General features: G+C 41.6%; 47 protein-coding genes and 1 tRNA gene (2 of these 48 running past the window's edge). 23 read left to right on the top strand and 25 right to left on the bottom strand.

Going from position 1 to position 57671, the window contains the following annotated elements; translation table 11 throughout:
• Positions 1-770, bottom strand: the 5' end (the start) of a protein-coding gene (gene polA, locus J0X14_RS11500) for a DNA polymerase I (protein ID WP_207097921.1). 2065 nt of this gene lie to the left of the window's left edge; 770 of the gene's 2835 nt are visible here — the first part of the coding sequence; the start codon lies at positions 768-770; its stop codon lies off the left edge, out of view.
• Between the two features lie 214 nt (positions 771-984).
• Positions 985-1977: an isoaspartyl peptidase/L-asparaginase family protein gene (locus tag J0X14_RS11495; RefSeq protein ID WP_207097920.1), complete on the bottom strand. Its 993-nt coding sequence runs from the start codon at positions 1975-1977 to the stop codon at positions 985-987.
• 41 nt (positions 1978-2018) lie between these two features.
• Between J0X14_RS11495 and J0X14_RS11490 the strand changes: the two genes are divergently transcribed.
• From J0X14_RS11490 to J0X14_RS11475, 4 genes are all read left to right on the top strand, one after another.
• Entirely contained in the window at positions 2019-2738 is a 720-nt protein-coding gene (locus tag J0X14_RS11490) for a copper homeostasis protein CutC (protein ID WP_207097919.1), read from the top strand.
• 54 nt (positions 2739-2792) lie between these two features.
• Positions 2793-4025, top strand: coding sequence for a metallophosphoesterase (locus tag J0X14_RS11485; protein WP_207097918.1), 1233 nt, complete (start codon positions 2793-2795; stop codon positions 4023-4025).
• Between the two features lie 267 nt (positions 4026-4292).
• Positions 4293-4556 carry a hypothetical protein gene (locus J0X14_RS11480; protein WP_207097917.1) on the top strand — a complete coding sequence of 88 codons (264 nt, stop codon included), beginning with the start codon at positions 4293-4295 and terminating at the stop codon, positions 4554-4556.
• Positions 4557-4773: 217 nt separating this feature from the next.
• Positions 4774-5070: a thioredoxin family protein gene (locus J0X14_RS11475; RefSeq protein WP_036382448.1), complete on the top strand. Its 297-nt coding sequence runs from the start codon at positions 4774-4776 to the stop codon at positions 5068-5070.
• 23 nt (positions 5071-5093) lie between these two features.
• Here the strand turns inward: J0X14_RS11475 and J0X14_RS11470 are convergent, their stop codons facing one another.
• A complete protein-coding gene (locus tag J0X14_RS11470) occupies positions 5094-8432 on the bottom strand; it encodes a DUF2723 domain-containing protein (protein WP_207097916.1) in 3339 nt (1112 codons plus the stop codon).
• A 168-nt stretch (positions 8433-8600) separates the two neighbouring features.
• On the opposite strand from J0X14_RS11470, the gene J0X14_RS11465 reads away from it, so the two are divergent.
• Positions 8601-8672 (top strand) — tRNA-Gln (locus tag J0X14_RS11465).
• 251 nt (positions 8673-8923) lie between these two features.
• A complete protein-coding gene (locus tag J0X14_RS11460; RefSeq protein ID WP_207097915.1) occupies positions 8924-9649 on the top strand; it encodes a hypothetical protein in 726 nt (241 codons plus the stop codon).
• Positions 9650-9654: 5 nt separating this feature from the next.
• Here J0X14_RS11460 and J0X14_RS11455 read toward each other — a convergent pair whose 3' ends face one another.
• Together J0X14_RS11455 and J0X14_RS11450 are read right to left on the bottom strand one after the other, a co-directional pair.
• Positions 9655-10683, bottom strand: coding sequence for a hypothetical protein (locus tag J0X14_RS11455; protein ID WP_207097914.1), 1029 nt, complete (start codon positions 10681-10683; stop codon positions 9655-9657).
• A 105-nt stretch (positions 10684-10788) separates the two neighbouring features.
• The gene (locus J0X14_RS11450; protein ID WP_207097913.1) at positions 10789-11907 is read right to left on the bottom strand and encodes an NAD-dependent epimerase/dehydratase family protein; all 1119 of its coding nucleotides are present in this window, start codon (positions 11905-11907) and stop codon (positions 10789-10791) included.
• A 210-nt stretch (positions 11908-12117) separates the two neighbouring features.
• On the opposite strand from J0X14_RS11450, the gene J0X14_RS11445 reads away from it, so the two are divergent.
• Positions 12118-13206, top strand: coding sequence for a hypothetical protein (locus J0X14_RS11445; protein ID WP_207097912.1), 1089 nt, complete (start codon positions 12118-12120; stop codon positions 13204-13206).
• Between the two features lie 9 nt (positions 13207-13215).
• Here the strand turns inward: J0X14_RS11445 and J0X14_RS11440 are convergent, their stop codons facing one another.
• Positions 13216-14913, bottom strand: a complete 1698-nt coding sequence (locus tag J0X14_RS11440) for a S41 family peptidase (RefSeq protein WP_207097911.1) — start codon at positions 14911-14913, stop codon at positions 13216-13218.
• Between the two features lie 171 nt (positions 14914-15084).
• Between J0X14_RS11440 and J0X14_RS11435 the strand changes: the two genes are divergently transcribed.
• A complete protein-coding gene (locus J0X14_RS11435) occupies positions 15085-16182 on the top strand; it encodes a serine hydrolase domain-containing protein (protein ID WP_207097910.1) in 1098 nt (365 codons plus the stop codon).
• A 42-nt stretch (positions 16183-16224) separates the two neighbouring features.
• On the opposite strand, the gene J0X14_RS11430 is transcribed toward J0X14_RS11435, so the two are convergent.
• The gene (locus tag J0X14_RS11430) at positions 16225-17652 is read right to left on the bottom strand and encodes a serine hydrolase domain-containing protein (RefSeq protein WP_207097909.1); all 1428 of its coding nucleotides are present in this window, start codon (positions 17650-17652) and stop codon (positions 16225-16227) included.
• 206 nt (positions 17653-17858) lie between these two features.
• Between J0X14_RS11430 and J0X14_RS11425 the strand changes: the two genes are divergently transcribed.
• Positions 17859-18944, top strand: a complete 1086-nt coding sequence (locus J0X14_RS11425; protein ID WP_207097908.1) for a sensor histidine kinase — start codon at positions 17859-17861, stop codon at positions 18942-18944.
• Entirely contained in the window at positions 18941-19663 is a 723-nt protein-coding gene (locus J0X14_RS11420; RefSeq protein WP_207097907.1) for a LytR/AlgR family response regulator transcription factor, read from the top strand. The genes J0X14_RS11425 and J0X14_RS11420 overlap by 4 nt, the downstream gene beginning before the upstream one ends.
• Positions 19664-19721: 58 nt before the next feature.
• On the opposite strand, the gene J0X14_RS11415 is transcribed toward J0X14_RS11420, so the two are convergent.
• Entirely contained in the window at positions 19722-20123 is a 402-nt protein-coding gene (locus J0X14_RS11415; protein WP_207097906.1) for a helix-turn-helix domain-containing protein, read from the bottom strand.
• A 764-nt stretch (positions 20124-20887) separates the two neighbouring features.
• On the opposite strand from J0X14_RS11415, the gene J0X14_RS11410 reads away from it, so the two are divergent.
• The 4 genes from J0X14_RS11410 (at position 20888) to J0X14_RS11395 (ending at position 27415) form a co-directional block, all read left to right on the top strand.
• Positions 20888-22735, top strand: a complete 1848-nt coding sequence (locus J0X14_RS11410; RefSeq protein ID WP_207097905.1) for a hypothetical protein — start codon at positions 20888-20890, stop codon at positions 22733-22735.
• A gap of 560 nt (positions 22736-23295) precedes the next feature.
• Positions 23296-23943: a helix-turn-helix domain-containing protein gene (locus J0X14_RS11405; protein WP_207097904.1), complete on the top strand. Its 648-nt coding sequence runs from the start codon at positions 23296-23298 to the stop codon at positions 23941-23943.
• 99 nt (positions 23944-24042) lie between these two features.
• Entirely contained in the window at positions 24043-25899 is a 1857-nt protein-coding gene (locus J0X14_RS11400; RefSeq protein WP_207097903.1) for a serine hydrolase domain-containing protein, read from the top strand.
• Positions 25900-26059: 160 nt separating this feature from the next.
• Positions 26060-27415, top strand: coding sequence for a serine hydrolase domain-containing protein (locus J0X14_RS11395; RefSeq protein WP_207097902.1), 1356 nt, complete (start codon positions 26060-26062; stop codon positions 27413-27415).
• A gap of 98 nt (positions 27416-27513) precedes the next feature.
• On the opposite strand, the gene J0X14_RS11390 is transcribed toward J0X14_RS11395, so the two are convergent.
• The 7 genes from J0X14_RS11390 to J0X14_RS11360 all read right to left on the bottom strand — a co-directional run bounded on the left by J0X14_RS11390 (position 27514) and on the right by J0X14_RS11360 (position 34353).
• The gene (locus J0X14_RS11390; protein WP_207097901.1) at positions 27514-29784 is read right to left on the bottom strand and encodes a xanthine dehydrogenase family protein molybdopterin-binding subunit; all 2271 of its coding nucleotides are present in this window, start codon (positions 29782-29784) and stop codon (positions 27514-27516) included.
• 21 nt (positions 29785-29805) lie between these two features.
• A complete protein-coding gene (locus J0X14_RS11385; RefSeq protein ID WP_207097900.1) occupies positions 29806-30267 on the bottom strand; it encodes a (2Fe-2S)-binding protein in 462 nt (153 codons plus the stop codon).
• A gap of 84 nt (positions 30268-30351) precedes the next feature.
• Positions 30352-31473 carry an aldo/keto reductase gene (locus J0X14_RS11380; RefSeq protein ID WP_207097899.1) on the bottom strand — a complete coding sequence of 374 codons (1122 nt, stop codon included), beginning with the start codon at positions 31471-31473 and terminating at the stop codon, positions 30352-30354.
• Positions 31463-32056 carry a flavodoxin family protein gene (locus J0X14_RS11375; RefSeq protein ID WP_207097898.1) on the bottom strand — a complete coding sequence of 198 codons (594 nt, stop codon included), beginning with the start codon at positions 32054-32056 and terminating at the stop codon, positions 31463-31465. The genes J0X14_RS11380 and J0X14_RS11375 overlap by 11 nt, the downstream gene beginning before the upstream one ends.
• A gap of 9 nt (positions 32057-32065) precedes the next feature.
• Positions 32066-33049 carry an aldo/keto reductase gene (locus J0X14_RS11370; RefSeq protein WP_207097897.1) on the bottom strand — a complete coding sequence of 328 codons (984 nt, stop codon included), beginning with the start codon at positions 33047-33049 and terminating at the stop codon, positions 32066-32068.
• Positions 33046-33822: a hypothetical protein gene (locus J0X14_RS11365; RefSeq protein WP_207097896.1), complete on the bottom strand. Its 777-nt coding sequence runs from the start codon at positions 33820-33822 to the stop codon at positions 33046-33048. The genes J0X14_RS11370 and J0X14_RS11365 overlap by 4 nt, the downstream gene beginning before the upstream one ends.
• A 57-nt stretch (positions 33823-33879) precedes the next feature.
• On the bottom strand, positions 33880-34353 hold the full coding sequence (locus J0X14_RS11360; protein ID WP_207097895.1) for a cupin domain-containing protein: 474 nt from the start codon (positions 34351-34353) through the stop codon (positions 33880-33882).
• A 163-nt stretch (positions 34354-34516) separates the two neighbouring features.
• Here J0X14_RS11360 and J0X14_RS11355 point away from each other — a divergent pair, with 163 nt between their 5' ends.
• Together J0X14_RS11355 and J0X14_RS11350 are read left to right on the top strand one after the other, a co-directional pair.
• On the top strand, positions 34517-35419 hold the full coding sequence (locus J0X14_RS11355) for a helix-turn-helix domain-containing protein (protein ID WP_207097894.1): 903 nt from the start codon (positions 34517-34519) through the stop codon (positions 35417-35419).
• Positions 35419-35868: a putative quinol monooxygenase gene (locus J0X14_RS11350; RefSeq protein ID WP_242528002.1), complete on the top strand. Its 450-nt coding sequence runs from the start codon at positions 35419-35421 to the stop codon at positions 35866-35868. Before J0X14_RS11355 ends, J0X14_RS11350 begins: the two co-directional genes overlap by 1 nt.
• A gap of 4 nt (positions 35869-35872) precedes the next feature.
• Here the strand turns inward: J0X14_RS11350 and J0X14_RS11345 are convergent, their stop codons facing one another.
• The 4 genes from J0X14_RS11345 to J0X14_RS11330 all read right to left on the bottom strand — a co-directional run bounded on the left by J0X14_RS11345 (position 35873) and on the right by J0X14_RS11330 (position 39478).
• Entirely contained in the window at positions 35873-36616 is a 744-nt protein-coding gene (locus J0X14_RS11345; protein ID WP_207097893.1) for a hypothetical protein, read from the bottom strand.
• Between the two features lie 94 nt (positions 36617-36710).
• Complete coding sequence (locus J0X14_RS11340) at positions 36711-37295, bottom strand: Crp/Fnr family transcriptional regulator (RefSeq protein ID WP_207098058.1); 585 nt, start codon at positions 37293-37295, stop codon at positions 36711-36713.
• A 98-nt stretch (positions 37296-37393) separates the two neighbouring features.
• Positions 37394-38893 carry an amidohydrolase family protein gene (locus tag J0X14_RS11335; RefSeq protein ID WP_207097892.1) on the bottom strand — a complete coding sequence of 500 codons (1500 nt, stop codon included), beginning with the start codon at positions 38891-38893 and terminating at the stop codon, positions 37394-37396.
• Positions 38894-38944: 51 nt separating this feature from the next.
• A complete protein-coding gene (locus J0X14_RS11330) occupies positions 38945-39478 on the bottom strand; it encodes a hypothetical protein (protein ID WP_207097891.1) in 534 nt (177 codons plus the stop codon).
• A gap of 224 nt (positions 39479-39702) precedes the next feature.
• On the opposite strand from J0X14_RS11330, the gene J0X14_RS11325 reads away from it, so the two are divergent.
• Positions 39703-40305 (top strand): hypothetical protein, encoded by a 603-nt coding sequence (locus J0X14_RS11325; RefSeq protein ID WP_207097890.1) that lies wholly within the window; start codon positions 39703-39705, stop codon positions 40303-40305.
• 170 nt (positions 40306-40475) lie between these two features.
• Here the strand turns inward: J0X14_RS11325 and J0X14_RS11320 are convergent, their stop codons facing one another.
• From J0X14_RS11320 to J0X14_RS11300, 5 genes are all read right to left on the bottom strand, one after another.
• Complete coding sequence (locus tag J0X14_RS11320) at positions 40476-40907, bottom strand: DoxX family protein (RefSeq protein WP_207097889.1); 432 nt, start codon at positions 40905-40907, stop codon at positions 40476-40478.
• Positions 40908-40943: 36 nt separating this feature from the next.
• On the bottom strand, positions 40944-41873 hold the full coding sequence (locus tag J0X14_RS11315; RefSeq protein WP_207097888.1) for a TolB family protein: 930 nt from the start codon (positions 41871-41873) through the stop codon (positions 40944-40946).
• Between the two features lie 86 nt (positions 41874-41959).
• Positions 41960-42526, bottom strand: coding sequence for a hypothetical protein (locus J0X14_RS11310; RefSeq protein ID WP_207097887.1), 567 nt, complete (start codon positions 42524-42526; stop codon positions 41960-41962).
• Positions 42527-42581: 55 nt separating this feature from the next.
• Positions 42582-43136: a hypothetical protein gene (locus tag J0X14_RS11305; protein WP_207097886.1), complete on the bottom strand. Its 555-nt coding sequence runs from the start codon at positions 43134-43136 to the stop codon at positions 42582-42584.
• Between the two features lie 234 nt (positions 43137-43370).
• On the bottom strand, positions 43371-46802 hold the full coding sequence (locus J0X14_RS11300) for a PA14 domain-containing protein (protein WP_207097885.1): 3432 nt from the start codon (positions 46800-46802) through the stop codon (positions 43371-43373).
• 325 nt (positions 46803-47127) lie between these two features.
• On the opposite strand from J0X14_RS11300, the gene rimP reads away from it, so the two are divergent.
• From rimP to infB, 3 genes are read left to right on the top strand one after another with little or no spacing between them, the layout of a single operon-like run.
• Positions 47128-47589, top strand: a complete 462-nt coding sequence (rimP, locus tag J0X14_RS11295) for a ribosome assembly cofactor RimP (RefSeq protein ID WP_207097884.1) — start codon at positions 47128-47130, stop codon at positions 47587-47589.
• Between the two features lie 13 nt (positions 47590-47602).
• Positions 47603-48835 carry a transcription termination factor NusA gene (gene nusA / locus J0X14_RS11290; protein WP_207097883.1) on the top strand — a complete coding sequence of 411 codons (1233 nt, stop codon included), beginning with the start codon at positions 47603-47605 and terminating at the stop codon, positions 48833-48835.
• Positions 48836-48877: 42 nt separating this feature from the next.
• Complete coding sequence (gene infB, locus J0X14_RS11285) at positions 48878-51583, top strand: translation initiation factor IF-2 (protein ID WP_207097882.1); 2706 nt, start codon at positions 48878-48880, stop codon at positions 51581-51583.
• A 57-nt stretch (positions 51584-51640) separates the two neighbouring features.
• Here infB and J0X14_RS11280 read toward each other — a convergent pair whose 3' ends face one another.
• Positions 51641-52012 (bottom strand): SPOR domain-containing protein, encoded by a 372-nt coding sequence (locus tag J0X14_RS11280; protein ID WP_207097881.1) that lies wholly within the window; start codon positions 52010-52012, stop codon positions 51641-51643.
• A gap of 233 nt (positions 52013-52245) precedes the next feature.
• Between J0X14_RS11280 and J0X14_RS11275 the strand changes: the two genes are divergently transcribed.
• The 3 genes in view from J0X14_RS11275 to nrfD are tightly spaced (at most 35 nt apart) and all read left to right on the top strand, a layout consistent with a single transcriptional unit that may run on beyond the window.
• Positions 52246-53622: a c-type cytochrome gene (locus J0X14_RS11275; protein ID WP_207097880.1), complete on the top strand. Its 1377-nt coding sequence runs from the start codon at positions 52246-52248 to the stop codon at positions 53620-53622.
• A 35-nt stretch (positions 53623-53657) separates the two neighbouring features.
• Positions 53658-56789, top strand: coding sequence for a TAT-variant-translocated molybdopterin oxidoreductase (locus J0X14_RS11270; protein WP_207097879.1), 3132 nt, complete (start codon positions 53658-53660; stop codon positions 56787-56789).
• Between the two features lie 31 nt (positions 56790-56820).
• On the top strand, positions 56821-57671 hold the 5' portion of the coding sequence (gene nrfD, locus J0X14_RS11265; RefSeq protein WP_242528000.1) for an NrfD/PsrC family molybdoenzyme membrane anchor subunit. The gene runs 604 nt beyond the window's last position; the window shows 851 of its 1455 coding nt (coding positions 1-851); its start codon is at positions 56821-56823; its stop codon lies off the right edge, out of view.

Here is a 57671-nt window from a genome sequence, read left to right as displayed (position 1 = left end):
TGCACATCACAATCAATTTTAATCTCTGCCAATTGGCGGGAAAGTCGACCTAATTCGGCATTCTCCTCCACCTTTTCCTTCATCTTGCCCTTCAGCTGGTCTGTGTTGCTCAAAAGTCCTTCCAACGAATCGAATTGCTCAAGAAACTTTTTGGCGGTCTTGTCGCCCACTCCGGGAAGACCAGGAATATTGTCGCTGGCATCGCCCATCATTCCCAAATAGTCAATTACCTGTTCTGGGCGCTTGACCCCAAAGCGTTTTTGAACTTCGGGGATGCCCCAGATTTCAATACCGTTGCCCATTCGCGCAGGGCGATACATAAAAATATTTTCACTGACGAGCTGCCCAAAATCCTTGTCCGGTGTCACCATAAAAACTTTGTAGTTTTCTTTTTCGGCCTGTTTGGCGATGGTTCCAATAAGGTCATCGGCCTCGTAGCCCTCCAATTCCACAATAGGAATTTTCATGGCCTTCAAAATCTGTTGGATATACGGAACGGCAATCTTGATGGCATCTGGGGTTTCATCCCGGTTGGCTTTGTAGTCTTCAAACAGTTCGGTGCGTTCCACACTACCTCCTTTGTCAAAAGCCACCGCCAAATGGTCGGGTTGTTCCCGTTTAATCACGTCAAAAAGAGAATTTACAAACCCCATAATTGCCGAGGTGTCCATCCCTTTGGAGTTGATTCGTGGATTTTTAATGAGTGCGTAGTATCCTCGGAAAATTAAGGCATAGGCATCAAGGAGAAAAAGTCTTTTTTGGTCAGACATGTTGTTCAATTAGCAATTAACAATTAGCAATGTGCAATAATCAAAGGCAGGTTTTAAAAGTAGAAAAAAGAACCTAGAAAATAGAGACAAGAGTCAAGAAACAAGTGTCAAGTTCAAGTGCCAAGTTCAAGTTCAAGAATCAAGATGTCTTGGTTCTTTTGTCTATCAGCGTAGCGGTCTGCCTCTTGTATCTATCAGCGCAGCGCTCTTGGTTCTAACTATAAAAACTCCTCACTTGGCGATTTTCATGTCCTTTTTCGCTGTATTCTCTGTAGGTAAATCCGGGATGGACACAATATCCGCCAGTTTCCCCATGTTTATTGATGGCCAAAAAGCCAATCTGGAAATCATCGCGACCTTCATTTTTCTTCATGATACGTTTTACGCCTTCCTCGCAGGCTTCTTGTGGACTTTTCCCTTGCCGCATTAACTCCACGATCAAGAAACTACCCACGGTACGGATGACCTCTTCACCAACTCCGGTGGCAGTAGCGCCTCCCACTTCGTTATCCACGAACAATCCAGCACCGATAATGGGAGAATCTCCAACACGACCGGCAACTTTATAGGCCATACCACTGGTGGTACAAGCTCCAGAAATATCACCATTTGCATCAATGGCCAACATGCCAATGGTATCGTGGTTTTCTATGTTGATGGTGGTTTCATACTTTGAAGTTTTCAACCACTCTTGGTATTGTTGTCGTGTACTTTCGGTCAGCAGGTCTTCTTTTTCAAACCCTTGCTCATAAGCAAATTTTTCTGCGCCCTTCCCTGCTAATAGAATGTGTGGTGTTTCTTCCATTACTTTTCGGGCTACCGAAACTGGGTGTACAATATTTTGAAGATAGACCACCGAGCCACAATTCCCATCTTTATCCATGATGCAGGCATCCAACGTAACATTTCCATCACGGTCTGGTCTACCACCTTTACCTACAGTTTCATTGGTCTCATCGGCTTCCTCCACCCTAACACCTTGCTCTACGGCATCCAATGCATTACCACCTTTGCTCAAGATTTCCCAAGCCTTACTGGTGGCATTGCCAAAATTCCAGGTACAGACCACAATGGGTTTAATAGGTTCAGTTGGTGGCAGAGGAATTTCCTCAGGCTTGTTTTCTGTTTTGCAGGAGGTTAGGGCAGAGGCCGATACAATTCCAACCGTGGTTAGGCTGGAATTTTTAAGGAATTTGCGTCGCTTCATGGAAAGGGATGTTTACTTTTAAGGGTGATAAATATAGCAATATGCTTGTAGAAGTTTGTGCCAATTCGTTGGAATCAGCCTTAAATGCCCAAAGGGCTGGTGCCGATCGGATTGAACTTTGTTCCGAACTTGGAGTAGGGGGCATTACGCCTTCCGCGGGATTGATTAAACTGGTGAAACAGCGGTTGGATATTCCAGTACATGTGCTCATCCGTCCACGTAGTGGACATTTTCATTACTCCATAGCAGAATTTGAGGTGATGAAGGCGGATATTGAGGCGTGCAAGAATTTGGGGGTGGACGGGATTGTATCAGGAATGCTCCACAATGATTTTACGATTGATGTAGAGGGAACCCGAGAGTTGGTGGAATTGTCAAAACCTATGCATTTTACGTTTCATCGCGCATTTGATTGGGTGGCCGAGCCTACCAGGGCAATAAACAAATTGGGAAACTTGGGTGTGGACACCATTTTGACCTCTGGCGGGCATCCATCTGCAGAAAAAGGAATTGAAACACTAAAGGAATGGCAAAAACAAGCTTCCATCTCAATCATGGCGGGTGGGGGCATCAATCTCAGCAATGCTCGGGACTTTAAGGTAGCCGGACTTGGTGCTATCCATTTATCGGGGGTCACTTTTGGGAATCCAGTGGATGTTTCGGGAAAAATCAGCATGAATTCAGCAAAACATTTGGTGGAAAATCAAGTGGGTATCACCAATACTTTGTTGATTCAAAGTGTGGTACAGGCCGTTAAATAATAGTGAAAAGCCCTGCTCAATAGCATATTAGCCTTAATTTTGTAAAAAAATTGTATGTCCCGATTTATCGTTTTGGCAATCTTGTATGTGGTGTTGGCTATTTATGGCTTTCAAGCATTTCGCACCTTGTTCAAAAGTCCATTGGTGCACTGGACCTACATAGCGCTATTTTTGGGTGCCTTGATTTTTTTGACCGTAAAGGTAATCACCTATGATTCGGGAGATGGGTTTAAGGGTACCGCAGCTATAGCGGGAAGTATTTTTGCCGCGTTCTTTTTGCTGGCCTTGGTGTTGGGGTTCTTCCTTCTGTTAGAGGACATAGTACGATTAATAGGCTTTGGATATAATAAGATTGTTGGGGTTTCCAACCCTGATGCGGGTTATTTCCCTTCGCGAAGAATATTTGTAAGTGGTCTGGCCTTAGGCTTGGCAGCATTGCCCTTTGGAGCTTTGTTATATGGCATGTACCGTGGAAAATACAATTATCAGGTGTTAAAGTATGAGTTGGAGTTCGATGACCTGCCCGATGCGTTCCACAACTATCAGATTACACAGATTTCCGATGTGCACAGTGGAAGTTTTGATGATTATAAAAAAGTTGAATACGGCGTTAATCTGGTCAACGAACAACGAAGTGATGTGATCTTCTTTACTGGGGATATTGTCAACAACCGCTCTAATGAGCTTGAACCCTGGAAAGAGGTTTTTTCCCGTTTGGAGGCTAAGGATGGAGTATTTTCCATTTTGGGTAACCATGATTATGGAGATTATGCTTCTTGGGAAACCGAAGAGGCCAAGGCCCAAAACTTGGAAGACCTCATGGCCATGCAGCATGAAATGGGCTTTGATTTGATGTTGAACACCAATCGCTATTTGGAAAAAGACGGGCAAAAAATTGCCTTACTCGGTGTGGAGAACTGGGGCCGCGGTGGCTTTAAAAAGGCCGGTGATTTGGAAAAAGCCAAGGACGGAATCCATAAAGATGATTTTAAAATATTACTGAGCCATGATCCCTCACATTGGGAGGATGTGGTGTTGCAAGATGACTACCATTTCCATTTGACGTTGAGCGGTCACACCCACGGAATGCAGTTTGGGGTGGAGATTCCCGGGTGGGTAAAATGGAGTCCGGTGAAATGGCGTTACAAGTACTGGGCAGGTATTTACAAAGAGTTAGATCAGTTCATCAATGTGAATCGTGGTTTCGGATTTATAGGCTATCCCGGTCGGTTTGGAATTTGGCCTGAAATCTCTGTAATTACCCTTAAGAAGAGAGGCTTGGTTTAAGTCGAAACTGTTTGATTAAGCAACATATAGAGTAACTTTCGCATACCCTACTATTCAGTCAATAACACATCAGTGAAATTTATCTCAGCTTAAAAAGAAAGAAATAGGCTACATTTTTATAGGAAAAAGTATATTTTTTTTCTTATTTTTTTGTACTTTACATTTAATTCCCTCCTTATACATTTTTACTTATCCATTCTTTGTGTTTGACATAGGACACGGATTTAAGTATTGTCAACAATAGTTAACCAACAAAATTTTTTTATTATGAAAAAAACAATCTTCATTAAAATGTTGATGCTGTTTATGGCATTTTCTATTTCTAGCTGCTGTGATGAGAAACCTGAACAGGTGGAAGGTATGGAAGTAACATCCACCTCACCTGAATTTTCCGAACTTGCAAGGAAAATTAATCCGAACTTGGATTGCCAACGAATAGATTGTTGTTTTATGGATGGGGTGGAAACTAGTTGTGCGCTAGTAAATGCTTGTTTGGAAGCCGGATTTTGTAAAATGGTCGCAACAGAATAATTCGGCTAGTAATCTTAAGTTCAATTGATTTTTTCAGGACATAAGAATGCTGAAGATTTATTTGATGTGTTTTTTTGATTAACACATGATTTGACATTAAGCTTATACGGCACCGAAAGGTTTAACGTGAATTTAACGAGAGTCAATATCGTAAAGCGTTGACTTGATGTAAAACTTTAACAATTTTTCTTACTTTTGGCTGTAAACCAGTGAATACATGTCAAAGTTTGGCGAACTCATAGATTTAAAGGTCCCTGTGCTGTTGGACTTTTACGCAGAGTGGAACGAACAGTCCACTTCCATGCACCCTGTTTTACGCGATGTAGCGGCGGCTCTTGGCGATAAAGGAAAAGTAATAAAAATAGATGTGGACAAGAACAAGGAGCTTTCACAAGCACTTCGTATTAAGGGATTGCCCACACTGATGATCTATAAAAAAGGAGAAATGGTCTGGCGACAGAGCGGCGAACAGGACGCCAATACGCTGATCGGCATTTTGAACGAATATATTTAAGCGAGGTTTTCACCTCGCTTTTTTTATGGTTCTATCTGGGCGCCATCCTGCACGGCTTCAATGGTATCCAACGGGATGGAATCTTCCAAATCCGGATTGGGTTCTAGAATGGGCTCTTCCAATACGTCTTCCTCTTCTTCGCCCACAAATTGCGAGAACTTGTCAATATACTCATTAAAGATGATGGTCTCGGACTCTGCCAAATCCTTATCTTGGTTTTCAATAAGGATATCGATATTTCTACGATAGGCCTGCATATCGGCCAAAATATCGTCTATTTTTTCATATTGTTCATCCAAAGGGGCACTGGAGTAATATTCCAAATGCTCTTGGTAGACACTTTTGAGTTTTTCAAAAAGTGCACGGGCCTTTTCCGTCTCTCCTACTTTGTAATAGCCATCCACAAAGGGTTCCACAAAGGCGTAGAATCCATAATGATCTACAGGCATGTTGGTCATGGCAGTATCGATGATGTCCTTGGCCTTGTCAATTTTGTTTTCGGCGATGAGTTGTTCCATCAAACGTGCCAAATTACTTCGGAACGACAATCCTTGTGAACGGGTCTGGGGATCGTGGTAGATGTACTCACTTCCTGAATTGCCCCAATCCCATCCTTTGACAATGTCGTACATCAAATCAGTATCAATACGGCCCATTTCAAAAGAGTTGCGGTTTTCGGTTCTAATGGGAACCAATTTATAGGCCAGTCCATCCAGTTGAAGGTAATCCTTCATCCAAATGTATTCGGCACTGTCAAAACTTCCTCCAGAGAAGTAAATTGGACGGTTCCAATCGTTGTTGGCAATAAGGTCCAGCATTAAAATCCTGTTTTTGGGCAAAATGCTCTGTGGGAGGTCAATATCAATATAGTCCACAATCAAAGCGGAATCCTTTTCTTTGACCAAACCACTTTCCAAAACATTCTCTTTGTTTACCGGAATGCGGATTTTGTTGGTGGGATAATAGATGATATCCAAAGTGCTTTGGGGATATTCGCTGATGTCTGCACCTTGATTTTCCAAAATATGCCCAAATTTGGTTTGAGGCTTATCGCTTCCCACCCAGTTCATAAAATCTTGGATACTCCATCGGTTATCCGTAATGCCTCGGTAATAAATGGCATCACGTGTTCCGTATCGGTATTTATCATGGGTGAGCTGAGAGGGAATCGCATCACTTTCATAAGCCTTCCGCTTCATTTGGTCAATGTACCAATCCGTTGCAAAAAGACTGGTGTTCACAATTCGGACATCTGTTCGGTACTCTTCAATTTCCTGGGCATACCACAAGGGGAATGTATCGTTGTCCCCAATAGTAAATAAAATGGCGCCTGCATCTTCTTGACAGGAGTCCAGATAGGCCTTTGCCGTGGCAGGTGCTGTGTAGCGACCAGAACGATCATGGTCATCCCAATTTTGGAAGCCCATGAGCAGCGGAACTGCCAAAAGACAGATTGTTGCAATTGCCGGGGCTGCTATCTTGGGTGAGATGAACTTTTTGAATTCATCGAACAGACCATACACACCAATGCCAATCCAAATACAGAAAATGTAGAAAGAGCCTACAAGGGAATAATCCCTTTCCCTAGGTTGGAAAATGTAGGGGTTGGTGTAAAACTGGATGGCGAGTCCGGTAAACAGAAAAAACACCAATAGCACCCAAAAGTGTTTGGGGTTTTTGGAAATCTGGAAGACAATTCCAATGATTCCCAAAAGTAAAGGCAAGAAGAAATAGGTATTTCGTCCTTTGTTGTTTTCCCAATCGCTGGGAAGGTTTTTCTGGCTGCCCAACCTAAGACTATCCATAAAACCAATACCGCTGAGCCAATGGCCATTTTCATCATACCTGCCTTGCACATCGTTCTGTCGACCCACAAAATTCCACATAAAATACCGCATGTACATATACCCAAATTGGAATTCGAAGAGGTATTTTATGTTTTGCCACACAGTTGGGGGTTCCACCTCAATGTATTCTCCAAATTCCCGTAAAAAACGGATGTATTGCTCGGAGTCCAGTTCCCCCTGGGAATAGGCGGCCTTAAATTGGCCAACGGCATCCCTTAATTCGTTATTGGAAATATATTCTGATTTTATTCGGAAATCCAAAGGGCCAAAATAGCGCATGTAATTTTCGGCATGTTGGTCGCTCCACATTCGGGGCAGTAAACCCACATGTTTTTCGTTGGGTCCCTGTAAGGCGCCTTTGTAGTGGTTTACAATAACATATTTGCCCAGTTTTAGGTCTTTTTCATATTTGGGGCTTTCATCGATATCCTCTCCGGCAGGGGCAAAGGTGTCGGAATAATATGCCCCATAGAAAGGGCTTTCCACACCGGGATATTGCTCCCTGTTGTAATAGGCCAAAAGGGCACGGGCATCGGCGGGGTTATTTTCATTGACCACGGTTTTGGCATTGGCACGAATGGGCAGCATCAACCAAGATGAGAAACCGAGAAAGACAAACATCATACAAAGTACAATGGTATTGGCCGAATAATAATTATGCTTTCGGGTATATCGAAGTCCAAAGTAAAAGGCAGCGACAAAAAGTAGTCCCATGATAATGGTCCCCGAATTAAAGGGTAGCCCAATTTCATTGATAAAAAAGACCTCGCTCCAACCAAAGAGTTCCAAGACATAGGTGAGTGAAAATTTATAGACCAGCATTAATATGGCCACTACAATGATATTGGCCAAAAGGAAATTCTTTGCGGTTGTGTTCTTATATTTTTTGAAGTAGTACAGTAATCCAATGGAAGGAATGGCCAAAAAGCCCATGAATTGGATTCCAAAGGTGAGTCCGATCAAGAAACAGATAAGTAAAAGCCACCGATGCCCCCTCGGGTCATCCAGATTGTCAGTCCATTTTAGGCCCAGCCAAAGCAAGAGTGCCATAATAAGACTGGCCATGGCATACACTTCCGTCTCCACAGCGTTGAACCAAAAACTGTCTGAAAAGGTAAACGCCAATGCCCCAACCAGCCCACTGCCCAAGATAGCAATGGCCTTGCTATTGGTGACGGTTTTGTCTTTGGCAATCATTTTTTGCACCAAGTTGGTTATGGTCCAAAAAGTGAAGAGTACGGCAAAAGCACTGGACACTACAGATACGGCATTGACCATGAGCGCTATTTTTGAAGGGTCTCCAAACGCAAACATGGCAAAAAAGGCGCCAATCATTTGTAGGAGAGGAGCTCCTGGCGGGTGTCCTACCTGTAGTTTTGCGGAGGTTGAAATGTATTCCCCAGCATCCCAAAAACTTCCGGTGGGTTCAACGGTTATGGCGTAAACAATAAAGGCTATGGCGAAGGAAATCCACCCAAGGATGGTATCCCATTTTTTGAAGTCTTTTGCAAACATAGAGATGGTGGTTAACCAAGTTGTGGCGAATTTAGTAAATATAAGAGAGAAGGTTGACCCTTTTTGGAAAAGCTTTAACAGCAAAGTAGCGAAAATTAGCGTGTAATCTTGCTAAAATATTTGTCGAAACCAAAGTTTGTTATAAATTTGCACGCTCAAATGTGGTACTGGCCTATGGTGTAATTGGTAACACAGCTGATTTTGGTTCAGTCGTTCAAGGTTCGAGTCCTTGTAGGCCAACAGAAAACCCCTTAAATCAAAGATTTAAGGGGTTTTTTCATTTTTGCTTAAGAGCTTTATAGGTTAATATGCAGTATAAATTAATCGTAAGACAAGTTGTCAAATATGGTTTCCCTGGACCATTGATTACGAATTAAGCATTGCGGAATCACAAAAAAGGAATACTTATCTCACCCCTAGCCAATTTTATCACTAAAAATCACGATTGAAAAGTTATCCCTATAGCTTCATGCGTATAGAATAACATTACGATGATTTGGAAGAAAAAAATTACCCAATGTCTCTTTTTAGCAATGATTTTGTGTTCACCTCAAACTTGGAGTCAAAAATCCCTTCAAGGAGACGAAGAGGCCATTACACATTTAAAGGAAATGATAAGAACTATGGGTGGTTTGGAGTTATGGGGCCGATTGAGTCAACTCAGATTTCAACACAAGTGGTACCCTATAAACCGGGGCAGTTATATAGAGGATGAAATTATTGACCTTACAGGCCCTCGCTCATGGGTGCGAATGAAAAGTGAGGATTTTGAACGATATCGGGCTTATAGTCCAGAACATGGTTATTGGTCCATACATAATGGGACATTTTCACAAAGTGAGGAGTCGTATCAAAATGCTTTGAAGCGAGCACCATTCAACATTTATCGCATTGCGCATTCCGTGGCTAAAGGTGAATTTCCTTTTGAGATAAAAATGGGGGAGACCGATATTCCAACAGGGGTCAAAATTGAATTTCTAACCACAGAGGGCGACGTTGGCGGAAGTGTGGTGCTTAATGGCAAAAGTGAGCCTTTAGTTTGGGAAACCCCTCAATTCAGATACACTTTCGGCCCTATGAAAAAGTTTGGAAATCTTTCCGTTCCCAATTGGGCTGTTTATGACCAAGGTTCTTTTCGGTATGAGATGATTGATTTAGTTGGAGACAGTAACCCCGTTGACAGCAGGCTTTTTCAAGTTCCCGTGGGGTATCAATAAGAATGCTACATTTCTGAATTCAACAGCTTCGCGGCAACCTCATTTATGGAATTGACATCAATTGATTTCCATTGATTCATATCGCTAACAAAATCTTCTTTGAAAATAGTCTGTGACAGGTTGTGGATCAACTTATAATTTGCTGCCGAATGGGCTACTTCGCTTTCTTCCACTGCATTTCTGATAAAAAACGAAATAAGGTCATACATACTTTCCGTTGCCAATGATAGCTCTGTGAGTTTACCTCTGTATTCCATTTCGGCATTGGGCATATCTGGATACTTTTGATGGTCCAAAAAATGCCGTGCCTCATGTGCAATTAGACTTACTTTAAATTCTTCAGAACTGATGTCGTAACTTTCATCCACATAATAAATGCCATCATCTTGGGTCCATCCTCCAGAAAAGTGGGAGCCCAAGGTGGCATATTCAGTCCACCCTTTGGTTAAAAAGTCATCAAGACGAATTACTTTTACATCAAATTCATTTCCATCTAAGTCAATTGTATAGATAGAGTCTTTTTGCTCGCCCCATATCACCAAATCCACATAGGGGTCTAACTTGCTTACCCTATCCCGTGTGTACATTCCTTCAGAATGAATGTACTCGCTCAAAATAGTTCCGATGTTCTCCGGGCCAATCTTGGTTTCCCGTGCTTTGGGATAGTTTTGCATTAAATAGGGTATGACTTTACCCATGAGTTCCCTTTCATATTGCTGACCTTTGTTTAATAGGGATTTGTGCCAATATTCCCTGAAATAAGAAACAAGTTCCTTCAACCGCTCATCTTTTATTTCTGTGGAATCGACATTACCCCCAAAACGTCTCAAAAAATGTGCTCTGAAATCTCTATCCTCTTGGTATAATGTATGTTCATTTTTTAAAAGTTCAACTACAGGCGATACATACCCATCTAAACAATAGGCGTAGATTTCATCATAAGGTAAAGTATGTTCTTTTGCTTGGGATTGACAAGAGATTATACCGATGGCCGTAAGCAACAGCCCCAAGTATAGTTTAGAAGATAAATTCATTTTAATGATTGTTTTATGATTAATGAATGGATAAAGTACAACGTTGCTTGCCTAAAATGGTTGAAGTGTGACGAAATGCCCATTTTTAGTGGGTAAATGGGGGTTTTAGGGATTTTGCCGCTCTTTATTAAAAAGCAAATACTCGTTCAGGATTTCTATTTCCGATTCAAAAGAAATTGCGTTGGCAAACAAGTCCATCTTGTCCGATTTGGTTTTGGAAATTTGTTCAACCCATTCCATGGTATCATCAAAAGTTCTATGGATGTCGGTAAAATCCAGTCCATGCTCCACCGCTTTTGCATTGTTGATTTGCATAAAGCCGAGATCTTCTGACATTGGTGCCCAGAGGGGCAGATCTCTCATCGATAGCACTCCTTTCTTCCTTAAGAATGTTTCATCCACCCATACGAATTCAGTATTGGGGTTATAGTGAGCCCTACATTGTTCCAAAAAGTCCTTCCAAATAAGTTTTCGCTGGGGGCCGGTAGTATTAAATGTACCTGTGAGACCCCGCTCAATACATTTAATCGCAAAACTGCCTACATCCGTTACATCAATAAATTGAATGGGGTCATTACCGTTTCCTGGTGCCAGCACTTTTCCTCCTTTTTTAATTCGGGCTAACCAGTACGCCAGATCCATTTCAGAATCACGCCAACCCTTAATGGGACCTGGTCTTAATATGGTATGATTATCCGGAAACCGTTTTCGGACCAATCTTTCTGCATGTACTTTTTCTTCATAGTATTCCCATTTCCCTTTATCATTTCTAGGTTCGAAAACTTTCGAATTTTCATTCAGACCCGCTGTTTGAAAGTTGTCATAGACGGCAATACTCGATACAAAGGTGTAGTGTTTACAGCGGTTTTGTAAAGCCATGGTTGCATCGTCAACCATATACGATTTTTCGGGCCAAACATCGATTACAACATCCCAATCTTCATTTATCAAATCCCTGTATACCTTTTGCCCAATGGTTCGATCCCCTTTTATCAATCGTAAGTTGGGGAACAAATCTGGATTTGAAACTCCACGATTAAAGAGTGTTATGTCGAATCCGGCTTTTATACCGGCTTTTACTATTGAAGGGCCAAGAAATACCGTGCCCCCAAGTACCAACAGTTTCTTTGGGTTGGATTTTGCTCGCGCACATCCCAAAACGCTGGTAACCAGAATGGAAGAGAGTCCCCAGCCAACTTGTTCCAAAAAAAATCTTCTTTGCACTTTTCAATATTTACGTGATAGATACGCTATTAAATTGATGACTGGAAAACTATGGCACCAATCAAAAAAATAGCTTACCCAACACTGGATTTTTGTGATTTGGCCCGATACATACCATAAATGAGGTGTTGATAATTTCTTTTACCATGTTGATACCATATCCTTCATTTTCCGGGAATGAGAGGGTTCTTTTGAGGAAAAGTCAAACCCATGAAAAAAGTATTCCTGTTCCTAAGTATTACCTGTATCCATATTTCAATGGCCCAACAACTTGATTTGAATGACCCAAACTGGAATTTCGATTCAGAAGGTCATAAAATACTTATGCATGAGGGACAAACAAGTTTGATGCTCACTGACGGTGTAGCTTTGCGCAGTGATATTAAGCTTGAAAACGGCATCATTGAATTTGATATGTTTTACAGCGATGAAATGTCGTTTCCCGGCATAATTTTTCATAGGGAGGATAATCAGAACTATGAGGAGTTCTACCTTAGACCTTGGTTATCCGGAAATCCAGACGCAACCCAATATTCACCTTTGTACAATGGCTTCTCTGGTTGGCAGTTATACTATGGGGAATCCTATGCGAAAGCCGTGGAACTTCCTTTTGAGCAATGGGTTCATTTTAAGTTGGCCATTAAAAATAAGTTAATGGACATCTATATTGGGAATGTGGATGAACCAACTTATTCTGTAGAACTCAAAAGAGCTTTTACCAATGGAGGACTAGGATTCAAAAATGCTTTTGCTCCCGCATATTTTGCCAACCTAAAGGTTGTACAGACCGATGATGTGGTGATAAAGGGCACCCCCGTACCGGAAAAACCCATGACTGAAGGTACGGTTTCTTCTTGGGAAATATCCCCTGCCTTTCAAGAATCAGCACTTGAAAATTCCTATACGCTGCCCACTGATTATGCCTCTCAAACATATACAACTGTACCAACTGAGAAAACTGGGGTTTTAAATATTGCGCAGTATACCAAACGACAGCCTGGGCAAAACACGGTCTATTTAAAATTGGATGTTTCGTCAGGTGAAGGACAAACCGTGCCCTTTGAATTTGGTTTCAGTGATCGCATTAGAGTGTACCTGAATGGACAGTTGCTGTATTATGCCAGTGACGTTTGGCAATCTCGGGATTATAAATTTTTGGGCACCATTGGTCTTCATGATACCTTGTTCTTGCCACTGAAAAAAGGAGAAAATGAAATTGTATTGGCAGTCTCAGAATCTTTCGGTGGATGGGGAGCCATCGCCAGGTTTCCATCAATGTCAAAAATAAAAATTCAATAGAACAAATTCTTATTGATAGGTATTGAGCGAATCTATTATTCCGATAATTTCTTCTTGACTTTCGGCAGCCGTGGAAATGTCCGGGACAACACCCAAGCCATTCCAATTCTCACCCGTTTGGGAATGCTTTTCATCAAGGTAGGGGATTTCAGCCATGATACCGTCTCCAATAATGATGCGTTTTGGGGTGTGGGTAACGCCAAAGGTGGTCTTCCCAATCACTTTCCCTTTAGCAAACGATTGTAACATGTAAGCCAGTTGTTCAGCTTCCGCAGAGGTTTCGTCATTGACTAAAATAAAAAATTGTTCATCGGGTTTTAGCCTGAAGGCGGTATTCTGGCTTTTGATTGTAAAAGTACTATCCAAAGTTTTTTGGTGGTACAACACCGTATGGGGTTCCAAAAAATAAGAGAGCAGATACATGTTGAAGTCAGGGTCTCCTCCCCTGTTGTATTTTAAATCTAAAATGACCGACTTCTTATGCACAGAAGCCCGCATAACCGAATCCAAACTTTTTTTGACAGCGGGAAGATGCGGGATTTTGTTCAATTTGACATAAAGGTGATTGCCAATTTCTTTTGTTTTGAACTGTGTATCCGAAGGATGGCTCAATTCTTTTTGTTCTTTTAAAAGCAAATACTCCAGAGGGTGATAAAAAATCCGGTGCTGCTCATCACCGGTTAAATTCAATAATTCTCTATTGAGCTTATTGGCCAGAATACCTGGAGAAAGCTCCTCATTGAATTCTCCGTTCAGCAGTTTTAACTGAAGGCCATGTTCAATCTTGGCTACGGCTGCACTATCCGGACAATACATTTTAAGCGCATTGAGGTAGTTGTCAATAACGGACTTGATTCCTTCTTTGGGTAAGGGAAATATTTTTGTAGCCTTACTAATTTGTGCGATATGGGTAGGCTCATTGACCATTTCAAAGTTTTGGATACTAAAGTGCACCTCCGCTTCGCCTTTTCGGTCCGTCCAATCAGCTATATATTGATACCTTCCGTGGTTGGCATAAGAATTAATGGTTCGGGTAAGCTCAACCATACCCATTTCGGGGTGAAACGAATTGAATACCATTCCTTCCAATAGCGAATCGTCCGTATTTATGAACAGTTTAAAATCATTGGACGTGTTTGGGCCATAGGCCGAGAGGACATAAACTTTTTTGCCGTTGAACTGCGCCTTTCCATTCAATCTAAAAGTGTACCCCATTTGCTTTAGCAAAACCACTGGGTTGGCTATGGTAATCTCTGTAGACTTCCAATTGTCGTAAACCGATTTAGGGAATTGCTCCCAAAAAACAATCTTGTCATCCTTCAAATCATCCTCAAGATCAAGGTTGGACAATTGTTCAGGATTCAATGAAAAATTGGTGACCAAAAAAGCCTTTTCATCAAAAATAAGCTTGCTGAACGAGGGCAAATAGTCACCGATATAATCAGATTCAAGTTCGCTTTGTTCAAAAACGTAATACGATTTCCCATCAGTGGAAATTGAAAAAGGAACATTAATGCCATATCGCGCTATTTCAAGGTTTCCATCCAAACAGTACGCTTTTGAAGACAAGTCACCATTAAATCCTGTGGAGGTCAAATGATTCTCAATGATCAAATCCACAGCCTTGGGCTCACTACAGGAAATTAAGCAAACTCCAAGAAGAATGAAAGCGATACAGTGATTTAGAAGCAATTTATCCAAGTTCATTTTCGAATGATGATTCAGGATAAATGTAATTAAAATGAAACATTCTTCAATTGTGAACCTTTGGTTTGGACAAATCACAAAATTGCATGGTTGCCACAGCTATGACCAGTTTTTATACCAACTTTTTTTGAATTATATCCTATGGTGGTTCATTTCCAAGAAATAGAAAACATGAACAATATATCAAATCCAAAATCCATCTTTAGGGTATTGGCCATTTCGTTTTGCTTCTTCGTACTATCATGTTCCAGTTCTGATGATGGAGAAAAAGAGCCGGAAGCTAATTTTGTGCAGACCACTTTGAATGATTATGAGTCCTCTTTTCCCAAAGGTGGGGCTGTAGCTTACGTTCTGGAATCTGACGGAACTGTCACCACCGGTGCCATTGGCGAATCTGAACCGGATATTCCCCTTGAAGTAGGTATGCGCTATGCCATTGGTAGTACCAGCAAAACTTTTACGGCTATTCTGATTTATAAATTGATTGAGAGTGGTGAGCTTTCGCTGGCCTCGACCATTGAAGAGATTGTTCCTGAAATAGTCAATACTAAAATTCCCGGTACTGTTACTGTTGAGCAATTGTTGAACCACAGTTCTGGCCTGCACCATCCTTTGCCCGGCAGCGATGGCCTATTCAATTATGTGATAAACAATCCTTCAGAAGAGATTACATTCGAAACCTTTGTGAGTTTTATGGATTTGCCCGACAATGAGCCTGGTGAGATTTATTCCTATTCCGATGCCAATTTTAAGATTTTGGGGTTGATGGTGGAAAAAATAACAGGAAACGATTTTGAAACACAATTAGGTCAGGTTTTGTTGAATCCTCTTGGGCTGAGCGACACCTACATTGGAACTTCCACACCTCGACCTAATCAAGCGTACAGTTGGGTAAACGAAGAATCCCTAAAAGACCTAAACCGGACCGCCGTGGAAAGTATGGGTACCTTTACGGGAAACATTTGGGCGTCCCCAGCAGATTTGGCAAAATGGTTCAAAGCCATTTTTGAAGGGGGAATCATCAATGCCAATTCTTTGGATGTAATGACCACGTTTCATCCTGGAACAAGAGGAGTCACTTATGGGGCAGGTATGTTTAGGGAAACGCTTGGGGGCAAACAGATGTACTGGTATTCCGGATTCACAATCGCTTATGGGACGTACTGTGGCTATATTCCAAGCACTGGTGATGTGGTCGTGGTCATCAACAACCAATTCAATTTTGAAGAAATCACAGCTATAGTCGCTGACTTAGTAGAGCAACTTTAAACAAAAGGAGCTGAACTTCAGCTCCTTTTGTTTTTTACGTTTTTAATTTTCAGTCTCAATTTTATGGACCATTTCCTTTGCTGATGGAAAGTCAGGGTCAAGGCTAAGTGCCCTTTTATAGGCTTCCAGCGCTTTAAATTGTTCTCCCTTGGTATAATGGGCCTCACCTAAGCTATCCCACACGTTGGGGTCTTCATCGCCAAAAAGTTCTGTATTCAACTCAAAGATTTCAATGGCTTTGTCCAACTTATTTCCACGTAGGTAAAAATACCCTACTTGATTAAGAATAATGCCTTTAGGGTCCGTAGGGTGAAAATTTTCTATCAGTTCCCAAAAATGGGACTTCACATAATCCAATCCATTTTTCTCATAGGCCCTATAGGCATTTGGAACGGCCGGAAAAGAGGGTTTTTCAGGCTTTTGACCCCTAAGAATCGCCAAGATTCCGGCTCCTAAGTCTTCTGCTACAGGTTCATCCATATTGGCGAATACGATAATACTCACTCTATCCCGTAAAATCTCATATTTAACCGTGTTGGCACCGGGATAGCCTCCTGCATGGGGAATGGCATCCCCAGTAGTGGTGTAGGGTTGAATCATTTTAAAAAATTCATCCTTCATCTTGGTTTTATGGCTAAGGAGCACGTTGCCATAGTGAAATTCATCATAGAACTTTAAAATATCGGTGGCCGTTGCCCGAAAACCTCCATCTGGTTTGGGAAATTCAATAAACCCATCATTTGAAACTATCTTGCCATCAACTGTCCTGTAATAGCCAGTTGCCAAATTTTCCACTTCACTTTTTGGTTTCATGGAGGTTTCTGTCAAACCCAAAGGGCTCAAGATGTAATCGTTCACATTATCATAATATGATTTGCCCGTAACCGATTCAATGATTCCTCCAAGCAAAATGAACCCTGCATTGCTATAGCGTTGATCAGTGCCCGGTTCAAACTCCAAAGGCATTTGTTTGACTCTTTCCAAGACCTTTTTCATCGTTTTTTCACTTCTGGGAAGTTGATCGTACTCCATTGACAAATAATCTTCAAACCCTGAAGTGTGATTAAGCAGCTGGTTTATGGTTACTTTTTTGGAAGCCTCAACCCCCAATCCATTCAAGTAATCACTTGCGTGGTCATCCAATTTCAACTTTCCTTCTTCAAACAATTTAAGGATGAGAACACGGGTGAAGGTTTTGTTCATGGAACCAATGTCAAATTTTGTCTCTAAGGTATTGGGAATACCCTTCTCCCTATTGGCGAGTCCAAAGGCCTTATGGTAAACCGGTTTACCATGGTCGGAAACCAAAACTACCCCAGAGAAAATATCCAAATCTTGATATTCCTTTACCAACTGGTCAATTTTGGGCTCTATCCCCTCCAAATTAATGTTAGGTCTCTGATCTTGGGCAAAACCGGTATATCCCAAACAGATCATTAAAACTCCGAATAAGAATCGTTTACTTTTCATTTGTGATGTATGATTTGTTAAAAGATCAATATTAGAACTCCCATTATAGTTGCTCGCCTAAATGTTATAAAGTATCCCCGTAGCTTTAGTATTGATGCTTTTTTGTGATTTTAATGATTCACCTGTGTAAAATTCTCCAATACCAAGATATTGGCACTCATACCATTTTTTTGGTACTTTAAGAAAGTTTATCGTAGTTAGCCCCTATGGCAAAGCGTACATTGGTCAAAATAGTGCTGCACCTACTCTTTTGGATAGGCTGGATTTTGTTTTTTGACAAAATCCTGGTTTTGGAGGTTATCCATGACATTGAAATCTATGGGGGTCCGGGTGAGCAGGTGGTGGACGAGGTGAGCAATACCTCGGTAGACCCCTTGCTCTTGATTATTGTTGGCGCAATTTTCAAAGCTATGGGTTCGTATTTTATTTTGCTTGGCATAATGCGGCGTTATTTTCAGAAAAACAAGGTACTTTCCATAGTTCTGGGACTTACAGTTTTGGGGATTGCCTTTTTTGTTGAATCGCTGGTAGCAAAAGTGATCATAGCCCATTCCAATGTTTATGAAAGCATTCATTTGGAGATTTGGAACAACTCCAATAGTATGCAGTACCTCATTCTAACCATAATCCTTATTTCATACCTCGTCATACAACAACTGATTCTACTGGATAGGAAATATCTCCAAATGGAAAAAGAGAAGTTGAAAAGTGAACTGTCATTTTTAAAGTACCAGTTAAATCCCCATTTGTTGTTCAATACACTCAACAATCTCTTTTCCATGTCTCAGGCCAGTGGTGCGGATGAGGTCTCGGATGGTATTCTTAAGCTCTCAGGAATCATGCGGTATATGCTGTATGAAAACAAGGAATCGCAAATCCCTTTGACCAAGGAAGTTGATTTTTTGAAACAATATGCTGATTTGCAGCTGTTACGGGTTACTGATGAAAACAAAATCAAAGTTAACTTTGTCATTGAAGGAGATACCTCTAGAGCGATGATTCCAGCTTTTGTATTGGCCCCATTTGTTGAAAATGCATTCAAACATGGGGTAGATACCACCCAATATTCAGAAATTAATGTGTTTTTGAAGGTTTTGGATGATACGATTCATTTTGAGGTTAAAAACAAAATATTTCGAAATCAGAAAAAACTCCGCTCCAACGAAGGGGGTATCGGTATTCTCAACTTAAAAAAGCGATTGAGCATTCTTTTTCCGAATGCCCATGAATTGAATCAATACGAATTGGATGACCATTACATCTCCAAACTAACTTTGCATACCAAAACATGATGACCTGCGCAATCATAGAGGACGAAATACGAGCCAAAGAAGTTCTTGAACGGTATATTGATAAGGTTGACTATCTAAATCTTGTAGGATACTGCCAGAACGGATTGGAAGCTTTGGACAAAATCCCATTGTGGAATCCCGATATTATCTTTTTGGACATCAACATGCCCAATCTTAACGGACTGGAACTTCTTCAAATTTTAAACCATAGGCCCAAGGTTATCATTACTACTGCCTATTCTGATTATGCCTTGGAAAGTTATGAGTTTGAGGTGGTGGACTATTTATTGAAGCCCGTGGAGTTCAGTAAGTTTATGAGAGCGGTCAGCCGCATTAAGGAACCTGTCTCCAATTTGGAGACTGAACAAAGTGTATCATCCAAAAAAACCGATGAGAATTCGTACACGCTATTTAAATCGGGAAGCAAAACCCATAAAGTGTATTATGATGACATTCTATTCTTGGAAAAAGATGGGAATTATCTGGAAATCCATTTGATGGATGGTCAAAAAATACTGATCCGCAGTAATATGAGTGATGTCATGACCTTGGTTCCGGAATCCCTATTTCAACGAGTACACAAGTCTTATGTAGTGAACATCAACGCTATTGAAATTATAGAGGTAAACAAACTCACGCTTACCAATAAGAACAAAATTCCACTGGGTGCGTCCTATAGACAGGCGTTGACTGATCGGATTGAACGATCAGGAAAGTGAATCATGATTCAGTCTAAATTCCTGCTAACTGGCATACTTTTGTTGTGACCGATGTTAACTAGAAGTTTTGCCTTTTATATTCAGAGGGGGAACACTGATTAATTTTTTTGAAAGAAGTATTAAATGCAGAAACGGAGTTAAATCCACAATCATAAGCTACTGCAGCAATTTTCTGGTTTTTGTACGCATCTTCACCTAATAGTCGTATTGCTTCCTTTATTCGATAGCCATTGGTGAAATCTGAAAAACTTTGTTCAAAAGCCGTGCTGAAAATTGAGGATAGCACATGTTTGGGCAATTTGGTTTTTTCTGAAAGTATGGAAAGATTGAAATTTCCATTCAGGTAAGGTCTTTCAAGTTCCATAATGTCTTTAACAGTTTTTGAATACGTTTCAATCTCCTCTTTGGAGAGATTTATATTCCTATACTTCAGAGTGTTTCCAGATTTAAGGAAGGACATGTTTCTGAATAAATAAAAACTTAGAGCGTAAACAATAATGGCGTATAAAATGGGCCCCGTCAAGTACCCATTTGTCTTTAAGATATAGTTTGCGAAATAGGATAGGCAAAACAAAGTAATGGCTATAAATAGACCACTTAATAATCGGAATAAACCTTTATTCTCCTTTTGCACTTTCAACAAAAAGTATCCGCACAGAACCAGATAGATAATGGTTAGGTAGAGAAGAATTGAATATCCTCCCGAAAACCAAAATGAATTAAGCCCTAAAAAAGGAATTCCAACTAAAAACATTGAAGGTGGCAAAAGGATTAAAAAATGATAACGGGCATTTAGTTCAATCTCTGGCCCATTTTTAATGATGTAAATCAATAATACAGGAACAATAAAGGCGTGAGCAGCAAAACCAATGTTCAAAAAGATGTCATTGTTTATTGAAAAAAAATACCAGCCAATGGATTTAACCAACCTTATGGTTATGAGAAGGAAAAGCAAGGAAAGGAACAAACGGTGCTTTTGTTGGATTTTCCTGGAAACAAATAAATATATGGACAAAAATAGACTCTGTATGGTTCCTGCCCCACATAAAAATACCCCGATCAAATTGTAGTCCATCTTTTCCTTAAAGATTAATTAATCAATCCAACTCTTTAATTAAAAAACAATTCAAGAGCATAGAAAAATTATAACTAGTGAGCAAATTTTAAGTGCCAACCATCGAAATATATAAAACATTTTTAATACACAATTTAAAAAAAGGTTCAATGAAAAAATCACATGTATTGATAATCTCCTTGCTAAACCTTGCCTTTGCATATACCCAAAAACATCAGGAATTTAATCAATCCGAATTTATTTGGGACCTCTCTGAGATTTATAAAACTGATGATACGTGGCGAGAAGATTATACGGAGGTGAAAAAAGTCATTGATACCTTGAGCTTTGGTGCAATACAATCTTTTGAAAATTCAAAACACCTCTCTAACGTATTGGAAGAGCTTTCAATAATACGAAACAAAACCTCAAAAGTGGCGTTCTATGCCATTTTAAGGTGGGAAGAGGGCAAGGTCCCAAATGGCCCCGAGTTTCTTGAAAAAGGGGAAGGTATATTAATGGATTTTGAGGCCTTATTGGCTGAGCTTGAAGGTAAAATCCTAGTATTGAATAAAGATACCTTGATCAATTGGCTGAAGTCCAATGATGGATTGATTAAACATCGCCATTGGTTGAATCAGATTATAGATCAAAAGGATCACCGCTCTACTCCCGAGGTTGAATATGCCCTCAGAAAAACAAGAGGGTGGATTTCAAGTTCTATTGACTCCTACTGGGAGATTCAAGCCATGGATAAGCTTTGGCCCATAATCCAAGATGAAAACGGTGAGGATATCATGCTCAATAGGAGTGCTTTTAGAAAGATTAGAAATACCAACAATATTCAATTCAGGGATAGGGCAGCCAAAAAATATTATGAAAGTTTAGATGCCGCGGAAGGCATTATGGGAGAGTTGTACACAAGAAAAATCAAATCTGAACTTGATCTCGCTGAACTTAGAGGTTTTTCGGATGGTATTGATGCCAATTGGTTTTTTTATGGGGGCTGCCCAGAGGGAACCTATAAAACGCTTATTGGTGTTGCAAAATCGAACAAAGAAGTCCTTCAACGGTACGCCAAACTCAGGGGGCAGGTTCTGAGTGAGGGAGCATTGACCTATTTGGATTTTTATAAAACACCTGATGCCTTGAATGATTATAAATACAATTTTAACACATCCATGAACATAGCCCTAAAAGCCTCAAAACAAATTGGATCGGAATTTCATAACAACATGAAAACGGCTTTTGAAAACAAACATTGGATGCATTTGGCGGACGTTCCCAAGACAGCCCGTTACCACATTCGCCCACCAGTAACGGGGGTACACCCGTACTTTATCCTAAAATACGAACCCAACGTCACCGAATCAAGAGCACTGGTAGGAGGATTGTTTAGCATGGCCACAGATATTTCAAGTATTGGGGCTGATGGTATCGATGTTTTTGAAACCGAAGCACCCATACACATATCGGGTACACTTTATGCGGGAGATATATTCTTTGACAAGCTTACCGCTTCCCAAACCACAATCAAAAAAGAAAAGATTGCACATCTACTACAGCTTTTGGAATTTTTAAGGCGGTTTTTCAAGAATGCCATTCTCATGGAATTGGATTCCACTGTGCAACAGATGTTAATAGATGGAGAGCGTGTTAGTGGCAGCAAAATATCTGAGGTTTTCTTAAAATTGTTGGAAGACTATTATGGAGCCAAAAAAGGCATCATGGAAATACCTAAATACTTGAAAAATGATTGGATGACGGAAAGCGCTGTTCTATTTATGCCAAAGTATGAGCATCATTATTGGGCGCCATCATTGGCTGTTGGAGCTGCAATGGTAGAGGATAAAACATATTCTAATCTATATCTATCTCCATACAAAGAAGATAGATATGATTCTTATTCAGTACTTAAAAGGGAAGGATTTGATTTAACTCAAGAGGAATCTTATGGAAATATAATTGATTTAATGAACAGAACTATGGACGAAATAGAAAGGGAGCTAAAGGATTAATTTGTGGGTAAATAACCTTGTGACTTCTAATGATCAATTACGGATAATGAATTGTGACCACACATTGCTTTATTTAAACCGTTCTTGCTAATATTGTTTTATCGCAAAACCTAGCAAGCATAATTATGACACCTGAGGGGATTCTATTAAATCTGGAATCGTGTATCATTGTACTAACACTTTTCTTTGGATTGAATTTGATCAAAGAGTCCAATGTCCGAAGCAATCTTTGGCTTTCCTTGATCAACCTAACCCTGTCTTGTCATTTTTTGAACCTGTTTTTACTATCAAATGGAATCAATGTTCCCAATTTTGGCCTAGTGTTTGGCTTGCTGTACGGACCGTTGCTTTACTATTTTATTAAGTCTCATTTAATTGGCGCCGACAAAGCTTTAGGGCTCCAATTGATTCCATCATTCGTATTGGCGATATGGATATTGGTTTATTACATACTTTCCATAAACACATCAGATGTTGAACTGCAAATTTTAAGAGTACTGGTGTTCTTGCACTTTATAGGTTATATGATTGTGTCCTATCAAAAATCAAAAAAAATTAAATTGGGAACTTTAGAGTATCGTTCCAACAAGATAATTGAGGAGAGAATTGGCATTGTGGAGAATACAATGGTTATAATTTCAATTCTTTACCTAATTGGTTTATTTGAGATTATCTTGGTATTTGAGGAAAATTCAACGTATCTCATATACATAAGCATAATAGCCTGTGTCCTGATTTTAATAGGGCTATTGAAGTATATGTCCAAGGGGTTGAACTATTACAATGTGGTATACAGCACACCACTTTCCGATGAAAAATTCCCAGAATTGGAATCCGATAAGTACAAATCTTCCTCATTGTCAAGGAAGATGGCAGAGCAATACGTTGAAGAGCTAAATGAATTGATGACAAAGGAGAGACCTTTCACAAACTTTGACCTTACTCTTGCCCAATTGGCCAAAATGTTGAATATGCCCGAGAGATACTTATCCCAAGTTATAAATGAGTACTTCCATCAGAATTTTTACGACTTCATAAACTCAAAAAGGATAGAAGAAGCCCAAAGGGAATTGAGGGATAAAAGCAAGAGAATATCTGAAATAATGTACGATGTTGGTTTCGTGTCACGATCGTCTTTTAATACCTCATTCAAAAAATATGTTGGAATGACACCAAGTGAATTTCGACGAAAAATACCCAACAGTTGAGGCCTTTGGTTTAAAAAATTATGTTCGAGTTCCCGTATTGCTACATTTATCAATAACGCACTTCATTACTTTGTTAAAACACGAAAAGTGCAAAGTTGAATGTACAGGTTTATATTGATAGGGGTATTAAGCATTTGTTTGTTCACCAAATGCGTTGCCCAAGATTCAGGTAAAAATATTGGCAAAGAGTCCATAAAAAAATGGGCAGATTCCATTATTGGCTATTCCATTGAAGATTATAATATTCCGGGTGCCACCTTTGCTTTTGTAGAAGGGGACAGTATCATTTATGCACAAGGTTATGGCTATTCTAATTTGGCTACGCAATCTTCCATGGAACCATACACCCATAATTTTGACATGGGTTCCATTCCAAAATCAATGGTAGCCGCTGCTGTACTTCAACTTGAGGAAGAGAAAAAATTAAAACTCACCGACCCAATATCCAAGTACATAGACCATCAAGATGCAAAGTCATTCAGAAAGATAACAATACACCACCTATTGACCCATAGTGCTGGCCTGGATGATATCTCCAATATTAACAGCGCTTCCCTGAATCCTGAGGATGTGCTAACCTTGAAAGAGTACGTTGCCAACAACCAGCCGGTTCAAATAGAAGAGCCAGGAACCATAATCAGCTACTCCAACATTGGGTACGCGTTGCTGGGCAGGGTGATTGAAGAAGTTTCAGGCATGAACTTTTCAGATTATATGCAAGAAAACATACTGAATCCTCTTGAAATGAAAAACAGTACGTTTCAGTCCAGATTACCAGCCCATATAAAAGAGAGTAGGGCAACCGGATATGAATTCAATGGTATGGAATTGGAAGCAGTTCCGCATAACTTTCAATTTAACCTACCTGCGGGTGGATTAAGAAGCACTGCCGGGGATATGGCAAATTTTTTGATGTTTCTGCTTAATGATGGTAGTTTCAAAGAGAATCAGATTGTTGGTAAGGAGGAGTTGAATAAAATGTTTGCCAAACAATTCTCAAATCACCCTCAACTACAAGGTCTAACCTATTCATTACGCGAAGAGTTTATAAATGGCTATAGGGCTTTGGGTCAAAATGGAGGTTGGCAAGGTTTCAATCATGATTTTTATCTTTTCAAAGAAGCCAACTGTGCATTCATAATTTGTTTGAATGGTAATGATGGCTCAGAAATTAGTTCAATATTGGCCAACTCCTTTGTGGAAACCTTTATTCGGCCAAAAGGCACAGAAACACATGGCCAAAGCCCCATTTTGCACCCCGAAAAATATGTGGGCACCTATAGAAGCAATCGCTATTCAAGAAATAGTATTACCAAATTGGGGGTTTTATTGGGGGTTGTTCCGGAGTTTAACATTACCTCGCGAAATGACTCCTTATTTTACTTTTCAACGCCTTTAATATATGAGGGCAAAAATGTCTTTAGGCGGTACAACAAGGATGGACTACTGGCATTCCTGGAAAATCCAGATGGCGAAATTACGCATATGGTCAGGGATTACAGTCACTATGATGCCAATGAGAAAATAACATGGTTTCAAAAATCAAAAAACCAAATGCTATTCTATGTTGCAATTCTGGTTTTACAAATAGTTGTTATTCTGATATTCGCCTTTGGGAAAATTAGGTTTAAGCAACATAGAAAATCTTCCTTTGATTGGATTACACAATTTGCGCCTTCATTTCTTTCGATAATTTTTGTCGCAGGCTTTATAAACGCATTTTTCGCCGTAGGGGCATGGAACCTTCAATATGGTATGAGCAGTGAAATTAAAGCTTTATTATTGGTTCCCTTAGTCTTGATCGGATTGCTTGTGCTAATAGGTTTTCTTATTTTCAAAAAAAGAAACACGGTAAAGCAAAAAATTGGAAAGTGGAATGCCATTCTGTCTTTTATTACTTTATTCTTGTTTCTATTGTTTCTGGACCACTGGAATTTGATTGGGTATAATTACTGAGCAACAACAATATTGATATCTCAGGATATGGCAAGGTGTCATTTTGATAAATAATAATTGGATTGGTAATGGGGAACCAATCTCTAGAATTTAAAATAAAAGTAAAATCACTATGAGCATCCACCTGAGATTCAAAGCAAATCATTAAATAAGTAGTACTATGAATAAAATTGCAGTAGTAGGAATTTTTCTTTTTTCATTGGGGTATTCCTTGCAAAATGCTAAGGCACAAGAGCAAAAAGATTTTTATGGAATAATCAAGCCATTTGTGGACACGAATAATTTTAGTGGGTCAGTTATGATTCAGCAAAAGGGCAAAACAATTTTTGAGGATAGTTTTGGAAGAAAGAGCTTAGAGTTTGATTTGAAAAACGCTATGGATACTAAGTTTTATTTGGCATCTGCTTCCATGATTTTCACTTCAGCGGCCATCATGAAGTTGGTGGAGAATGGAAAAATTAGCCTGGAGGACAAGTTAGACAAATTTATACCAGATTACCAACATGCCTCCAAAATTACCATACATCAAATGTTGGCTCAGAGATCGGGCATTCCTGCAATTGGCAAATTTGGTAATACGGATTATACAACGATTACACAGTTTACCCAGACCCCCCAGTCCCTCTATGGCTTGTTCAAGGATTATGACCTGCTTTTTGAGCCGGGTTCTGAATATAGCCATGAACGTTCTGAATACATCCTCTTGGCTTTGATTATAGAAAAAATAACTGGGCAGCCATTTGGGGAATATCTTAAAGATGAAATATTTGCTCCATTGGGCATGAAAAATACGGGACACTCTTCTAGCGAGGGCCAAATAATAATGAATCTAGCAAAAGGATATGCCACAAAGGACCTTTTTGATCTGGAAGCAGCTAACCAAATCGATTGGTCATCAAAAACAGGTCACGCCTCAATATATTCTACGTCACAAGACTTAATGTTGTTTATCCAAGCCAGTCAGAGCAACCAATTGCTAACAGAACCCTCATGGGGAAAAATATTTACTGATTACGGAGGTGATAGTGTTGGCTATGGCTGGTTCGTTAGGGAGCATTTGGGCAGAAAAAGGGTGCACATGAATGGACGGTCACCTGGCTTTTCCTCATTTTTATGCATATATCCCGAAGAAGAATTAGCGGTTGTTGTTTTAAGTAACATCTATACAACGGTTCCTACATCTTTGGGAAACATGCTTGCTGCAAGAGCATTGGATGAATCCTTTGAGCCATTGAATTTGAGTAATACCCCTATCAGTAAAGCCTATGGACAAAAGGTTTCTGGAGTGTATGAATTCGGTGAAAATTTTTATGTGCCCAATTTCAAACTTAAAGTTGAATTGCGAGACGAAAACTTGTATGCTGATTGGGGTGGTCTTTTAGCTGTGGAAAATGAATTCAAAGAAATTGAAAGATTTATTTTAAGAACATATTGGTCTGATGTTAAGTTTGTTGAAAAGGATGGAAAAATTGTGGGTATGGAGTACGATGAGTTTTTTGGAAAAAAAAATAGGTGAACCTGTCAGAAATAAATCGTAATAATGGTCAAAAAAAGCCCCTTAAATCTTAGATTTAAGGGGCTTTTTATTGTTTAGTTGAGACCTCAGTATTCCTCCTAACCTATCAAAGGGGGTCTATCTGTTATAAAGGGTTGATGATAATACCTTCTACCCGTAGCTTTGTAGAGGGCATTGGCCAAAGCGCCCATTATGGGAGGAAAAGGAGGTTCTCCCATTCCCGTTGGGTCTATATCACTTTTTACAAAATGGGTTTCAATAGCTTTTGGTGCTTCACTATGTCGAATTAAACGGTAGCGGTCAAAATTGGTCTGTTCTGGTGAGCCATCTTTAAAAGTTAGCCCGCTATACATGGCATGACCAATTCCATCCACGGCACCACCTTCCGATAGGTTTGTAGCAGCATCAGGGTTTATCACGATACCACAATCAATGGCAGCGGTAACTTTTTGCACCACAGGGGTATCATTTTCCATCACAATATCCAGTACTTGTGCCACATAACTTTGGTGACAGAAATAGGCCGAGACACCACGGGATACACCAGTATCGGCTTGTCCCCAATTTGCTTTTTCCCGAACCAATTCCAACACTCCGGCATATCGCGAAGCATCATAATCATTGGACTCTGGACTGCCTACAGGATTTTCTTCGGCACGTTTTAGCAATTCCAATCTAAAATCGATGGGGTCTTTGCCCATGACTTCAGCCAATTCGTCCAAGAAAGACTGTTCTGCTCCCGCAATAAAATTAGAACGTGGTGCACGGAATGCTCCTGTGGTTATGTTGGTGTCAACGGTGAAGTCTTCCGCCAAATAATTGTCAATGGCCCCTGCTGGAAAACGATTGGCGAAAAGAGGACTCTCTGGTATTCCTCCTGCTTTTACATGAAACCCAATTAAATTATTATCGGCATCCAATGCGGCACGATAGGTAGCATAATAGGACGGGCGATAAATACCTTGGGACATGTCATCTTCACGGGTATACATTAATTTTACCGGAGCTTTCATCCGTTGCGAAATAGCTGCAACCTCTACCATAAAATGGCCATATAGCCGACGACCAAAACCACCACCTTGGCGGGTCATCTGAATGTCCACTTTTTCCAAGGGAAGTCCTAAACGCTCTGCCACTGCCGGTTCCATCCATTCCGGGGTTTGGGTAGGCCCAAGCAACTCGGCATGGTCTTCCGTAACGTTAGCAAAGAAATTCATGGGCTCCATAGTGTTGTGGGCCAAGAACGGACAACTATAACTTCGCTCAATGATTTTGTCCGCATCTTTAAATGCTTGTTCCGGGTTACCATCCCTTCGGGACACTTTTGCATTCCGCGCAATCAATTCTCTTAATTGTTCAGTATGACCACCTGAATTTTCCATCCCTGCGGGATGTTTCACTTCCATGGCATTCCCGAACATAGTAAGGTTTTGGGTTGTGTCCGGTGCGTCTTCCCATTCAATATTCAATGCTTTTTTGGCCTGAAAGACCTGCCAGGTAGATTCTCCTACCACTACAACCACTTCATTAAAGGCTGTAAAATGAAAGGCCATTTTATCAAAGTCATCATCGTATAATTTCAAGGAAAAAACATCTCGAATGCCAGGCATTTGTTTGGCCTCCTCGGCATCGAAGGATTTTAATCGCTTACCAAAAGCTGGTGGGTGTACCAAAGCTGCGATCAACATGCCTTCGCGTTGAACATCAATACCGAATAAGGGCTTGCCGGTCACTATTTTTTTACCATCCACATTTTTGCGGGATGTACCGATGATGGAGAATTCTGAGTTTTCCTTTAGTTCTACCTCCTCGGGAACTTCTATTTGGGCTGCAGCTGAAGCCATTTCTCCATAACCAGCTGAATTGCCGCTGGCCTCATGAGTCAAAACTCCAGCTATTGCGGTAATTTCACTGGCCGGAACCTGCCAAGCTTGCGCGGCAGCTTCTTTCAACATATGCCGAGCGGTAGCCCCGGCCATCCTAAGGTTTTGCCAAGAACTGCTTATAGATCTACTGCCTCCAGCGACTTGCCAGCTATATAAATTGGTGTTGAGCGGTGCCTGTTCCACAACCACATTTTTCCAGTCAATTTCCAGTTCATCCGCCACGATCATGGGCATGGAAGTCCGTACGTTCTGGCCAATTTCTGGATTGGGGGACATGATGGTCACCACACCGTTATCACCAATCTTTAAATAGCCATTCATTTCATACCATTCTTCGGGCATTTCCAATTCCATGGCAACGGCTTCGGCGACCTTGGGTTTGCAAGCATTGAAAAAGCTAAAGCCAAGCACCAATCCACCTCCGGCCAAACTGGTGTTTTTTATGAAGGCCCTACGTCCTATTTGTGTTTTTATGAGTGTCATTTTTTTAGCGTTTAGGGTGAATTAAGAGTTGTTTTCTGCAGCCATTTTAACGGCCTTTTTAATACGGACATAGGTTCCACAGCGGCAAATGTTTCCGTTCATGGCCATTTCAATTTCTTCATCCGTGGGATTGGGATTTTGTTCAAGCAGGGCTGCTGCCGTCATAATTTGCCCCGCTTGGCAATAGCCACACTGTGGGACATCAACTTCCAACCACGCTTTTTGAACGGGGTGATCTCCATTTTCAGAAAGTCCTTCAATGGTTGTGACCTCTGAATTTCCTACCATCGCTACAGTGAGCATGCACGACCTTGTGGCCGTACCATTCAAATGGATGGTACATGCACCACATTGTGCGATACCGCATCCATATTTTGTGCCGACCATCTGCAAGTGGTCCCGCAATACCCAAAGTAAAGGGGTGGAGGGATCCACATCCACTTCTTGGGATTTTCCGTTGATTTTTAGATTAAATAGTGCCATATTGAAAGTATTTGCTTTAAGTTACTGAATTATCCGTTAGGATTGTGTCTAAATTGTACTTATTTGTTATTGATAATCAAATGATTACCTATCTGTCAATGCGGTTTCTGGTGCACGTACGCCAACTAGCGGGATTTTCTCAAATGCCGTTCTAAATTCCTGTAATTCTTCCGAAGTAAATGTAACGGAAAGAGCACCCATATTTTCTTTCATGTGATGCAATTTGGTAGTGCCTGGGATGGGAACAATATAGGGTTTCTGCGCCATGACCCATGCTAGGGCAATTTGTGCTGGGGTGGCATCTTTTCGTATGGCCCATTCCCTTACCAATGATAGCAAAGGCATGTGTGCTTTTATCGCTTCTGGAGTGAAATAGGGAACCGAAGCAAAACGTGAATCTTCTGAAAAACGACTGTACTCGTTGAATTTATCGGCCAAAAAACCTCGGTTTACCGCACCCCATGGCACAAAACCGATGCCCAATTCGCCACAGGTGTCAATTACCTGATTTTCCAATACCCGTTCAATTAAAGAATATTCACTTTGAACCGCAGTGACCTTTTGTTCTGCATGTGCTTTTCTGATAGTGGTTGGGGATACTTCGGATAAACCAAAATGGAGCGCTTTTCCTTCATTGATCAAATCTTTGACTACGCCAGCTACTTCCTCAACCGGAACTTCTGGGTCCACTCGGTGCAGGTACAATAAATCAATACGGTCTGTACGCAATCTTTTGAGCATACCCTCCACGGCTTTTTTAATATGTTCCGGCTTGCTATTTCGACCTGCACGATCTCCATTTGTAAAATCAAACCCGAATTTACTGGCAATAACCACTTGGTCGCGAACGGGTTCCAAAGCCTCTCCGACCAATTCTTCATCGGTAAAGGGACCGTAGACCTCTGCGGTATCAAAAAAGGTGACTCCCAAATCTACTGCTCCACGAATCACTGGAATCATTTCTTTTTTATCCCTTGGCGGATTGTAACTGCCACTTTTCATGCTCATGCAACCCAAACCAATGGCTGAAACTTCCAAATCACCCAATTTTCTTTTGTCGCTTGGAAAAGTTAAGCTATTCCCGGCTTTATCAAGGTTGATTGGTGCGGCTTTTGCTGTAGATGCTACCGCTAATCCACCAAGCCCCAACATGGATTTTAAGGCAAAATCCCTTCTGCCATATCCTGTTTGTTTTTCATTTTTCATATTGCCGTGTTTTTAATTTTGATAGCCATTTGGTCACCAGTTGTTCAACTTCTTGTTCTTTTTCGCCTTTGATTACAAGGAAGATACCATCTCGTTCCACACCGCCTTTTACCGAAAAACCTTCCAATACCATGCTCTTGGGGCACAATTCCTTAATCTGCTTAAACCCTGAGCCTACCCCGTAGCCTGCATGGGTGTTGAATGGGATAATTACTTTGTTTTCTAAATCATAACTCTTTAAAAAACTCTTTATGGGCGGTGGCAACTGCATGCCCCAAGTGGGAAAACCTATGAAAAGCGTGTCATATTGGTCAACCTTCATGGTTGTTTTTAAAGGAGGTAGGTATTCTGTTTCATTTTCTTTGGCTACCTGAGCAACAATGGCCTTATAATTTTCAGGATAGGGTTTTTGTAACTCCAGCGGTATTAAATCACCTCCAACTTTAGCTTGAATGAGTTTAGCAACAGCCTCCGTGTTTTTGGTTCGGGAAAGATAGATGATGGCAGTCCTGTCATTATTGCCTTGGGCGTTTATAGAAATCGCCAAGTTCCATAATAATATACAAAGAATTGCTTTTTTCATCTCTTGATTTTATAGTCCCGTAGCTGCTTCCATTTGCTCGGTATAGCGTTCACCGACCACTTTAATCTGGGCAGAGGCCGATTCAATTTCTTGCAATTCGGTTTCCGAAAGTTCAATGTGTACCGCACCCAAGTTTTCCACTAAACGGTGTGGTTTTGTAGTTCCAGGAATAGGAACAATCCATGGTTTTTGAGCCAAAACCCAAGCCAAAGCAATCTGTGCTGTGGTAGCTTCTTTTCTGAGGGCAAAATCGTTCAACAATCCCAATAATTTTTCATTCGCTACACGAGCTTCTTCAGTGTATCTGGGTAAAACATTTCTGATATCCCCCTCTTGAAATGTGGTGGTGGCATCTATTTTACCGGACAGAAAACCTTTGCCCAGTGGGCTATAAGCTACCAAACCAATACCCAATTCTTCAATGGTAGGAATAATTTCAGCCTCGTGCTTCCGCGTCCACATGGAGTATTCGCTTTGCAAGGCGGTCACAGTTTGTTCTGCATGTGCTTTTCTTATGGTATTGGCCCCGGCTTCCGACAAACCAAAGTGCTGCACTTTACCTTCGGTAATTAAATCTTTGACTGTTCCCGCTACATCTTCAATAGGAACGTTGGGGTCCACGCGGTGTTGGTAGAACAAATCCAAAGTTTCAACACGCAGTCTTTTTAAACTTTCCTCGGCTACTTTTTTAATGTTATCGGGACGGCTATTTAATCCAGCCATTTTTCCATCAATAATATTGAAACCGAATTTGGTGGCGATCTTCACCTTTCCTTTAAAGGGTTCCAAGGCTTCACCAACTAAAATCTCATTGGTGTACGGTCCGTAAACCTCGGCAGTATCAAAAAAAGTAACGCCCATTTCCACCGCTTTATGAATCAACCGAATCATTTCTTGGGTATCCTTGGCCGGGCCATATCCAAAACTCATGCCCATACATCCCAGGCCCAGCGCAGATACCTCAAACTCATTTCCTAAAATTCTCTTTTTCATAGTTTGTGTTTTTTATTTTTTCTTGTATTGTAACTCCCAAAACTGTAGTTTAAGGACACATTCCATATAAAATCATCTTCGGGTACGATTTCGGTATCGATGGCTTTGTTAAAAATGGCCGAGATCGATACGGGAAAATCCCTTTTGGCCAGAGTCACAAAACCTACCGCATAAAACCCTTCCTTGTCATCCATTCTCAAATAATAGGTTTGAGGGGATATATTGAAATAGAGATCTTCGGTTATATTGAGGTTATTGAAATAGGAATTCAGCACAAGAAAATTGGTCTGTTTTACGCCCGCATCAAAGCCCCTGCCATGTAGATAGTAGATACCAATTCCTGTATTTTCCCCTAATTTGTAATTGGGTGCAATTTCAGCGGCCACATAGCGTCGGGATTCCAGAATTTCTTCGGGTTGCCCATCGCGAATTACGGTTACGGTTCTGAAGTTTAGCGCCGGATGCGCTCCCACCCTCAAGGAAAACCGTTCTTTTTCAACCGCTTTATATCGAAACCAAAACAAAAATGACCATGGTTTGCCCTCTAGGGCAAAACGCATATCGGGTTCAAAGCTCAATTTGCCCTTGGTGAATTTTAAATCGAACAGTAAAGCCGGGTCACCCAATGAAAAGGAGGGTACCAGCGAAATTCCATTATGGGTAACACTGGCCATACCTTTAAAATCATCCAAAAACTTACGCTCACCCTCTTGGGAGTACCCTTGGTACAATAGGGTAGTAAAAAGAACCAGGAAAAGGTTGGCGTTTTTCATTTTCGACTTAGTTACCTATTCATAGTATGCTTTACTAGGCAAACTTTTAAAGGATAATTACTCACTCAACTTTTTTGCTACACTATCATAATATTCTTGTGTTACCACTTCCGTCCAAACCGTAGGTGTTTCTCCTCCGTAGATGGCCAGATACGTCACATCACTGTGCTTGGAAGACGAATGCCAATGTTCCGTGTCTTTTTCGCATCTGATTACATCGCCCTCTTTCAGAACCGTTGGTTCCTTTCCTTTTTCTTGATAGTAGCATTCACCATCAACGATAATCAATACTTGTACAGACTCATGGGTATGCCAGTCCAAGGTAGAATTGGCCTTAAATGTTGCCTTGGTGATGTTGTACGTTAAATCCCCATCTGCTTGTAGAACAGGATTTAACCAAGCTTCTCCAATATAATGCGTGTTTGGTGCTTTAAAACCTTCGGTGAAATAGGAAGAAACGGTGTACGCTGAATTTTGGGCAGAAATGCTTGCGGATATCGCAAACACGATGAAGCAAATTATTTTCTTCATGATATTATTTTTTTAAGATTTTCCATCAAGTCAAAAATATTCATCTAAGTAAGTGGAAGTAATACCCAGATCACGGATGTTTATACCATTATTACGGATTTTCTGCATCGGGGTTGATTAACTGAGAATCAATCCCTTATCTTTATATAAAATTTAACAATAGATGGAAAACGTGTATCATATAAAATCTGTGGCGGATTATTTTGCTTGGCGAAATTCCAAACCAGATCATCCACTGGTGGGCATTTTGGATTATGAGCGAACAACCGCATATCCTGATTATTCGTACGATGGTCTGCAGTTTGATTGCTTTGCCGTTTTTCTAAAAGATGCCAAGGGCTGCAAGTTAAAATATGGCGGTGGTGAATATGATTTTGATGAAGGTTCCATGGTGTTTATGGGGCCGGGTCAAAAAGCGGGAATTAGCTATGACCCGGACTATGAGCCAAAGGGCTATGCCTTGATTTTTCATCCCGATTTGTTGTTGGGAAGTGATTTGGGACGAAAAATCAATAGCTACACGTTCTTTTCCTACTCCGTGAAAGAAGCCTTGCATTTATCTGCCCGGGAGCGCGGACTGATTTTAAGTGTTATCGATAAAATTCAGTATGAGTTGGAGCAAAATCTGGACAAGCACAGCAAAAAATTGATTGTGAGCAATATTGAGCTCTTGTTGGATTATTGCCTTCGGTTTTATGACCGACAGTTTTTAACCCGTGAGATTCCTCATCAGGGAGCCTTGGAAAAGTTTGATATGCTGCTCAATGATTACCTGTCTTCGGAAAAACCACAAAAACACGGATTGCCTTCCGTGGGGTATTTTGCAGACCAGCTCAATCTGTCCTCCAATTATTTTGGGGATTTGGTGAAAAAGGAAATGGGCTATTCGGCACAAGAATACATTCAGAACAAACTTATTGATGTGGCCAAGGAAAAAGTGTTCAATCCCAACAAATCGGTCAGTGAGATTGCGTATGAGTTGGGTTTTAAATATCCGCAGCATTTTAGTAGGCTGTTCAAAAAGCAGGTGGGGCATTCGCCCAAAGAATTTCGGATGTTGAACTGATGGGACTTTTTTTGGAGATAAAGCACCGCGTATTAAACTGGATAATCATATTGGTCATTCCGGTGATGATTTCTTCTTGCCATCAAAAAAATGAAAACAAGGAGCAAGCGGTACATGATGATATGATGGTCCGCATTGCCGAGATTGAAATTGAGCCTGAATTTCGGGACGACTATTTGGCTATTTTAAAAGAAGAAGCAGAAGCTTCGGTACGGTTGGAACCCGGGGTTGTTTGTATTTACCCGATGTTCCAACGCGACAATCCGAATCAAATTAGGCTATTGGAAATCTATGCCAGTGAAGAAGCTTACCAATCCCATTTACAAACGCCACATTTTGTACACTACAAGACAAGCACGAAGCACATGGTAAAATCGTTGCAATTGGTGGACATGGAAGCTTTAGATCCTGAAACCATGCCTGCTCTTTTTTTAAAGTTGGGGCAATGATGGGTTAAATATCATCAATCTTTACATCCTTGTCCGTAGGCTTTTTATAAGCTCGTTTGATGACCTTTAGATCCTTAAAGTAGCCTATCGTTCCGATATCCACGTAAAGTCCGACCCCGCCTATTTTATTGGTTCCTAATAATTTATCCACTACAAAGGATGAATACTTCATATTATTAATGTACATCTCGGCAAAATCATCGTTGACCTCAATTCTCATTTTGATCCATTCTTTTAATGCCACAGGGGCCGAAGTCTCATATTTACCCGGGTCTGATTTTCGCAGCGTATCAAATTTGGCATGGGGGTAGGCAATGTATTGTACGGTATGATTCCTGTACTGTTGATTATTGACCCTGCCCACTTTGGGACGCAGGTAAATGCCATCAAAAGCCGAGTCATCATCCTTGATCCTAAAATAGACACCTATAAATCCGGCAATTCCGGGGTATGGGGCAGGGTCTTGTAATTGACTGTACATTTTCACTTCTATGGTTCCGTTCTCAAAATCCTCCAGACCCACAAGACGGGCATAATGGGGTTCATCCACTGTCGCTTCAATATTATTGACATCAAACGGTAGGGCTTCCAAGTCCCTTTCTATTTTCAATACTTTTTTTCCTTGGAACTTAATAATGGAGCCTGTTACGTTGTGCAGCTCAAACTCCTGTTTTTTAAGTTTCAGATGCTGACCAAGAGCGCCCAGTGTCCAGAGACAGGCCAAACAAAAAATACAATAGTTTTTCATGGGATATTGTTTAAAAATTACACCGCAAAGATGGGAACGCCATGAGGGTTTTACCCTTAAACTATTTTAAGAAATAGAGTTGTGGGTATCAAGGTTATTTGCGGGTTACCAGTTCTTTTCTGATCATGCTCAGAAATTCTGGTGTAATGCCCAAATACGAGGCAATTTGGGTATTTGGCAAGCGGTTTGCCAGTTTTGGATATTGTTTTAAAAAGGAAAGATAGCGTTGTTGGGCCGTGGAACTGATGTTCTCAAAAACCCGATTTTGGATTTCCACATACTTGTCTTCAATAATGACCCTAAGTATTCTATTGAGTTTTTCCAAGTGTACATATAAATGATAAAGGTCTTGCTGCTGAATTTGGATGATCTCAGCGTTTTCTATAGCTTGAATCTCACTTTCACTGACTTTTTCTGTGTGGAAACTTCCAATATCCGAAATCCAATCACCCTCTGCGGCAAAGAGGATGTTGTGTTCTTTTCCACCTGCATCGGTAATGTACATTCTAAAACTTCCAGAAACAACAAAGGTGTAGTATCTACAGATTTCACCCATCTGTAAAATTTTTTCTTTTCGTTTTACAGTCCGGCGTGAGACCTTGCTTTCAATCAAGGCTTTTTCATCCTCTTCAAAGGGAAGGTAGGTTTCTAAATGTTCTATGAGAGGTTTGGATAACACTATGGTCAACTATTGCTATTGATAAAAATACAATTCAAAAGCGACATTGGGTATTCTTCCATTTTCATCACCGCTAAGGATGGGAAATAAAAGGTATGCTAGGGTCTTTGTTTTACCGACAAATCTTTTCTCTCCACCACCGTATCCCTTACAAATAGTTTCTCAATGGCATTATAGGCTTCAATGTCTTGCAATGGGTTTTTAGACAGAAGCAACATGTTGGCCTTTTTTCCAACGGCAATGGAGCCCACGGAATCCAATGCAAAAGCTTGGGCATTGTTGATGGTGGCCGAGGCCAGTATTTGATCTAAGGGCATGCCGGCTTCTTTCATCAATTTGAGTTCCCAAAATCCATTATGTCCAGGTTGATTCCCATAGGTTGGGGCAGAAGGGGTATCGGTGCCAAATAGGATGCGTCCATCGTTTTCAGACAAGTATTTAAGCACTAACATGGCATGCGCTTGAATGTTCCCATAAATTTTGTGGACTTCTTCCGTAGGAAGTTCTGAAAAGAGCTCTTTTGCAAACCATTGTCCCTCTTCGGTTTTGTACCATTCCAATAGTTTATGCGGTACAACTTTTTTGAGTTGGGGGTCGTTCAAAAATAAGGAGTCTGCCAAGGCTTCCTCTCCAGCAAGAACCGTTAGTGTTGGGGTGTAACCAATTTGCTTTTGAATTTGCAGGTCCAACACACTTTTAATTTCGTCAGGCAACGAATCGGAAGGAACATTCCGGTATTCACCCCAGTTCCACATGCCATGGGCAATAATATCGACCCCAGCATCGGTTAGGAAGGAATGGGCTTCCAATGAATTGCCATGAACCGTCAGTATCATTCCATTTTTGTGGGTGTTTTCCATTAAATCGGTCATGATTTCTTCTGTTGGGACCGGTAATTTTGGCATTCCCCTAAAACCAGATTCGTAATAGGATTTTACGGCGATGCCCCCCGACTTTTTAATGCGCTCCACCACAGCTTTTGGGGTATGGTCAGCAGGGTTGAATTTATCCGGAATATTGTCCGCTTCGCTTTCCAAATAAATGAAGTTTGGCGCTCCATCAAAGCGAAACTCTTCAGGGGCAAAATTCATGGGATACCCATTTGCCACGGACGCACCTGATCTGCCGGTATGGTACAAATCGGGTTGTAGAGGTTGGCTGTTAAAATCTGAAATTTGCTTTTCCGATATTCCACCCAGATTAATCAAGGATGTAAATCCATAATAGAGGTAGCTTCTGGGCATTTGTGTGTTGAACGCCTCTGCCAATTCTGGATGGGCTTCCATCTGGTAAGGGAGCATGCCTTGCACTTCGGTAATATGGGTATGGCTGTCTATTAATCCGGGAATCAGAAACTTTCCGGTACCATCGATTTTTTTAAAAACCCCGTTGATTTTGGGCTCTTCTTTTCCCACATAGATGATTTCCCCTTTTTCTGTAACAACATGACCCACATAAGGGGAGTAGGTGCCATCTTCGGATGTTACAATGTGCACATTTGAAATGTGGATCCCATTGGAAAGGTTCAGGATTGTTTCATCATTTTTACAAGAGAGCAATATCAATATTGCCCCCAAAAGGGTAAGAAATTTATTCATTGGATAGTTTTAAGTGTAAGCCAATCGTTTGGTCAAAATATGGTGACTCCATTAAATTTTGGAAATCAAAAACAGTATTCCACCCCGGATCACCTTATAGGCAATGAAGCACAATACCGTTAAAACCAGCCCTATAAGTATGGGCAATATACCACCGAATGTGTACAGCATTCCATATACAAACCCAAGGAGGCATTCGGGTAGGTAAACGGGTCGGAAAAAGGCGATGACCACGGGCAACAATATTAAATATTGCATGATCTCCTCAAGTCTAAATCCCCATAAAATAGACATTATAATTCCAAAGGCTAGTGCTCCAAAAAATCGATACAAAATTCCATTTGAATCAGTATGGGATGTTGCGTTGTCTTGTCTTTTTTTGATTAATGCAATGACCGCCCATGTTAGCAAAGGAATGGTAACCAGTCCCCACCAATTGGAAATTCCCGGTAAATTGTCATCGGCCAGTAGATGATGGGTAACCACACCACCGTTAATGTATTCCCCAATGATCATGGCAAGCGTTAAGGCCATAGCTCCCAAAGACACGGGGATTTTATAGTCAAGTATCGTTAGTGATTTCATTTGTTTAAGTATGTTATAGTTCCAAGAGTTTGATCGTAAGATACTTAATTCAAACTGAAAATGGTCTCTGCACCTGTTTCCAGCGATTGTTTTGACCGTATTGACCCCATCATGAATGATAAAATGTGTATCCATCAATTGAAATGGGCCTTAGGTCAAATGGCGCGTCTTCAGGAAGAGCTGTTTCCATAATATGCAGCATCAAAAATTAAAAACAATACACTATGAACATTAATTGGGAAAATCTGAAGGACACTTCAGCTAACGAAACTTGGGAAAAGGAAATGTTTTCCATTTTTTCCAATGCAAACATTTTTGAAGAAGAGGATGTTGCATTGCTTACAGAACTAACAGAAAAGGCACTTTTAAAGGATGAGGCCGTACAGCGCCCCGGATTTGGTAGGGTCATAAAAGGCTTGATGGACCTGACCCCAAATTTTGAAACCGTTTGTGAAGAAATATGGGGAGATGAACTTGAAGATGAACTGGAAGATTATGATGATGAGGATGAGGATCCTCTTGAGGTCTATGGGGCGATTTGGTCTGATAGTACCGCGCTTGAACAAGTTGGAGATTTTCATTGGTATACGATGGACTTTTGTGCCAGGGCATTGACAAACGATGCAGCTTTTCAAAGGAATGATTTTTCAGAGGTGTTGACCTATGTTTTGGAAGAAACCGAAAAGAGGTTGGGCAATGCAGATTTGACTCACTTCGAGTCTTTTGAGGCGCTTTTTGCACATCCCTTAATGTCTGAAAGAAAGGATTATTCAGAACTTTATGAACATGTGATAAATTGCGGTGTTACTGATATAAAACCCCAATAATTCTATTGACCGCTCTCATATGTAGGGAGACTATAAGGGCGGTCTATTTTTAAGCGTATGGAAGAAATTCTTTTAAATGAAAAATGGCGCTGCAACGGAATTTTTCTAAAGAAAGGCTGACATCCATGTTCAAAAATAGGTGGGAACAATGCCATAATATGGTGCCTTCATTAGCTTTTGGATTTAAAGATTAGCGTATCCAATTCCAAATATTTTTCCTTCATCAAACTTAAAGCAAAAGCCGCCGCCGCAGCACTGAACACAGAATAATCAAAAGCACCCTTTATTCCCGTTGAAAAAGTCATGGATAGGGCAAACAGCAAGAGAAGAATTCCACTCAGTTTCGCAAACAGTTCTGTTTTAAATCCGATGAGCAAGAAAATCGCAAAAATAATTTCGGCTGCGGTTGCCAATGTTCCAATTGAAGGAATTAGGGAATCGGGGAACCAGGGGTTTATCAATTGTGTGTACCCCAAGAAATTTTCCCAATTTCCCCATACCGAAATTTCTTCGCCCCACATTCCAAATCGGTCCGCTACGGCGGATAGAAATCCAAAGGATAGCGCAAGTCGCAAAAAGAGTTTTAATATTTTAGGATTCATCTGTAAGAGTGTTTAATTTTTACTTGTGATGGGGCTTTATTCATTCTTGAGGTTTTCAATAACTTGAGCATCCACCCAAAATATGTCCACATTTTCGTAGTTGTCATTTTCATGCGGAACAGGCCCCACAGTTCTATTGAAAAAAAGGTATTTTCCATCTGGTGTAACGCTGGCACAGGCTTCCCATGCTTCTGTATTTATTTTATCCCCTAAGTTAATGGGTTCGCCCCAAGAACTGTCTGGCTTTCGAAAGCTGATGTAAATATCCGAATCGCCATAGCCACCTTCTCTTTCGCTATCAAAAATAAGATAGGATTCATCCGGAGCAATAAAAGGGTGGAAGCTTTTCCCGTTATTGATCTTGCTAGAAAGGCGTTTCGGTTCTTCGTGTTTTCCATCCACGAGTTGTGAATACCAAATATCACCTGTAAAATCCGGTCTAAACTCATCAAAGAAATACGTCTTCTTATCCGACACGGAGAGACGCATGGTTGGTAAGGTATCGAAGGGAGAAGAAAGGGTTTCCATTTCGGACCATTCGCCGGTTTTTGTGCGTTTTCTGTAGCGGCTGCTCAAGTACATAATCTTCCCATCTGAAGCGAAAAAAGGCTGTCCCCTACGAGGAACCGTTGCGGTTTCATGCCATTGACCCTCTTTGTTCGTAAGGGTTACCATTTCCTGTTTTTCCCGGTTCGCATCCCGTCGAATAAAATAAAACTCGTTGAGGTCGGGGGTAAAAACACCACTGACCTCCCAGCCTTCGGTGGTTACCATTCCAGGTGCAAAGGGTTCTGGCGTTGACCCAGGGGGTGTTTGCCCTAGATAAAGACCATCTTGTATGGGTGGATTGGGGTCTTTGGTTTCCTGATTTTTAGAGCGGCAAGCAGTAGCAAGCAACAACAGGGTGAATGCTAATAAAACAAGGTGATTTTTTTGAGCAGGGCGTATTTTAAAGGTCTTTATCATGATGGTTCTAAAATGGGATTTTGCTTGTTGCTAATGGTTTTAGAAATAATATATGTGGCACAAACTATAACGAGTTATAGCCAATATTAGGCTTTGTTTTTATATTCATTTATTATTCCACTATCCCACACTTGGGCTTCTATATATTTATCGTACTTTGAACTTTCCTGAGTTTGTGATTTTTCCTCGGTCGGCAGTCCATAGTCATCAATCAGATTATTTATTTCACTCAATAAAAAAACTTGTCCGTTACAATTCTTTCGGTATGTTCCAAGTTTTGGTTCGTCGTAAAACTGAAACGACACCATACTGTCAGGGTAAGTGAAACTTAGATGTTCGGGTTTAAAGTCAGCTAAAGGAATTTTTATAACTCCAGGATTTACATACCAAGATTTAGCCCAATCACATTGTCCTAAAGTGAAATAGAAAGGGTCATTTCTATTTGGCTTTCCACCTTTCAAGATAAATTGTTTTTTAATTCTATTCTCTAGAGAAAACCTTAAATCAAGATAGTTTTTAGGTCTTTTGCTGTTAAATCCTTCCGATATTTGATTTTGAATACTTTCTGCTTTTTCAAATCCATATTCAGTTATATTTCGAAATGGTCCGTGGTCAAGTTCGTAATAATGAAATAGAAATTTCGGTATTTTCATTATGAATTTTTTGGTCAAATAAAGCCTAACGGTCTCGGCTATGAGTAGTTGCGGTTTATAACCACAGATTTTTCAGCTTAGACCAAAAGTTTGATTTATGTTCTGTTTTATTGTTTAGCAAATCAGCCGCCATTGTCGTATAGCCATTGTTAGCTACAGGCTTTTTTTCTAATTTTTTGTAGTTCAGCGCTTTTTTTACATCAGCTATTAGTTGCGAAATGTCAAATTCCAATTTATTCCGCTTTACTTTTAATTCAACAAGTGCAAGTTTTTCAATTATCGATTCCGCAAAGAATTGCTGTCGGTCAGTTTCTGATAATTTGAAGAAATTTTCATTGTCGAGAATAATAGGAATTCCGATAGATTTTTCTTTTGGTCTATAATTTTCTATTTCTCTTAAATTTCTCCTTAAATAAGGAATTGGCTTTACATAAACTTGAAACAGAATTATTTGCAGTCCTTGTCCGTAATTTTTCCATTTCAAATGAACCAGTTTATTTTTCAGTCCGCTGTCACTCCACAAGTAGTCCTTGACTAATTCTTGGTCAGTTTCGCCAGCATTAAAACTTGCATAAAATCCGATTATATTTTCGTCAATCTTTTCGGTCATTTTTTTCAGCTTGTAGCCAACTTGTTTATATAGATGTAAAATACATCTTTATACACCTAAAACGGAATAGTATCGATGCAATGGGTTATTTTTATGTATTGGCACTTCTCCTTCAAATGTACCATTATTTCAAAATGTAAACAGGTTGGAATTTATCGGGGGTAGGTGACAAAAAAGAAAGCCCTGCAAATTTGCAGGGCTTCTTGTTAGTATGGGTTGGATTGGTTGTTTCAATCAGTTTTTGTTCACACGGTACGTAATTCTTCGGTTGGTAATCACAGTGCCAATGGTAGTGGTCAAGGTAGCTTCATTGGAGGTTAAATCCCCACAAGTAGACCCTGAATTGGACACTTGCACCCGATAGATATAGCCATTTTTATCCATGTCTGGGCTAGTCACGGTTAGTGTAGCCGTTTGCGTGCCGGAATACTCCGCTCCATCGGTTAGGGGTGCAAAAGAACCGCCTCCGTTGGTGCTCACTTCCCATTGGTAGGTATCAGCGCCATTGGTGGTCACCGAAAAGGTTCCGTTGTTCCCCACGATTACATTTTGGTCGTTGGGTTGTGCTGTTATGGTAAAAGGGGTTACCGTTATAAACTGGAATACATCCAAGCTGTTGCCAGAGGCATCCGTAATCCGATAGGTACGGGTAATGGTTTCAGGATTGGTGCCTCCATCGCTTACATCACTGATAAAAGTGACGGTTGGACTGGGGTCGCAATTGTCCGCCTCGTCGGTAATACTGGAAACATCCGCTGCGGGAATATCGGCAGAGCAATACACCGTTACCGATGAAGGTGCTGTTCCCGTAGGATCAGTTGGGTCAACCGTAATGGTTGTGGTGGCCGCTAAATTTGGGTAAGGTGGATCTCCTACCATGCCGCCATATTCTACCAAATATCCTTGGGGTTGATAATCTCCACTGGCTGCTCCTGTATTTGAAAGGTCGTTCCACGATCCAGGCAGTCCTACACCCGGTGCGGTAATGTGTGCATAATCTTCATCGCCACTGTTATTGGGTTCGCCACCGTTCCAGAATTCATAGGCAAAAGCGGTTCCTCCGGCAGTTCCCCGCCAGAACAAGGTTCCCGCCTCGGGTCCGGTTACCCAGTACCAATCACCTTCCAAAGCAGCATCACTGGCGCCAATCCAACCTGCTCCAGGAGCCTGTGATCCCAAAAGATCGGACTCATCTTGAATGGAAATGGTAGCCAAATACCCCTGCAATCCATAAAAGGTTCGCAAAGCGGCCGCATCTCGTGCACTGGTCCATGTAATGCCCAATGAAGGTACATATTCGTAATAGTGCCCAGTCGACTCCAAGTAGTTGGCTTCGTTCAGTACAATTGAAAATGTACGGGTATCCCCTGAAGTGACTGTTGCTGTAGTTTGAAATTCAACTGCGGCAACGGCTGTTTCAAATTCTGCCAAGGTTGTTGGTCCGGTCAGGGTTAACCTTCCTTCGGAAACGTCCCAACTTGAAGTAATATTTGGGTGGGTCCCTGTGAGGTTCAAAATATCACCGGAAACATCATAGTTTGATGAAATTTGGATGTAAACGGCATCCAAAGTAGTGTCGTCTGGGTCTTCAATGGAGACACTTTCCACAATGGCAATGGCATTGCCGGGGCAGAAAATTTGATCTCCACTGGCAGTTATTGAGGGAGGTTGATCCGAATCTGTAGTATCATCCCTAAAATCCAAGTCGCCGCCAGAAGCCACATCACCATCAGAATCGGGCAGCATCAGTGTTCCTCCAGTAGTGTTCAGTGGATTGTCAATATCACCTCCCGGGTCATCATAGCCTGTGGTGGTATCTATCGCATTGTCCAGACCGTCTCCATCACTATCTGTTCCTGAAAGCGTCAAGGTTGCTTCTGTGGTATCATTGGTTCCATCATTATCACTATCGGTGTCCATAAAATCGGGAGTGCCATCACCATCGGTGTCCACATACGTAATACCACCGGTTTCGTAGGCATTGTCCAGACCATCATTGTCTGAATCACTACCTGAGGGTGCTGTATACCCTAAAGAGGTTTGGGCTTCCACGTTATCAGGAATACCATCCCCATCACTGTCCAGATCTTGGTAATTGGGAATTCCATCCCCATCGGTATCTACAGTAGTGCAATCCACTGCACCACCATAAGAAGCACCATAAACACGGGCTCCTGCCTGATAGGCTTCAATGCGAAGATATTCCAAACCGCTTCCACTAACGGTGAAAGTTACTTCACGTATAGATCCTGGAGCGGTATTGTCGGCATTGGCAATCCATCCATCATTTCCGCCGGCTGCTGATGAGCGTTGCAATTGCATATCGGTGTCCGTTACGGCAGGGTCAGCTCCCAAAAAAACACTCACTGAAGTGCCGACCGCCAATACTTCAGGGAAACGCAATAAAATTATTGAACTGCTTCCTGGATAGGTGGTAGGGTTGGCTGCATAAGTTGTTCCGGGGCTGCCCTCTGCATTGGAGGTATTGCTGAAATTTGCAATATTGGTGGCAGTTTGGACATAGTTTCCTCCAAGCCCGCCACATTCATCGGTGTCCAAAATACCATCGTTATCATCATCAATATCGGTGCTGTCATCAATTCCGTCGCCATCCAAGTCGGCTACAGGAGCACTACAATTGGAATAGAGCACGGAAAAGGGAATGTTTTGTTTGGAGATGGAAGGCCCTTGGTATTGAACCGTTAGGCTTTCGCCTCCGCCATTTTCAAAGAATAGGACCCTGATATCGTGCAAACCAGTGGTCAGCGTTCTGCTTCCTGATCTTTCTTGTGTGCCATGAAGACCATCATTGTCCACAACTTGAATCCCATCAATATAGAGTTTGGACCCATCATCCGAAGAAGTGTAAAATGTATAGGAACCTGCAGTATTGATTTGAATATATCCATCATATCGAATGCTGAAGGTGTCGGTATCTCCAGGATCTTCTTGGTTTTGAAGCGCATCAACATCAAAGCTGGTGTAGGTTCCCGTACCCAAGGCTCCTGTAGTTGGAATATTGTCCACGGTATTTCCCGAAGGAACACTATCATAAAACTCAAAATCTACCTCTCCTGAACAAAACGGTAGGGTACCCTCTACCTCAACATTGTCTATGTAATAATATTCGTTACCTGCGGTGTTGTAGAAACGTATCCTGATTTCCAAGGTGGATCCCGTGGATGGAAGGTTTACCGTATACGATGAGTTTAAGGGGTCTGATGGGCTGGAATCGCCTGACGCATTTTCAAATTCGGTCCATGAGGCAGCACCATCAACACGGTATTCACCTATAAAATAGTCACTTCCCGCCTCAAATTGGTTGGTGGCGGACATGGTGGCCACGTCCAAACTAAAACTAACAGCAGTATACCCATATATATTTATGGCATTGGTCTGCCAAATTCCTTCGGTGCCCAAATTGTTGGCCTCGATTCGGTTGCTCTGCACCCAAACATCTCCAGTTAAAGTTGTCGTCCACCCTGTAGCAGATGGCCCGGTAGCATTTCCATTTTCTGTTCCGTTGGCATAGCTGCTGAAGTTTTCACTCCAAATAGTGGTCTGTGAGAAAGAAAGGAAAGTTCCCCATAAAAAGAATACCAAAAGTGCCTTGTGGCCCTTGGAAATTTTGGATGTTATTCCCTTAGTGAACAAAGTTGAGGTCATGTTCCATGTTGATTTATATACAAAGCTAGCTTCAGTGTGCTGTGTAGAAAATATTTGTTGTGAAATGGAGGAATAGGGATGTTTAGCCTTTAATTTCTACGGTTTCCTACAAGAGAAATATGCATAAATAAGTGCTTAAGGGTTAATTCATAAGGTCTTGCACGATTGGAACCTATTGGTTTTTCGTTAAAATACTGAGGTAAAATGGGTTTTGTTGGGGCATGGGTTGCACATCCTGTAGATATTATCGTATATTTGCACCACTGAACGGATATAAAAGTATTCATGAGGGGACTTAGGTCCCCTCTTTTATTACTGAATTCTTATGTTTAAGGAGAAAGTGAAGTCGCTGCTGGACAAGGCCTTGGAAGAGCATCCATCCTTGTTTTTGATTGATTTTACAGTGGGTGGTGATAATAACATCAGAGTGATTTTGGACGGGGATACAGGTGTCAATCTTCAGGATTGTATGGACATCAGTAGGGCCATTGAGCACAATTTGGACCGAGAGGAGGAGGATTTCTCATTGGAGGTGACCTCTGCAGGAGCCACATCACCTTTGGTTTTACCACGACAGTACAACAAGAACATTGGAAGAAAATTAAAGGTTAGGACAGGTGCCGAGGAATTGGAAGGTACCTTGACCCAGACCTCAGAAAATAGTATTACCTTGGAGTGGAAGGCCCGCGAGCCCAAACCGGTGGGTAAAGGAAAAGTTACTGTGCAGAAAAAGCAGGAAATTGCATTTTCTGACATACAAGAAGCAAAAGTGATATTAAAATTTTAATTGTAGATCAAAAATGGAAAACCTAGCGCTCATCGAATCCTTTTCGGAGTTTAAGGACGATAAGTTTATTGACAGGGTGACCCTTATGGCCATTTTGGAAGATGTGTTCCGAAATGCACTCAAGAAAAAATTTGGTTCCGATGATAACTTTGATATCATCATTAACCCAGATAAAGGGGATTTGGAGATTTGGAGAAACCGAATCGTGGTTGAAGATGGAGAAGTGGAGGATCCCAATGAAGAAATCTCATTGACAGAGGCCCGGAAAATTGAGCCCGACTTTGAGGTGGGGGAAGATGTTTCCGAAGAAGTAAAATTGATAGATTTGGGAAGAAGGGCAATTTTGGCGTTGCGCCAAAACCTCATTTCCAAGATCCATGAGCACGATAATACCACCATCTACAAGCAATTTAAAGACTTGGAAGGTGAGATCTACACCGCTGAGGTGCACCATATCCGCCACAAGGCTATTATCTTGTTGGATGACGAAGGAAATGAAATCATTCTTCCCAAGGAAAAGCAGATTCCATCTGACTTTTTCCGCAAGGGAGACAATGTTCGTGGTATCATTGAGAGCGTGGAATTGAAAGGAAACAAACCGGCCATCATCATGTCCCGGACGTCACCTATTTTCTTGGAGCAATTGTTCTTCCAAGAAATCCCAGAGGTGTTCGATGGTTTGATTACCATTAAAAAGGCCGTGCGTATTCCAGGAGAAAAAGCAAAAGTGGCGGTGGATTCCTATGATGATAGAATTGACCCAGTAGGTGCTTGTGTAGGTATGAAAGGGTCTCGAATCCATGGCATTGTCCGTGAATTGGGGAATGAAAATATTGATGTCATCAACTGGACCAACAATCCACAATTGATGGTAACACGGGCACTGAGTCCTGCAAGGGTATCGTCTGTGAAACTGAACGATGAGAAAAAAACAGCCCAAGTATACCTCAAGCCAGAGGAAGTTTCCAAAGCTATTGGTAGAGGTGGGCATAATATTCGTTTAGCAGGACAATTGACTGGTTATGAAATAGATGTGTTCCGTGAGGGAGTTGAAGAAGATGTGGAATTAACCGAGTTTTCCGATGAAATAGAAAGCTGGGTGATTGATGAATTCAAGAAAATTGGATTGGATACCGCACGCAGCGTTTTGGAACAGGATGTTAGTGACTTGGTGAAGCGAACTGATTTGGAAGAGGAAACTGTCCAAGAAGTCGTTCGCATCCTTAAGGAAGAGTTTGAAGATTAAACTATATATTAGCAGCGAAATTTAGGGCAAGTAAGACAATTTATGGCAGGAAACCCAACAATACGACTTAATAAAGTTCTCAGGGAATTGAACATTTCATTGGATCGGGCAGTGGACCATCTCACCTCAGTAGGGCATGAGATAGAGGCTCGCCCTACCACAAAGATTACAGATGAAGTGTATCAAGTCCTGTTGGATGAGTTTCAAACGGATAAGAGTAAAAAGGTAGCTTCCAAAGAAGTTGGCGAAGAAAAGCGCAAAGAGAAGGAAGCCATCAGAATCCAGATGGAACAAGAGCAGGAAGAACGCAGGTTGGCACGGGAGAAAAAGAATGCCGAACAACAGGTAATCAAGGCCAAAGCAGAGCTTTCTGGTCCAAAGACGGTAGGTAAAATCGATTTGGACAAGAAACCGGAAGCCCCTAAAGTGGAGGAGCCGGAAGAGAAAGTCGAGGAGCCCAAAGCCAAGGAACCGGAAACACCAAAAGTTGAGCCCAAGCCTGAAAAGGTAGAGGAAGTAAAACCCCCGAAAGCTGAGGAAAAACCCCAAGAAAAGGAAGGGTCCGAAGAATCTGGCGGTACCATAAAAACCCAATACCAAAAGCTGAGTGGCCCCAAGATTACCGGGGACAAAATTGACCTTTCGCAGTTCAATAAACCCAAGAAAAAGAAAGAGGAGCCACAAAAATCAAGTAGTACCTCTTCTGATAGTAGTTCAGATAGAAGAAAGCGCAGAAAGCGTATCGTAAAAAATGGCCCCCAATCGGGTAACGGACGCCCTAATAGAGGAGGTCCAAGTGGCCCAGGAAGAAGGGGACAACGAACCTCAGCACCCAAAGTGGAGCCTACCGAGGAAGAAGTACAAAAGCAGGTGCGCGAAACCTTGGAGAAACTCCAGGGGAAATCCAGTAAGGGTAAAGGAGCCAAATACAGAAGGGAGAAAAGAGACCAACACCGTCAACAGACCGAAAAAGATCTGGAACAGCAGGAGTTGGAAAGCAAAATCCTTAAGGTTACCGAGTTTGTAACTGTAAATGAACTGGCCACCCTAATGGATGTGTCCACTACCCAAATTATTTCAGCATGCATGTCCTTGGGAATCATGGTTACCATGAACCAACGCTTGGATGCCGAAACACTCTCCATTGTAGCGGACGAGTTTGGATTTGAAGTGGAATTCATTAGCACTGAAATTGAGGAGACCATTGAAGAAGAAGAAGATGCTCCAGAAGATTTAAAATCCAGAGCACCGATTGTTACCGTTATGGGTCACGTTGACCACGGTAAAACATCGTTGCTGGATTACATCCGTGAAGAAAACGTAATCGCAGGTGAAAGTGGTGGGATTACCCAGCACATTGGAGCCTACGGGGTTACTTTAGAGGATGGACAAAAAATAACCTTCTTAGATACACCCGGTCACGAAGCCTTTACGGCGATGCGTGCCCGTGGAGCCCAGATTACGGATATTGCTATTGTGGTGATTGCCGCTGATGATGATATTATGCCGCAGACCAAAGAGGCCATCAGCCATGCCCAAGCAGCAGGAGTGCCCATTGTATTTGCCATCAACAAAGTGGACAAGCAAACCGCCAACCCTGACAAAATCAAGGAAGGTCTAGCCCAAATGAACCTTTTGGTTGAAGATTGGGGAGGTAAAATCCAATCCCACGATATTTCAGCGAAGACTGGACAAGGTGTAAAGGAGTTGTTAGAAAAAGTGTTGTTGGAGGCTGAATTGCTGGAATTGAAAGCAAATCCAGACAAATTGTCTACAGGAACCGTAGTGGAAGCCTTTTTGGATAAAGGACGAGGCTATGTATCCACTATTTTGGTTCAGAGCGGTACCTTGAAGATTGGAGATTATGTGCTAGCGGGAACCTGTAGTGGTAAGGTTAAGGCCATGCAGGATGAACGTGGAAAGACTGTTAAGAGTGCAGGGCCATCCACGCCAATTTCCATTTTAGGATTGGATGGTGCGCCACAGGCGGGAGATAGATTCAATGTGCTTGAAGATGAGCGCGAGGCAAAACAAATTGCCGCAAAACGTTCACAATTGCAACGAGAACAGTCTGTACGTACTCAAAGACATATCACACTGGATGAAATTGGCCGAAGAATTGCCTTGGGCGATTTCCAAGAGTTGAATATTATATTGAAAGGTGATGTGGATGGTTCTGTGGAAGCATTGACGGATTCCTTCCAGAAATTATCTACCGATGAGATTCAGGTGAACATTATCCACAAAGGCGTTGGAGCCATCACCGAATCTGATGTGTTGTTGGCCAGTGCATCGGATGCGATCATCATAGGATTTAACGTTAGGCCAATGGGCAATGCCCGTGCCGTAGCAGATAAGGAGGAAATCGATATAAGGATGTACTCCATTATCTATGATGCCATCAATGACCTGAAAGATGCCATGGAAGGTATGCTTTCTCCCGAAATTAAAGAGGAGATTACCGGTACTGCTGAAATCAGGGAGACCTTTAAGATTTCCAAAATTGGAACCATTGCAGGTTGTATGGTAACCAATGGCAAAGTCTTCAGAAATTCACAGATAAGGCTTATCCGGGATGGTGTTGTGATTTACACTGGAGAGCTGGCTTCCTTAAAACGATTTAAGGATGATGTGAAGGAAGTTTCCAAAGGATACGATTGTGGACTTCAGATTAAGAACTACAATGATATTAAGGAAGGTGATATCGTAGAAGCTTTCCAAGAAGTAGCTGTGAAGAAGAAGTTGTAATTACACTAAAGAAATATAGATTGAAAATAAAAAATCCCGCTTTAGCGGGATTTTTTATTATTTGGAATCAGCTTCTGGTTTCAAAAGCATGGCATCCGGATATTTTTTCCGGACTTCCAAGTACTTTCGTTCCGCTTCTAATTTGGTTCTAAACTTGCCCAATCGTACCCTGTAGGTAGGGGATTCGAATTCAATTTTGGAAAACCATCCCGGAAAATCAATATCCACCTGATCCTTTAAATCTTGCGCCTTCTGATAATTGCCAAAACCAACCTGAATTTGGTAAAATTCCGCTTTGGAATTGACCTCGGCGTACATCTTTACCAATTGGTCTATTCTGGGGTCCTGTTGGATGGCAACCGTGCCTTCCTGCGCTGAAAGTTGAAAGGCCAACCCTGTCAGAATTGCAACAAATACAGGAGTTTTCATGAGATTACAATGTTTTTTGATTCTATTTTACACAAATGTAATTCTTTAAGTTCTAAACCAGCGAATTGCCTATTATTTAGAATCCTTATAAATTAGATGTTATCAATACCTTAACATTTCAAAAAATGACTCTATGTCGTACTTTTGTCACCAATTTTGGTGGATGAAAAGCTATTGCTCTCAATATCAATAGAAATAATCATACCAAAGGTTTCGACAGAAATTTCGATAATATGAAAAAGGTTTTATACCGCCATCTATTTTCTAAAGTTTTAGGTTTTTCTCTTTTACTTTTTTCCACTTCATTTTATGCTCAGGAGGAAGCTGCCGATGCCACTGCGGAGGTTGCGACCGAAGAAGCTGCTGCCGATACCGCAGGGGGTGACCCAGCAAAAGGAAAACAGCTCTTCAATCAAAACTGTGCTGCATGTCACGCTTTGGACCGCAAAATGACCGGACCGGCATTGGCCAATGTGGAACAGCGTTTAGCTGATGATGAAGGCCTTGATAAGGAATGGTTATATGCATGGGTGAAGAACAGTCCGGGGATGATTTCTTCTGGAGATGCGTATGCCAATAAAATTTATGCGGAGTACAATCAGGCGGCCATGACGCCTTTCCCAACATTGTCCAATCAGGATATTGATGATATTTTGGCGTATACCGCGGCACCTCCACCGGCACCCGCTCAAGCGGCTGCTCCAGCTGGGGGCGGAGAGGCAGCTGGAACTGGATCTGGAGGTATTTCCAACGAAATTATTTTAGGTGCACTGGCATTGGTTTTTGGTCTCTTGGTTATCATGTTGATTTTGGTAAACAAGACCTTGCGTAGAATTGCTGAAGCCAATGGTGTTGTTCTGGAAAAAGAAAAAGCAGAAAAACGATTGCCACTATGGAAAGCTTTTGCGCAGAACCAATTCTTGGTTTTGGTGAGTGTTATTTTCCTTTTGTTGGCAAGCGCCTATTTTGCATATGGATGGATGATGCAGGTTGGTGTTGACCAAGGGTACGCTCCGGTTCAACCTATCCACTTCTCCCATAAAATACATGCAGGTGATAACCGAATTGAATGTAAATATTGCCACTCTTCGGCACGAGTTTCCAAAACTTCAGGCATTCCTTCCTTGAATGTGTGCATGAACTGCCATAAGTCCATTTATGAATACACCGGAAATCCAGAGGGTCCTACTGCTGAAGATTTGGCTGCTGGACATACCAACGAATTCTACACTGGAGAAATCAAGAAATTGTACAAAGCTGTGGGATGGGATGAAGAAAACCAACAATATACAGGCGAATCACAGCCCGTGGAATGGGTGAGGATTCACAACCTTCCTGATTTTGCCTATTTCAACCACTCGCAACACGTTTCCGTAGCAGGAATTGAGTGTCAAACCTGTCACGGCCCCATTGAGGAAATGGAAGTTGTGGAGCAGTTTGCCCCATTGACTATGGGTTGGTGCGTAAATTGTCACAGAGAAACCAATGTTAAGGTTGCCGGCAATGAATATTACGCCAATATCCATGAGGAGCTTTCCAAAAAATATGGAGTTGAGGAGTTGACCGCTGCCATGATGGGTGGAATAGAATGCGGTAAGTGTCACTATTAAGAATTAAAAGAAGAAGATAATCTCAGATATATCGTATGGCATCAAACAAAAAATATTGGAAGAGCGAAGCGGAGTTAAATCCGGACGATTCCATTGTTGCGGCGCTAAGAAATAACGAATTTACAGAAGAGATTCCTGTAGACGAGTTCTTGGGCGACAAGGAGAATTTGTCGGCCTCAAGTACCAATAGAAGGGATTTCTTAAAATATGTTGGATTCAGTACGGCAGCAGCGACCGTTGCAGCTTGTGAGGGTCCAGTGCGTAAATCCATTCCGTATGTGGTTCAACCGGACCGTATTGTTCCCGGTGTTGCCAATTACTATGCAACTACCATTGCTGATGGATTTGATTTTGCCAGTATTTTGGTAAAGACCCGAGAGGGAAGACCTATCAAAATAGAAAACAATACCGATGCCAAAATCAATGGTGGGGCCAATGCCCGTGTTCAGGCATCTGTTTTAACGTTGTATGATAGCAAGAGGGTTCAAGGGCCGTCTGCAAATGGAGAGCCCATAGAATGGAAGGTGTTGGATGCTACGGTACGAGCCAAATTAGGTAGGTTAAAAGGTGGGAACAAGCAAGTTGTGTTGTTGACCCAGACCTTTGCCAGTCCATCAACGGATAAATTGATTGCTGAGTTCAAGGCGGAATATGGTGAAAATGTAAACCATGTGGTTTACGATGCCATTTCTGAAGATGCCGCCCTAAGTGCATACGATGCTGCTTATGGTGAGCGTGCCTTGGCCGATTACGATTTCGAAAAAGCAGATGTGATTGTTTCTTTCGGGGCCGATTTCTTGGGAGATTGGCAAGGTGGAGGATACGATAGCGGTTATGCCAAAGGTCGTGTGCCCAAACATGGTAAAATGTCCAAGCATATCCAGTTGGAATCCAATATGTCATTGACAGGGGCCAATGCGGATAAGCGTTACCCAATGACCCCGACCCAGCAAAAAATTGCTTTGGCCAAATTGTATGGCAAATTGAACGGAAGCAATGTAGGCGGAGGAACTTCAGATGTTGATGGAGCTGTTGATTATGTTGCGGCTCAAATCAAGAAAGCGGGAGGCAAGGCGGTTGTGGTAACTGGACTAAATGATGTTCACGCACAAACCGTGGTATTGGCTATCAATAAATTGTTGGCCAGTGAAGCATTTGATGCTGAGAAGCCCAAATATATACGCCAAGGTGATGTGGCCAAGGTGAACAAGTTGGTTGCGGATATGAATGCAGGTCGCGTTGGAGCTTTGATCATGGCTGGAGTAAACCCTGTGTATACCCTTCCAAATGCTGAAGAGTTTGTATCAGGTCTTGAGCAAGTAGAACTTTCGGTCGCTTTTGCTTTCAATAATGATGAAACGGCGCAATCGTCGCAATATGTTGCTGCGGCATCCCACTATTTGGAATCTTGGGGTGATGCGCAATTCAAAAAAGGACAATATAGTTTAATGCAGCCCGCCATTCGCGAGTTGTTTGACACCAAACAATTCCAGTCAGCATTATTGACATGGATGGGCAGCGAAAAAACATACTACGATTACCTAAAGGAAACATGGAGTGCAGATATCCTTCAAGGCGGTTCTTGGAACCAAGCACTGCAAGATGGTGTTTTCATGCCTTCTGCTTTATCGGCTGAAGGTGACGAACAATTTGTGGTTGCCTCCAGTGAAGCCAGTGAGGAAGAAGTTGAACCAAGCATTGTTCCGATAGCCTCTGCTATCCGTTCTTTGGTAAATTCTACCAGTGCAGGAACCGAAATGGTATTGTACTCCAAAGTAGGTATGGGTGATGGTCGCCAGGCCAACAACCCATGGTTGCAAGAGTTCCCCGATCCTATTTCTAGGGTTTCTTGGGATAACTACGTAACCGTTTCAAAAGCCGATGCCGAAACATGGGGCTTGGAAAACTTCACTGTTGCCAACGGTGGAGTGAATGGTAGCTACGTGAAATTAACGGTTGATGGAAAGGTTCTGGAAAACGTTCCGGTAATCGTTCAGCCTGGACAAGCCGTGGGTACCGTTGGACTTTCTTTTGGATATGGAAAGAAAGCCGGAATCCAGGATGAAATGGCCACAGGGGTAAATGCTTACAGTCTTTATAAAGATTTCTCGGATGTTCAATCCGTTACTGTAGAGAAGGCAGCGGGTGAACACGAGTTTGCCTGTGTGCAACAACATAAAACATTGATGGGTAGGGGAGATATCATCAAGGAAACCACCTTGGAAATCTTCAATACAAAAGATCATGCCGAGTGGAACCCAATGCCGCATGTGTCATTGAACCACAATGAAATTCCTGTGACATCTCCGGATGCTGACCTTTGGGAAAGTTTTGACCGTTCCGTTGGACATCACTTCAATCTATCTATTGATTTGAACGCTTGTACCGGTTGTGGGGCATGTGTGATTGCATGTCATGCCGAAAACAACGTTCCCGTGGTTGGAAAAGAAGAAATTCGCCGCTCACGTGATATGCACTGGTTGCGTATTGATAGATACTACTCTTCGGAAGAGACCTTTGAGCAGGACAATGAGAAGAAAGAAGGAATGGATGGTCTTTGGGGTGATAAAGGTTCTTTGGGAGGATTCCGTGAAATGGAAGACCCATCAGCCAATCCTCAGGTGGCATTCCAGCCGGTTATGTGTCAACACTGTAACCACGCACCTTGTGAAACGGTTTGTCCGGTTGCGGCAACATCACACAGTAGACAAGGGCAAAACCATATGGCTTACAACCGTTGTGTAGGTACAAGATATTGTGCCAACAACTGTCCTTATAAAGTACGTCGATTCAACTGGTTCTTGTACAGTGACAATGATGAGTTCAATTTCAATATGAACAATGATTTGGGTAAAATGGTCATCAACCCAGATGTCAACGTACGATCCAGAGGGGTAATGGAAAAATGCTCCATGTGTATCCAAATGACCCAAAAAACCATTTTGGATGCCAAGAGAGACGGAAGAGTCATCAAGGACGGTGAGTTCCAGACCGCTTGTTCAGCTGCATGTAGCAGTGGAGCGATGGTCTTTGGAGACATCAACGATAAGGAAAGCAAGGTGGCCCATTTGAAGGAAGATGATAGAATGTACCACTTGTTGGAGCACGTAGGAACCAAACCCAATGTGTTCTATCATGTTAAGGTAAGAAACACAGACGAGGCTTAATCAATAATAAGAAGTAACTAGAAGATAAATTATGGCGTCGCATTACGAAGCACCTATTCGAAAGCCCTTAGTACTCGGAGATAAAGGATACCACGATGTATCCGTGGATATTGCCGCTCCGGTAGAGGGAAAAGCCAACAAACACTGGTGGATTGTATTCTCCATTGCTTTGGTAGCATTCCTTTGGGGTCTAGGATGTATTATTTATACCATTTCCACAGGTATTGGGGTTTGGGGTCTTAACCGAACCGTGAACTGGGCCTGGGATATTACAAACTTTGTTTGGTGGGTAGGTATTGGTCACGCAGGAACCCTGATTTCGGCGGTATTGTTGCTCTTCAGACAGAAATGGAGAATGGCGATCAACCGTTCTGCGGAAGCGATGACCATCTTCTCCGTTATCCAAGCAGGTCTGTTCCCTGTAATTCACATGGGTCGTCCATGGTTGGGCTATTGGGTACTTCCCATCCCGAACCAATTTGGTTCCTTGTGGGTAAACTTTAACTCCCCATTGCTTTGGGACGTATTTGCGATTTCAACCTACCTTTCTGTATCGTTGGTATTCTGGTGGACAGGACTTTTGCCTGACTTCGCCATGATTCGCGATAGAGCGGTAAAACCATTCCAAAAGAAAATATACAGCCTGTTGAGCTTCGGTTGGACAGGTAGGGCCAAAGACTGGCAACGTTTTGAGGAAGTTTCCTTGGTTTTGGCCGGTTTGGCAACACCCTTGGTACTTTCTGTACACACCATCGTATCCTTTGACTTTGCCACATCGGTGATTCCCGGATGGCACACCACCATCTTCCCACCCTACTTTGTTGCGGGTGCGATTTTCTCTGGATTTGCTATGGTGAACACCCTTTTGATCATTATGCGTAA

The organism is Allomuricauda sp. CAU 1633 (genome assembly GCF_017313225.1).
Classification (GTDB): Bacteria; Bacteroidota; Bacteroidia; order Flavobacteriales; family Flavobacteriaceae; genus Flagellimonas.
This window is presented reverse-complemented; position numbering and strand designations above follow the sequence as displayed.

Excerpts from the sequence above, each read along its gene's own strand:
- J0X14_RS11495 (WP_207097920.1), bottom strand. The coding sequence starts at position 1,977 with ATGAAGCGACGCAAATTCCTTAAAAATTCCAGCCTAACCACGGTTGGA.
- J0X14_RS11490 (WP_207097919.1), top strand. The coding sequence starts at position 2,019 with ATGCTTGTAGAAGTTTGTGCCAATTCGTTGGAATCAGCCTTAAATGCC.
- J0X14_RS11485 (WP_207097918.1), top strand. The coding sequence starts at position 2,793 with ATGTCCCGATTTATCGTTTTGGCAATCTTGTATGTGGTGTTGGCTATT.
- J0X14_RS11480 (WP_207097917.1), top strand. The coding sequence starts at position 4,293 with ATGAAAAAAACAATCTTCATTAAAATGTTGATGCTGTTTATGGCATTT.
- J0X14_RS11475 (WP_036382448.1), top strand. The coding sequence starts at position 4,774 with ATGTCAAAGTTTGGCGAACTCATAGATTTAAAGGTCCCTGTGCTGTTG.
- J0X14_RS11470 (WP_207097916.1), bottom strand. The coding sequence starts at position 8,432 with ATGTTTGCAAAAGACTTCAAAAAATGGGATACCATCCTTGGGTGGATT.
- J0X14_RS11460 (WP_207097915.1), top strand. The coding sequence starts at position 8,924 with ATGATTTGGAAGAAAAAAATTACCCAATGTCTCTTTTTAGCAATGATT.
- J0X14_RS11455 (WP_207097914.1), bottom strand. The coding sequence starts at position 10,683 with ATGAATTTATCTTCTAAACTATACTTGGGGCTGTTGCTTACGGCCATC.
- J0X14_RS11445 (WP_207097912.1), top strand. The coding sequence starts at position 12,118 with ATGAAAAAAGTATTCCTGTTCCTAAGTATTACCTGTATCCATATTTCA.
- J0X14_RS11440 (WP_207097911.1), bottom strand. The coding sequence starts at position 14,913 with ATGAACTTGGATAAATTGCTTCTAAATCACTGTATCGCTTTCATTCTT.
- J0X14_RS11435 (WP_207097910.1), top strand. The coding sequence starts at position 15,085 with ATGAACAATATATCAAATCCAAAATCCATCTTTAGGGTATTGGCCATT.
- J0X14_RS11430 (WP_207097909.1), bottom strand. The coding sequence starts at position 17,652 with ATGAAAAGTAAACGATTCTTATTCGGAGTTTTAATGATCTGTTTGGGA.
- J0X14_RS11425 (WP_207097908.1), top strand. The coding sequence starts at position 17,859 with ATGGCAAAGCGTACATTGGTCAAAATAGTGCTGCACCTACTCTTTTGG.
- J0X14_RS11420 (WP_207097907.1), top strand. The coding sequence starts at position 18,941 with ATGATGACCTGCGCAATCATAGAGGACGAAATACGAGCCAAAGAAGTT.
- J0X14_RS11415 (WP_207097906.1), bottom strand. The coding sequence starts at position 20,123 with ATGTCCTTCCTTAAATCTGGAAACACTCTGAAGTATAGGAATATAAAT.
- J0X14_RS11410 (WP_207097905.1), top strand. The coding sequence starts at position 20,888 with ATGAAAAAATCACATGTATTGATAATCTCCTTGCTAAACCTTGCCTTT.
- J0X14_RS11400 (WP_207097903.1), top strand. The coding sequence starts at position 24,043 with ATGTACAGGTTTATATTGATAGGGGTATTAAGCATTTGTTTGTTCACC.
- J0X14_RS11395 (WP_207097902.1), top strand. The coding sequence starts at position 26,060 with ATGAATAAAATTGCAGTAGTAGGAATTTTTCTTTTTTCATTGGGGTAT.
- J0X14_RS11390 (WP_207097901.1), bottom strand. The coding sequence starts at position 29,784 with ATGACACTCATAAAAACACAAATAGGACGTAGGGCCTTCATAAAAAAC.
- J0X14_RS11385 (WP_207097900.1), bottom strand. The coding sequence starts at position 30,267 with ATGGCACTATTTAATCTAAAAATCAACGGAAAATCCCAAGAAGTGGAT.
- J0X14_RS11380 (WP_207097899.1), bottom strand. The coding sequence starts at position 31,473 with ATGAAAAATGAAAAACAAACAGGATATGGCAGAAGGGATTTTGCCTTA.
- J0X14_RS11375 (WP_207097898.1), bottom strand. The coding sequence starts at position 32,056 with ATGAAAAAAGCAATTCTTTGTATATTATTATGGAACTTGGCGATTTCT.
- J0X14_RS11370 (WP_207097897.1), bottom strand. The coding sequence starts at position 33,049 with ATGAAAAAGAGAATTTTAGGAAATGAGTTTGAGGTATCTGCGCTGGGC.
- J0X14_RS11365 (WP_207097896.1), bottom strand. The coding sequence starts at position 33,822 with ATGAAAAACGCCAACCTTTTCCTGGTTCTTTTTACTACCCTATTGTAC.
- J0X14_RS11360 (WP_207097895.1), bottom strand. The coding sequence starts at position 34,353 with ATGAAGAAAATAATTTGCTTCATCGTGTTTGCGATATCCGCAAGCATT.
- J0X14_RS11355 (WP_207097894.1), top strand. The coding sequence starts at position 34,517 with ATGGAAAACGTGTATCATATAAAATCTGTGGCGGATTATTTTGCTTGG.
- J0X14_RS11350 (WP_242528002.1), top strand. The coding sequence starts at position 35,419 with ATGGGACTTTTTTTGGAGATAAAGCACCGCGTATTAAACTGGATAATC.
- J0X14_RS11345 (WP_207097893.1), bottom strand. The coding sequence starts at position 36,616 with ATGAAAAACTATTGTATTTTTTGTTTGGCCTGTCTCTGGACACTGGGC.
- J0X14_RS11335 (WP_207097892.1), bottom strand. The coding sequence starts at position 38,893 with ATGAATAAATTTCTTACCCTTTTGGGGGCAATATTGATATTGCTCTCT.
- J0X14_RS11330 (WP_207097891.1), bottom strand. The coding sequence starts at position 39,478 with ATGAAATCACTAACGATACTTGACTATAAAATCCCCGTGTCTTTGGGA.
- J0X14_RS11325 (WP_207097890.1), top strand. The coding sequence starts at position 39,703 with ATGAACATTAATTGGGAAAATCTGAAGGACACTTCAGCTAACGAAACT.
- J0X14_RS11320 (WP_207097889.1), bottom strand. The coding sequence starts at position 40,907 with ATGAATCCTAAAATATTAAAACTCTTTTTGCGACTTGCGCTATCCTTT.
- J0X14_RS11315 (WP_207097888.1), bottom strand. The coding sequence starts at position 41,873 with ATGATAAAGACCTTTAAAATACGCCCTGCTCAAAAAAATCACCTTGTT.
- J0X14_RS11310 (WP_207097887.1), bottom strand. The coding sequence starts at position 42,526 with ATGAAAATACCGAAATTTCTATTTCATTATTACGAACTTGACCACGGA.
- J0X14_RS11305 (WP_207097886.1), bottom strand. The coding sequence starts at position 43,136 with ATGACCGAAAAGATTGACGAAAATATAATCGGATTTTATGCAAGTTTT.
- J0X14_RS11300 (WP_207097885.1), bottom strand. The coding sequence starts at position 46,802 with ATGACCTCAACTTTGTTCACTAAGGGAATAACATCCAAAATTTCCAAG.
- rimP (WP_207097884.1), top strand. The coding sequence starts at position 47,128 with ATGTTTAAGGAGAAAGTGAAGTCGCTGCTGGACAAGGCCTTGGAAGAG.
- nusA (WP_207097883.1), top strand. The coding sequence starts at position 47,603 with ATGGAAAACCTAGCGCTCATCGAATCCTTTTCGGAGTTTAAGGACGAT.
- infB (WP_207097882.1), top strand. The coding sequence starts at position 48,878 with ATGGCAGGAAACCCAACAATACGACTTAATAAAGTTCTCAGGGAATTG.
- J0X14_RS11280 (WP_207097881.1), bottom strand. The coding sequence starts at position 52,012 with ATGAAAACTCCTGTATTTGTTGCAATTCTGACAGGGTTGGCCTTTCAA.
- J0X14_RS11275 (WP_207097880.1), top strand. The coding sequence starts at position 52,246 with ATGAAAAAGGTTTTATACCGCCATCTATTTTCTAAAGTTTTAGGTTTT.
- J0X14_RS11270 (WP_207097879.1), top strand. The coding sequence starts at position 53,658 with ATGGCATCAAACAAAAAATATTGGAAGAGCGAAGCGGAGTTAAATCCG.